General features: G+C 54.6%; 47 protein-coding genes (1 of these 47 running past the window's edge). 15 read left to right on the top strand and 32 right to left on the bottom strand.

The window, feature by feature from the left end:
* A protein-coding gene (locus tag ACZA91_RS17630) for an SHOCT domain-containing protein (RefSeq protein WP_463183770.1) crosses the window boundary here: on the bottom strand, positions 1-549 show its 5' portion. 117 nt of this gene lie to the left of the window's left edge; the window shows 549 of its 666 coding nt (coding positions 1-549); the start codon lies at positions 547-549; its stop codon lies beyond the left edge, outside the window.
* A gap of 318 nt (positions 550-867) precedes the next feature.
* Here ACZA91_RS17630 and ACZA91_RS17625 point away from each other — a divergent pair, with 318 nt between their 5' ends.
* Positions 868-1,665, top strand: coding sequence for an ABC transporter permease (locus ACZA91_RS17625; protein ID WP_199312467.1), 798 nt, complete (start codon positions 868-870; stop codon positions 1,663-1,665).
* An 88-nt stretch (positions 1,666-1,753) separates the two neighbouring features.
* Here the strand turns inward: ACZA91_RS17625 and ACZA91_RS17620 are convergent, their stop codons facing one another.
* Positions 1,754-4,018, bottom strand: coding sequence for a RelA/SpoT family protein (locus ACZA91_RS17620; RefSeq protein WP_099534169.1), 2,265 nt, complete (start codon positions 4,016-4,018; stop codon positions 1,754-1,756).
* Positions 4,019-4,840: 822 nt separating this feature from the next.
* Here ACZA91_RS17620 and patD point away from each other — a divergent pair.
* Positions 4,841-5,143: a heterocyst frequency control protein PatD gene (gene patD, locus ACZA91_RS17615; protein WP_463183768.1), complete on the top strand. Its 303-nt coding sequence runs from the start codon at positions 4,841-4,843 to the stop codon at positions 5,141-5,143.
* Between the two features lie 55 nt (positions 5,144-5,198).
* On the opposite strand, the gene ACZA91_RS17610 is transcribed toward patD, so the two are convergent.
* The 3 genes from ACZA91_RS17610 to ACZA91_RS17600 all read right to left on the bottom strand — a co-directional run bounded on the left by ACZA91_RS17610 (position 5,199) and on the right by ACZA91_RS17600 (position 11,286).
* A complete protein-coding gene (locus tag ACZA91_RS17610) occupies positions 5,199-6,635 on the bottom strand; it encodes an SPOR domain-containing protein (RefSeq protein ID WP_463183766.1) in 1,437 nt (478 codons plus the stop codon).
* Positions 6,636-6,790: 155 nt separating this feature from the next.
* Positions 6,791-8,683: an ATP-binding protein gene (locus ACZA91_RS17605; protein ID WP_463183764.1), complete on the bottom strand. Its 1,893-nt coding sequence runs from the start codon at positions 8,681-8,683 to the stop codon at positions 6,791-6,793.
* 656 nt (positions 8,684-9,339) lie between these two features.
* Positions 9,340-11,286 carry a CHAT domain-containing protein gene (locus tag ACZA91_RS17600; RefSeq protein WP_463183762.1) on the bottom strand — a complete coding sequence of 649 codons (1,947 nt, stop codon included), beginning with the start codon at positions 11,284-11,286 and terminating at the stop codon, positions 9,340-9,342.
* 106 nt (positions 11,287-11,392) lie between these two features.
* Here ACZA91_RS17600 and ACZA91_RS17595 point away from each other — a divergent pair, with 106 nt between their 5' ends.
* Positions 11,393-12,928 carry a DEAD/DEAH box helicase gene (locus ACZA91_RS17595; protein WP_463183760.1) on the top strand — a complete coding sequence of 512 codons (1,536 nt, stop codon included), beginning with the start codon at positions 11,393-11,395 and terminating at the stop codon, positions 12,926-12,928.
* A 122-nt stretch (positions 12,929-13,050) separates the two neighbouring features.
* Here ACZA91_RS17595 and ACZA91_RS17590 read toward each other — a convergent pair whose 3' ends face one another.
* The 5 genes from ACZA91_RS17590 to ACZA91_RS17570 all read right to left on the bottom strand — a co-directional run bounded on the left by ACZA91_RS17590 (position 13,051) and on the right by ACZA91_RS17570 (position 18,041).
* The gene (locus ACZA91_RS17590; RefSeq protein WP_463183758.1) at positions 13,051-14,469 is read right to left on the bottom strand and encodes a tetratricopeptide repeat protein; all 1,419 of its coding nucleotides are present in this window, start codon (positions 14,467-14,469) and stop codon (positions 13,051-13,053) included.
* Between the two features lie 19 nt (positions 14,470-14,488).
* Positions 14,489-14,947, bottom strand: a complete 459-nt coding sequence (locus tag ACZA91_RS17585) for a T3SS (YopN, CesT) and YbjN peptide-binding chaperone 1 (protein ID WP_099534564.1) — start codon at positions 14,945-14,947, stop codon at positions 14,489-14,491.
* Between the two features lie 206 nt (positions 14,948-15,153).
* Positions 15,154-16,599, bottom strand: a complete 1,446-nt coding sequence (locus ACZA91_RS17580; RefSeq protein ID WP_463183756.1) for a protein adenylyltransferase SelO — start codon at positions 16,597-16,599, stop codon at positions 15,154-15,156.
* 432 nt (positions 16,600-17,031) lie between these two features.
* Positions 17,032-17,475, bottom strand: coding sequence for an RrF2 family transcriptional regulator (locus ACZA91_RS17575; protein ID WP_099532115.1), 444 nt, complete (start codon positions 17,473-17,475; stop codon positions 17,032-17,034).
* Between the two features lie 317 nt (positions 17,476-17,792).
* Positions 17,793-18,041 carry a hypothetical protein gene (locus ACZA91_RS17570; protein ID WP_463183754.1) on the bottom strand — a complete coding sequence of 83 codons (249 nt, stop codon included), beginning with the start codon at positions 18,039-18,041 and terminating at the stop codon, positions 17,793-17,795.
* A 39-nt stretch (positions 18,042-18,080) separates the two neighbouring features.
* On the opposite strand from ACZA91_RS17570, the gene ACZA91_RS17565 reads away from it, so the two are divergent.
* Complete coding sequence (locus ACZA91_RS17565; RefSeq protein WP_099532113.1) at positions 18,081-18,464, top strand: AbrB family transcriptional regulator; 384 nt, start codon at positions 18,081-18,083, stop codon at positions 18,462-18,464.
* Between the two features lie 316 nt (positions 18,465-18,780).
* Here the strand turns inward: ACZA91_RS17565 and ACZA91_RS17560 are convergent, their stop codons facing one another.
* The 4 genes from ACZA91_RS17560 to ACZA91_RS17545 all read right to left on the bottom strand — a co-directional run bounded on the left by ACZA91_RS17560 (position 18,781) and on the right by ACZA91_RS17545 (position 23,872).
* Positions 18,781-20,571 (bottom strand): O-linked N-acetylglucosamine transferase, SPINDLY family protein, encoded by a 1,791-nt coding sequence (locus ACZA91_RS17560; protein ID WP_463183753.1) that lies wholly within the window; start codon positions 20,569-20,571, stop codon positions 18,781-18,783.
* Positions 20,572-20,782: 211 nt separating this feature from the next.
* On the bottom strand, positions 20,783-22,366 hold the full coding sequence (locus ACZA91_RS17555) for an NAD(P)H-quinone oxidoreductase subunit N (protein ID WP_099532111.1): 1,584 nt from the start codon (positions 22,364-22,366) through the stop codon (positions 20,783-20,785).
* Positions 22,367-22,520: 154 nt separating this feature from the next.
* Positions 22,521-22,718, bottom strand: coding sequence for a hypothetical protein (locus tag ACZA91_RS17550; RefSeq protein ID WP_463183751.1), 198 nt, complete (start codon positions 22,716-22,718; stop codon positions 22,521-22,523).
* Between the two features lie 11 nt (positions 22,719-22,729).
* A complete protein-coding gene (locus ACZA91_RS17545) occupies positions 22,730-23,872 on the bottom strand; it encodes a PP2C family protein-serine/threonine phosphatase (RefSeq protein ID WP_099532109.1) in 1,143 nt (380 codons plus the stop codon).
* Between the two features lie 719 nt (positions 23,873-24,591).
* Here ACZA91_RS17545 and ACZA91_RS17540 point away from each other — a divergent pair.
* Positions 24,592-25,065, top strand: a complete 474-nt coding sequence (locus tag ACZA91_RS17540) for an ATP-binding protein (RefSeq protein ID WP_099532120.1) — start codon at positions 24,592-24,594, stop codon at positions 25,063-25,065.
* A 1-nt stretch (position 25,066) separates the two neighbouring features.
* Here ACZA91_RS17540 and ACZA91_RS17535 read toward each other — a convergent pair whose 3' ends face one another.
* The 3 genes from ACZA91_RS17535 to smc all read right to left on the bottom strand — a co-directional run bounded on the left by ACZA91_RS17535 (position 25,067) and on the right by smc (position 30,300).
* A complete protein-coding gene (locus ACZA91_RS17535) occupies positions 25,067-25,657 on the bottom strand; it encodes a Uma2 family endonuclease (protein ID WP_463183748.1) in 591 nt (196 codons plus the stop codon).
* Positions 25,658-25,800: 143 nt separating this feature from the next.
* Complete coding sequence (locus ACZA91_RS17530) at positions 25,801-26,520, bottom strand: hypothetical protein (RefSeq protein WP_463183746.1); 720 nt, start codon at positions 26,518-26,520, stop codon at positions 25,801-25,803.
* A gap of 144 nt (positions 26,521-26,664) precedes the next feature.
* Positions 26,665-30,300, bottom strand: a complete 3,636-nt coding sequence (gene smc, locus ACZA91_RS17525; RefSeq protein ID WP_463183744.1) for a chromosome segregation protein SMC — start codon at positions 30,298-30,300, stop codon at positions 26,665-26,667.
* 344 nt (positions 30,301-30,644) lie between these two features.
* On the opposite strand from smc, the gene ACZA91_RS17520 reads away from it, so the two are divergent.
* Positions 30,645-32,234 carry a GmrSD restriction endonuclease domain-containing protein gene (locus ACZA91_RS17520; RefSeq protein ID WP_463183742.1) on the top strand — a complete coding sequence of 530 codons (1,590 nt, stop codon included), beginning with the start codon at positions 30,645-30,647 and terminating at the stop codon, positions 32,232-32,234.
* A 387-nt stretch (positions 32,235-32,621) separates the two neighbouring features.
* On the opposite strand, the gene ACZA91_RS17515 is transcribed toward ACZA91_RS17520, so the two are convergent.
* Together ACZA91_RS17515 and ACZA91_RS17510 are read right to left on the bottom strand one after the other, a co-directional pair.
* Positions 32,622-33,032: a type II toxin-antitoxin system VapC family toxin gene (locus tag ACZA91_RS17515; protein ID WP_190528953.1), complete on the bottom strand. Its 411-nt coding sequence runs from the start codon at positions 33,030-33,032 to the stop codon at positions 32,622-32,624.
* Positions 33,029-33,277 carry a DUF2281 domain-containing protein gene (locus tag ACZA91_RS17510; protein ID WP_463183740.1) on the bottom strand — a complete coding sequence of 83 codons (249 nt, stop codon included), beginning with the start codon at positions 33,275-33,277 and terminating at the stop codon, positions 33,029-33,031. The genes ACZA91_RS17515 and ACZA91_RS17510 overlap by 4 nt, the downstream gene beginning before the upstream one ends.
* 238 nt (positions 33,278-33,515) lie before the next feature.
* On the opposite strand from ACZA91_RS17510, the gene ACZA91_RS17505 reads away from it, so the two are divergent.
* A complete protein-coding gene (locus ACZA91_RS17505) occupies positions 33,516-33,911 on the top strand; it encodes a hypothetical protein (RefSeq protein WP_463183739.1) in 396 nt (131 codons plus the stop codon).
* 98 nt (positions 33,912-34,009) lie between these two features.
* Here the strand turns inward: ACZA91_RS17505 and ACZA91_RS17500 are convergent, their stop codons facing one another.
* The 4 genes from ACZA91_RS17500 to ACZA91_RS17485 form a co-directional block, all read right to left on the bottom strand.
* Positions 34,010-34,396, bottom strand: a complete 387-nt coding sequence (locus tag ACZA91_RS17500) for a type II toxin-antitoxin system death-on-curing family toxin (protein ID WP_463183738.1) — start codon at positions 34,394-34,396, stop codon at positions 34,010-34,012.
* The gene (locus ACZA91_RS17495; RefSeq protein WP_190530717.1) at positions 34,396-34,641 is read right to left on the bottom strand and encodes a hypothetical protein; all 246 of its coding nucleotides are present in this window, start codon (positions 34,639-34,641) and stop codon (positions 34,396-34,398) included. Before ACZA91_RS17495 ends, ACZA91_RS17500 begins: the two co-directional genes overlap by 1 nt.
* A 170-nt stretch (positions 34,642-34,811) precedes the next feature.
* A complete protein-coding gene (locus ACZA91_RS17490; RefSeq protein ID WP_099532102.1) occupies positions 34,812-35,144 on the bottom strand; it encodes a P-II family nitrogen regulator in 333 nt (110 codons plus the stop codon).
* An 83-nt stretch (positions 35,145-35,227) separates the two neighbouring features.
* Entirely contained in the window at positions 35,228-36,298 is a 1,071-nt protein-coding gene (locus ACZA91_RS17485; RefSeq protein WP_463183735.1) for a sodium-dependent bicarbonate transport family permease, read from the bottom strand.
* Positions 36,299-37,092: 794 nt separating this feature from the next.
* Between ACZA91_RS17485 and ACZA91_RS17480 the strand changes: the two genes are divergently transcribed.
* The 7 genes from ACZA91_RS17480 to ACZA91_RS17450 all read left to right on the top strand — a co-directional run bounded on the left by ACZA91_RS17480 (position 37,093) and on the right by ACZA91_RS17450 (position 44,199).
* Entirely contained in the window at positions 37,093-38,013 is a 921-nt protein-coding gene (locus ACZA91_RS17480) for a response regulator (RefSeq protein WP_190530718.1), read from the top strand.
* A 511-nt stretch (positions 38,014-38,524) separates the two neighbouring features.
* A complete protein-coding gene (hemC, locus tag ACZA91_RS17475; RefSeq protein WP_190354751.1) occupies positions 38,525-39,487 on the top strand; it encodes a hydroxymethylbilane synthase in 963 nt (320 codons plus the stop codon).
* 205 nt (positions 39,488-39,692) lie between these two features.
* Complete coding sequence (locus ACZA91_RS17470; protein ID WP_190354752.1) at positions 39,693-39,989, top strand: hypothetical protein; 297 nt, start codon at positions 39,693-39,695, stop codon at positions 39,987-39,989.
* A gap of 337 nt (positions 39,990-40,326) precedes the next feature.
* Positions 40,327-40,911 carry a TIGR04376 family protein gene (locus tag ACZA91_RS17465; protein WP_190530719.1) on the top strand — a complete coding sequence of 195 codons (585 nt, stop codon included), beginning with the start codon at positions 40,327-40,329 and terminating at the stop codon, positions 40,909-40,911.
* A 111-nt stretch (positions 40,912-41,022) separates the two neighbouring features.
* Entirely contained in the window at positions 41,023-41,757 is a 735-nt protein-coding gene (locus ACZA91_RS17460; RefSeq protein WP_099532713.1) for an SDR family oxidoreductase, read from the top strand.
* Positions 41,758-42,017: 260 nt separating this feature from the next.
* Entirely contained in the window at positions 42,018-43,190 is a 1,173-nt protein-coding gene (locus tag ACZA91_RS17455) for a metal ABC transporter substrate-binding protein (RefSeq protein ID WP_242030899.1), read from the top strand.
* A 292-nt stretch (positions 43,191-43,482) separates the two neighbouring features.
* Entirely contained in the window at positions 43,483-44,199 is a 717-nt protein-coding gene (locus ACZA91_RS17450) for a potassium channel family protein (RefSeq protein WP_190354824.1), read from the top strand.
* Here ACZA91_RS17450 and ACZA91_RS17445 read toward each other — a convergent pair.
* The 4 genes from ACZA91_RS17445 to dapF all read right to left on the bottom strand — a co-directional run bounded on the left by ACZA91_RS17445 (position 44,156) and on the right by dapF (position 49,595).
* Entirely contained in the window at positions 44,156-45,805 is a 1,650-nt protein-coding gene (locus tag ACZA91_RS17445) for a cation:proton antiporter (RefSeq protein WP_190530720.1), read from the bottom strand. The two genes, ACZA91_RS17450 and ACZA91_RS17445, sit on opposite strands and share 44 nt — an antisense overlap.
* A gap of 212 nt (positions 45,806-46,017) precedes the next feature.
* Positions 46,018-47,217, bottom strand: coding sequence for an aminotransferase class V-fold PLP-dependent enzyme (locus ACZA91_RS17440; protein WP_099532709.1), 1,200 nt, complete (start codon positions 47,215-47,217; stop codon positions 46,018-46,020).
* Between the two features lie 211 nt (positions 47,218-47,428).
* Positions 47,429-48,622: a hypothetical protein gene (locus tag ACZA91_RS17435; RefSeq protein ID WP_099532708.1), complete on the bottom strand. Its 1,194-nt coding sequence runs from the start codon at positions 48,620-48,622 to the stop codon at positions 47,429-47,431.
* A gap of 124 nt (positions 48,623-48,746) precedes the next feature.
* Positions 48,747-49,595, bottom strand: coding sequence for a diaminopimelate epimerase (gene dapF, locus ACZA91_RS17430; RefSeq protein WP_463183731.1), 849 nt, complete (start codon positions 49,593-49,595; stop codon positions 48,747-48,749).
* Positions 49,596-49,607: 12 nt separating this feature from the next.
* On the opposite strand from dapF, the gene ACZA91_RS17425 reads away from it, so the two are divergent.
* Positions 49,608-49,823: an Hfq-related RNA-binding protein gene (locus ACZA91_RS17425; protein WP_099532706.1), complete on the top strand. Its 216-nt coding sequence runs from the start codon at positions 49,608-49,610 to the stop codon at positions 49,821-49,823.
* Between the two features lie 168 nt (positions 49,824-49,991).
* Here the strand turns inward: ACZA91_RS17425 and ACZA91_RS17420 are convergent, their stop codons facing one another.
* The 5 genes from ACZA91_RS17420 to ACZA91_RS17400 form a co-directional block, all read right to left on the bottom strand.
* Positions 49,992-50,948 carry an FTR1 family iron permease gene (locus tag ACZA91_RS17420; protein ID WP_463183729.1) on the bottom strand — a complete coding sequence of 319 codons (957 nt, stop codon included), beginning with the start codon at positions 50,946-50,948 and terminating at the stop codon, positions 49,992-49,994.
* 390 nt (positions 50,949-51,338) lie between these two features.
* Positions 51,339-52,166, bottom strand: a complete 828-nt coding sequence (locus ACZA91_RS17415; protein ID WP_099532704.1) for a M48 family metalloprotease — start codon at positions 52,164-52,166, stop codon at positions 51,339-51,341.
* Between the two features lie 225 nt (positions 52,167-52,391).
* Positions 52,392-54,167 carry an ABC transporter ATP-binding protein gene (locus ACZA91_RS17410; protein WP_463183727.1) on the bottom strand — a complete coding sequence of 592 codons (1,776 nt, stop codon included), beginning with the start codon at positions 54,165-54,167 and terminating at the stop codon, positions 52,392-52,394.
* Between the two features lie 30 nt (positions 54,168-54,197).
* The gene (locus tag ACZA91_RS17405) at positions 54,198-55,607 is read right to left on the bottom strand and encodes a GumC family protein (protein ID WP_099534106.1); all 1,410 of its coding nucleotides are present in this window, start codon (positions 55,605-55,607) and stop codon (positions 54,198-54,200) included.
* Positions 55,608-55,656: 49 nt separating this feature from the next.
* A complete protein-coding gene (locus tag ACZA91_RS17400; protein WP_463183724.1) occupies positions 55,657-56,958 on the bottom strand; it encodes a polysaccharide biosynthesis/export family protein in 1,302 nt (433 codons plus the stop codon).
* Positions 56,959-57,671 lie beyond the last annotated feature (713 nt).

Here is a 57,671-nt window from a genome sequence, read left to right as displayed (position 1 = left end):
GTCATAAACAGTCACCATTCCACCCTGTCGCAGGGCCAGGCGATTGAACGGCGCAAAATAAGCATAATCCAGATGGTTTTGGCGGCCTTGAATTGAGGGCTGGCCCCAGTCCCTTGGCCACCAGCAATCGCCTGCTCCGAAGTCCATGGGCGGCATGGGGTTCCAGGGGAGCGGCGACTGGCCGGGGGTTGCTTGACTGGGGGGCTGGCGAGATGGCTGACTGGGTGGGGCGATCGGGGCGCTTTGGTATTGCACCTGCGTTGAGTGGGCAACACCTGGAGTGGTTGGCAATTCTGTCGCCCAGGTCTGGCACAAGTCCTGGTACAAGTCTTGGCACAGGTTAGCCACCCGAGCTTTCAGGGACTGATTAAACAGATCCCCAATCATCACCATCCCTCCCTGCATCCATTGGCCCGCCCCGCCCAACTCCGGGTGATTAAACTGGGCCATGGTTCCGCGTCCCGATCGAATCTTGTCGGCCAAATGGCTGACCGCTGCCACCGAGAACCCGTGGCGATCGGCGATCGACTGTAGCCTTTGAACATCCATGCCCCTACCTCAGTCCCTGACGATTGGATTTACGGTTTTTGATCTACTTTCGATCTACTTTTGATCTACCTTTTTTGACTATGCTTTTCTGGTCGTTCTTCTTAATTGCTCTTCTTCATTTCTTAATTTCTCTGTTTGATGGCTCTCTGATTACAATTTGATCACTATTTGATCTAGGTTGTGATTGATTGACAGTTGAATCACCGAAAATTCATCCATCAAAAACTCATCCATTGGGCACTGCTCAATTAGAAATTCATCATCACTGCGCCCATGCAATCTACTCCTCAAGCCCCTAAATCCTCCCCTAAGCCCTTAATGGCACAAATTCGGCGATCGGGAGCCATCTTCCGCGCCCTAAGCACCACCTATTACGCCTATATGTTGGAATATCGGGCGGAATTATTGCTTTGGGCCCTTTCGGGGGCCGTGCCGTTCATTTTGATGGGTGCTTGGGTCAAAGCGGCGGAAACGGGGCAATTTGGGCTATCTTCCATCCAATTTGCTCAATATTACCTAGCCGCATTCATTGCTCGGCAAATGAACGTAGTTTGGGTGGTTTGGGAATTTGAGAAAGAAGTGAACCAAGGTCTCCTTTCGCCCAAGCTTTTACAGCCGATCGACCCAGTTTGGCATCACCTGGTTTCCCACCTCACGGAGCGATTTGTGCGATTGCCGATCATTGGGTTGCTCGTGATCTTATTTTTTGTGCTCTATCCCCAATCATTTTGGCTGCCCAGCGCCACAAATCTCTTGGGGTTTATGATCATTACGCTTTTGGCCTTTGGCCTGCGATTTTTAATTCAATACACCTTTGCCATGGGGGCATTTTGGATGGAAAAAGCGGCCGCCCTGGAACAGGCTTGGTTTTTTATTTATCTGCTGGGTTCAGGAATTTTGGCTCCGTTGGAAGTGTTTCCGCCCCTGGTGCGATCGATTGTGGAATGGACTCCATTTCCTTATCTGATCCACTTTCCCGCTGCGTTGTTGATGGGTTTGCCGGTGGATTGGGGTAAGGGACTCTTGGCGATCGGGCTGTGGAGTGGCTTTTTTTATGGCTTGAATCGTTGGCTCTGGCGGCGGGGTCTGCGGCAATATTCCGGCATGGGAGCCTAAGCAGCAGGCCTCAGCAACAAAAGCGCCTAAGTAGGAGCGTACGGGTATAAGTACAGCCGTGCGCCCCCACCAGTATTTCCGTTGATCGCTATTCCGCGTTTTGGAAAACCCGCCGCAGATCAATCACGTCGCTCATCTTGCGAATGTGGGTAAAGACCCGATCGAGCTGGGTTCGATCGCAGATGTCAATGCCCAAGGTGATCATGGCCGTTTCGCCCGGCTTGGTTTTCACGGCGGCCCGGTTCACGTTCACATTCGAGTCCGCCAGTCGGGTCAGGATATCCTTGAGCACCCCCACCCGATCGATTGTTTCCACCCGAATTTCCACGGGATAGGTGGGCTGGCGACCCACATTGGTCACCTCGGGGTTCCAACTCACCGGAACCAGGCGATCGCCCGGCACATTGGCCAAATTGCTGCAATCTTGGCGGTGAATGGCCAAGCCCCGGCTGCTGCGGGTCACCACCCCCACGATCGGCTCACCCGGCACCGCGTGACAACAGCCCGCCATGTGATGCAACAGCCCTTCCACCCCCAAAATGGGCGACAGGCGATGGCGATTTGACCCCGAATCCCCGTGGGGGCGCGGGCTGGACGACGGCATAATCACCGCCTCGGCCACCGGTTGCGCGGTTTTCACCACCTCACGAATCCGCCCCAGCAGCATATTCAACGTAATTTCCCCGTAGCCCAACGCGGCCAGGGTGTCATCCACGCTGTGGTAGTTGCAGCGCTCCGCCACCGCCTGCATGGGTGCGGATTTCAGAAAACTTTCAAACCCTTGCTTACCCAGTTCCTTTTCCAGCAGCTCGCGGCCGCGGCTGATGTTTTCTTCCCGGCGCGATCGCTTGTACCACAGCCGGATCCGGTTGCGGGCCGTGGCCGTCACCACAAAGTTCAACCAATCGAGGCTGGGGTGCGCATTTTTCTGGGTGATGATTTCAATGATGTCGCCGTTTTGCAGGCCCGTATCCAGGGTCACCATCCGGCGATTCACCAGGGCCCCCGCGCAATGGTTGCCCACCTCCGTATGAATCCGGTAGGCAAAATCCACCGGGGTTGCATGGTTGCTGAGGGCAATCACATCGCCCTTGGGTGTAAAGACATAAATCTCATCCTCAAAGAGATTTTTCTTAACATTTTCCAGATACTCATGCGCATCCTTCAGATCGCTTTGCCATTCCAGCAATTGCCGCAGCCAAATAAACTTTTCATCATCGGTGCTGGCGGCCAAGTGGCTACCACCCGTTTCCTTATATTTCCAGTGGGCTGCAATCCCGTATTCCGCCACTCGATGCATTTCTTCGGTGCGAATTTGCACCTCTAAGGGCCGTCCCGTCAAGCCAATTACTGAGGTATGAAGCGATTGATAGCGGTTGGGTTTGGGCAGACCAATGTAATCCTTGAACCGGCCAGGAATGGGGCGAAATTCATCATGAACTACGGCTAAAGCGCGGTAACATTCATCAACCGATTGGACAATGACGCGCACGGCAGCAATGTCATAAATTTCCCAGAAACTTTTATTCTGGCGCTGCATCTTTTGGTAAATGCCATAGAGATGCTTGGGCCGGCCGCTGGTTTCGGCGCTTTGAATGCCCAGTTGGTTGAGCCGATCGCGCAGAATTTGCAACACCCGATCGAGCCGGGCCTCGCGATCGGTGCGTTTTTCCGCCACCAGTTCTTGAATTTCCCGATAGGCATCCGGTTGAAGATATTTAAACGACAGATCTTCCAGTTCCCACTTAAAGCGCCCAATGCCCAGACGATTGGCCAAGGGCGCGAAAATATCCATGGTTTCTTGGGAAATTCGGCGCTGTTTTTCCGGAGCCAGATGCTCCAAAGTTCGCATATTGTGCAGGCGATCGGCCAGTTTCACCACAATCACACGAATGTCCTTGGCCATCGCCAAAAACATTCGCCTGAAATTTTCCGCCTGCTGCTCTTTTTTACTAGAGAAATTAAACTTAGAAAGCTTCGTGACCCCTTCCACCAAAAATCGCACTTCTGCACCAAACTTGGCTTCCAAATCTTCCGGGGTTGTAGCCGTGTCTTCCACAATATCGTGTAGAAAACCCGCTGCAATCATCTCAGGGCTGCCTCCCAATTCTCGCAGCAAACCAGCCACGGCCACCGGATGGGCAATGTAGGGTTCACCGGAAGCCCGATATTGATCTTGATGCAGATCATAGGCAAATTGAAAGGCTCGACAAATCAAGCTGTTGCCTAGGGGGCGTTCTGTGCCTTGGGGATGATGAAAATCCTCCATTAAACATTGGCTGAGCCAGGTGGGCAAGGACAGGCTGGGATATTCATCAATGGGCGAGTAATGGTGGGAAACGGCGACAACCATAGGATTTTTGAGGGAAAAAGTTAGGGTATGGGATGGGGGGTGAGGAGCGATCGAACGAGTGAGGGTCATTCCACTGGCCAATTCCCATTGATGAGAATGATCCCCAGCCTGAAGGGTGTGCAATTAAGCCCAATCCGCGCAAAGGGCGATTGGAAACGGCGATTCTTCAGGGCTGGAGCTGAACCAATGGCCAACCAATGACCAACCAAAGTGAATGCTTAGACGGGGAAAAGGCTGGCTGAAATGGGGCCGAGTGATGACCCCAGGCTGAGGGAACATCACACATCAACTCAGCAATTCAAAACCAAGAGCCTGAAAGCAAAATGACCTGCGAAGACGACAAGAAGAGCCTCAAACTGCTAGGGTGCTGTTAACCCCCTGGCCCTGGCTGGAACATAGCGGCTGAGACCGTTATCGCTAAAAGGAGTTTTAAATTTAGAGAACGCTGTAATTAGGTCTAACTTAGAAAGCTGGTTTCTGTCATGCTTCAACCAAATTTTCTAAGCATCCCTGACCTTTGGACTGTGGTTTGTGAACGGCCCGAAGGTTGGAGGAAATTTTTATGAAATGCAATAGATTCTACTAAATTCTCTTCGGTTTCACGCAATTGGGAATGATGTTTTTTGGATTACACCCGATCGCCCTGATCCCCGCCCCTTCATTACAACCGATCGTCCTATGCAATCTCCCGATTCGATCAGTGAAAATGTGTCAAATTCCGAAAAGGCAGCGCTTGGCTCGCTTGAACCAGCTGATAATGGCAGTTTATCGGATCAAGGCTACGAAAAACTACGATTAGCGCTCGAATGCTTTGAATTGCGCTTGCAAGCGACAACCCAGCCTCCGGCGGATCTGAATGAAGTGCTGGCCGATCTGCGGGTGGCAGTGACGGGGCTGGCAGAGGGCAGCGGCCTGGAGCAATCACTGCAAGTGGAAATTTACAAACAGTTACGTTTGCTGGAAACGGATTGGGCATTTTTGCGAATGGCTCGTCAACCAGCGACCTTTGCCCAGCGGCGATCGACCATGCAAGAGCGGCTCAAGCTGTTGCAGAGCTATTGCGCCCATGGCCAAACCCTGGCGGCGGGCGAAGGGGCGATCGCGCCAGATCAGGGGCAAGTGTAAAGATCAGGGGCAATAAACGCGGAGGTGACCGTCTTAGGGATGCCTTAGGGATGTTCTAGGGATTATTGCCGTCGATGATCCAACCGTTTTGCATCAGCTCGGTGGTTAGGTTGGCCGCCCCAAGACGCGATCGCCACTGTTGGGCCATGGATTGGTCAGCAAAGGGGCCAATGCGCAGACCGCCAGTTTCGTTGGGGAAGACGCTGGAAGCTGGAACCCCCAGTTCACTGAGCCGGTTAATTAGTTGCGCGAGGGGCGATCGCCCGTTGGTCACCACCACAAAATAGGCCGGGTCATTGGTTGCCGTGGAACTGGCGGCGGCCAGGGTGCTGGGGAACTGATTGCTCGATCGAGGCAAAGGCGCAAGGCGGCTGGGGGCTGGCGCAAAAATCGGTTCCGAATCCGGCAGGCTGGCCATGGGTTCCGGTGGTGGCTCGGGCAAACTGCGCGATCGGCTGGTGTTCCCCAAGGGGGGCAACCGGCGGCCCGCCATCGGGAGCGGAGCCGTGTTGCTGGGAGGTTGCCATTGGGGATCACGGCCAGCGGGTTCAAAATTAGCAAAAAGGGCGCTGGGATCCGGTTCATTCTGATTGGGGTCTCGCGTTGGCGACCACCCGGCCGCGCCCGATCGAGCGGGCAGGGGCGATCGAACCGGTTGCACCCGATTGAAGGAATTGACGCTGGCATTAACGGTGGCATCGGATCCAGAAACCGCCGATCCGGAAGCTGCCGAGTCGCTCAATTCGCCAATTTCAGCGGTGATCCCCCGTTGAGCCAGTTCTCGCACCCGGGCAGTGGCATCGATCGATCGCTCAAATAGCCCAGCCCGCACGGCCGTTTGCCCCCGATAGGTGACAAAAGCCGCCGTGGGAGACAGTTGTTTAACCTGCTCGAAAAGCCCCAAACTATCGCCGAGGGCATAGACCACATAACGGCCTTGGCTGGGAACCACCGGCTCAAAGAAGTTGCGATCAGTTGGGTTGGTTGGGGCGATCGCGCTGGAGGTGGTTGGAGGTTCCTGCACCATGGTCACCCCCGAGCCAGCTCCCTCTTCCACCACCCAGCCGGTTTCTTCCGTAGTCGTTGGGTTCGCGATCGGGCTGGGGCGCGGCGCTTCCAACACTTCCACATCAATCGGTGAGCGCGGTGGAGGCGCAGCAGTGGGCCTTTCAACCTCGGGGATCGGCGCGGCCGGCGCACCGGGCAAGGGCGCACCAAAGGGAAGCGTGTCGTTGGCCGAAGCTACGGGGGCGATCGCTCCCAGGCCGCAGCAGGTCAGCGCCATTGCCCCCAACCAACGCCCCCAGCTTTGGCCCATTGGGTTCTGGGGATGTTGACTCGGCTGATTCTGGCCCCGCTGGCGATGTTTCGGAGGATGGGTGGGATGGGGTGCGCTCTTAATATCACCGTGGATATCCATAGAAACTTGAGAAACTTTGACCGCTTCGGGTTCCATATCCATTTCCATATCCATCGCCATCTTGATCTGCATGGAATTGACCGTTGATTAGCCCACGACTAGCCCGCCGGTATCGGCTACGCACCCATCATCATCGCCGCCTATCATCATAGCCACGTGATCACCGCAGCATCACCCATCCAATCCGCGATCCCAGGTGTTCATGGAAGTGGGCAAGTTTTGTGCCCCTAGGTCAGCGGATCCGGTTGAATCGGCAACTCCACCCGAAATTCCGTTCCTTGCCCGATCGCCGTGCTGAATTCAATGAGTCCGCCATGGGACTTCACAATTCTTTCGCTCACGGACAAGCCCAAACCCGTTCCCCGGCCCACCGGCTTAGTGGTGAAAAAGGGATTAAAAAGCTGATCTCGTGCCGATTCAGGAATCCCCATCCCGTTATCCCGCACCAACACCCGCACCCGATCGCCCAAATTAACCAGGGACACAGCCAACATGGGTTGCCAGTTGGGGTCTTGGCGCTGTCGGTCTTGGCGAATTGCCTCCTCGATCGCATCCAGCGCATTGGTCAGTAAATGCAACAAAACCTGATTAATTTGGTCGGGATAGCACAACACTGGCGACACCGCCTCATAGCGCGTTTCGAGATTGACACTTAATCCCGTCTTTTTGGCCATGGAATCGTTGCCCGTCAGCCGATGATTCAGAATCAACAAAGCGTGCTTAATGCTCGACTGCAAATTCAGGGGCTTCATTCCCTCCTCATCCAGACCCGAAAAGGAGCGCAAAGCCAAGACGATCGAGTTAATTCGCAGCACACCATTCTGCATGGAGTCCATCAGCTTCAAAAAGTCGTCTTGGATGAAGGGTAGATCTAATTCCGCCTCCAAGTCCTGTAGGTGCTCCGGGCGATCGGGATAGGTTTCCTGATAGGCTCGCACCACATCAATTAAATCCTTGGTGTAGTTTTTGGCATACAGCAAATTGCCCCGAATAAAACTAACAGGATTGTTGATTTCATGGGCAATGCCAGCCACCAACTGGCCCAAGCCGGACATTTTTTCCGCATGGATGAGCTGGCTTTGGGTGTTGCGCAAATCCAACAACACTTGATTGAGAACTGCGGCTCGATCGCTCGATAAACGCTCCAATTCAGTGAGAGACTCATTGGCCCGTCGCAAATCCCCGATCGCCACCGTTCGCTCCCGATTCACCTGCACATAGCTCAAGCAAAGGCCACTGAAGGGAACCAAATAGGCCACGATTTTCAGAAAATGGGCAATATTAAACCCCGAATCAAACAGGGCCATTGACCCAAACACCATGTGGAGCTGAGTGGCCACCTGGGGAATCATGCTGACCCAAAGAGCCAAAGAAAAATAGCTGGGATATTTTTCATAAAACCGAGGCAATCCCCACAAACCCAAAAGGGCAAACAGCACCAACGGCCCCAAATCCCAAGGACGGGTTACGATCGCATCGGGAAACAAGGTGAGTGGTAGTTTCTGACTGGTTAAGCACAGCCAAATGGTTAAATAGGCGAGCACACCTAACCCTAAGGATGCGAAACCAATTAATGCTGAACTACCCAGCCAAGACCGGCCCACCCATTGCCAGCGATCGGGCAAAAGATGGCTGTTGGTGTTCGTAATCGCAACCAATCCCAGGGTCAAAATAGTGCCAGAAAATAATCGGCAGAGCACCCAAGTGAAAGGAATTAAATCCACCGAGCTATCGACAGAATCAATCAGGCGATCGGCGGCCAGGGTGTGAAACGCATCCATGCAACCGGCATAAAACAACACCAACCCAATCAGCGGGGTGACCAAATCTCGATGCAACGTAAAGTGCAAAAAGGCCAACACCGCCGTTAGGGTAGCGGCTGCAAAGGCGCTCCATTCCAAAATGGTGTGAATGAAACTACCCGCCAGCATGTGGTGCAACCCATCCACCAATTCCGGATCCTGCACAAAGCGAGGATCCGTCATCGCAGGAATGACCGTCGGATCCAAGGGCTGAATCACCGTAGAAAAAGACACCCCTGCCAACTCAAACAGTGACGGCAGAATGGTGATTACCAAAACAGCCCCAACCCAAACTTGAATGGTGCGTGGTTGAATCATGGGGTCGCGATCAAAACTCTCCGGCAAACTTTCCAGCAAACTCTCAAGCTAATTCCCAAGCTAATTCTCCAAATCACTTCTCACGCCAATTCTCAAGCCAGTTCACCAGTCAAGTCCGAAGCCCATTCCTCGGTCAGTCCCTCGGTCAATTTCTTTCTCAGAGGATGTCTGAAAAGTGTTTTGGATGAGTTACCAAGCACCAACAGGGCGCGGAAGATCAACTGTTTCGGCATCACCCCGCACAATGACGACACCCCCTAAGCCCCTGGTTTGCGTCGATCGATGAGGCCGATAAGTCGTAGCTGTGGCTTTTCAGACATCCTCTAAGCGAGTCTTTGAGGTCATTGTCAGGAGCATCCCCAATTCAACCTCTAGGTAAATTTTTGGGCAAATTCCTGGAAAAGAACAGTCTTGATAGCCAGTTTTGACTCCCAAGGGCGTTGGTGGCCCAACGGTTTCCAAGGGAGCTAACTGTCCATAAAGTACCCATCAGGCAAACCAGAAAAAATCCGGGAAGGGCAATCGAAATCATCCAGAAAATTGAAGCATCAATGGTCGCCCTTGAATAGCGATTGCTCGGGAAAGGCAATGATCGCAGGGTTACTCGTGACGGTTCAACGAGCCACATTTTGAAAGGGTTTGATTGATTTTTCGCCCTAAGGGGCCCCAACGGTGATAAAAGCAGACCAGTCCCGAGGATTTGGATGCTGTTTGATGGTTTCCAGCATGGCGCTACGCAGGGCGACAGCGGTATCGGGATTGCGCTGAAGTGCTTGATAAAAGGCAATCATCAGCGTTTTGGTGGGGTTGTCGGGCACTTTCCAGAGGGAAGCCACCACCGTGGGCACGCCGGCCACTAGGAACGATCGCGCCAGACCCATCACCCCATCACCCGTAATGCGACCCCGACCAGTATTACAAGCACTCAACACCACGAGCTGGGCTTGCAAACGCATGGTGGCGATTTCTGCGGCTCGTAACAGACCATCATCCCCTCGGGAGGGAGCCAGGGCCAAGAGGCCCGGAACGGCCGGCTGCACCACGCCTTCTCCCGCTAAGGCGAGGTTGGCATTGTTGCCATTGACCGTTACGTTGCCACCAATGATCACAGAGCCAGGACTGACAATTACGCCGCCCCGGCGAGCTTTGGGGGCGTTGGGATCGCGCGGGCGGCCAAACTCGTTCAAATTGGCATCCAGATCCAAGACCCCGTGGGTGGCAAAATGCAGGATCCGTTGATTGGGCATTTCAGCCACGATCGCGCTTTTGGTGGCCTGATCGGTCAGCAGCGGTTGCACGCCCAACATTTGAGCCACTGCTTGGGCTTCGGTTTCGGCTCCGGGCAAAGGAGCCAGCCGCTCCCGTTGGCCATCCGGGCCGGCGGGTACTTCCGGCATTAAAACCGGGTTACCCACCACCAGGCCGGGCTGGGCCGCAGGCGTTTGCGTTTTACGGCGCTGTTCGGCGATGGCTAACACCTGAAGGGATGGCGTTGTGGCGATCGTCTGGGTTTGCACGAGGTAATCGCCGTTGGGATTCTGGAGAGCCGCAAAGGGAACCAGGTTAGTGGCCCCTTGCACCACAAATACCAAGCGCTGGTTTGGATCGCGGGGCAATTGAGGGGCGATCGGGGCAATCAATAATTGGTAGAGTCGTTTTAGCTCGGTGGTGGCGCTGCCAGCGGTGGGCAGCACAGCGGTCATGGCTCCCCGAGCTGCCAACACCAATTCCGTGAGGGATTTGGCGGACACTTGGGCGAGATCCACCTCCTTGAAGGCGATCGACCCATTGGGTTGCACGGCCCAAATGGCGACGATCGAGTCATCTTCCAATTCATCACCAATAATCTTCGGGGTTTTGCCCAAAACCGCATAGGTGACGAGGGTCGCGTTGAGCTGTTTGGCCAGTTGGCGAATTTGCCCGATCGACAGGGACTCGGCCGTGGGCTGGCGGGCGGCCTGTTGCATCAACACCTCGACCAGGGCCCGGGCCCGACCCCGTTCCGCCCACTCCAAGGCCGCCTCGGTTTTGCCTTGGGCAATCAGCGTTCGCAGCAGTTGGCGATAGGCGTAGCTTTGCTGCTCCAGCAGCGTCACCCGTTGAATATCGTTTAAGTCGCCGCTGGCTCGTTTGGTTTCCCAAGACTGAATCGCCATCAACAGATGCTTTTCGGCGGCCGCATAGTCGCGGGTGCGATATTCCGCAATGGCCAGCCGACTCAGCCAAGTTTCGTTGCCCGGGTTTCCGTTGGCAAAACGCCGCAACAGGGGAATGGCCTCCGCATCCCGCCCCAACAGCATCAGACATTGGGCCAGGGGGCCAACGGCTTCGGGCCGATTCACGCCCCCTTGGTCGATCGCCTGTTGGTACAACCGGGCAGCTTCGGCGTATCGATCTTGGCGATAGAACAATTCATCGGCTTGTTGAATGAGGCGATCGACCTCGGGACTTTGGGCCCGGTGGGGGAGCAGGGGGCGGGACTGGGGCAGTTGATCGTTGGGAATCAAACGCCCGGCCGCCGTCACGGGCCCGCCGAAGCTAACCGATCCCCCCAGGAGCGAGATCGTCACCATTGCTAACCAGTGCCATCGCCAAGCCACCATAGGGCGCTCTCCGTTGATTAACCCAAACCGGGCTACCATTACTGCAATTTCATTTCTGTTCTATCAGATTCATCAGATCGATCAGATCCATCCGCTTGCGCTGCCCATGGCTCGGTTGCCCCGCTTAAGTTTCGATCGCGGCACTCTGATTTTGCATCCACCGCCCAAGGGCCGCAGTTGGATTGAATGGGCCGTTTGGGACGATCGCATCGAAAAGTTTCGGATTCCAGCGCATCAATACCGATCGCTGGTGGAACGCTTGCGGGCCGAGGCGATCGAGTTTCAGGACGAGGCCAAGGAATTTGCCCCCTTGGAACTGCAACCCCGGTTGCAAATGGAACCCTATCCCCACCAGCAAGAGGCCCTGGCGGCCTGGAAACAGGCGGGCCGCCAAGGGGTGGTGGTGTTGCCAACGGCGGCGGGCAAAACCTACTTGGCCCAAATGGCCATGGTGGCTACGCCGCGCAGCACATTGGTGATTGTGCCCACGCTGGACTTGATGCACCAGTGGTATGCCCATTGGTCGGCGGCGTTTCCCGATGTGGCGGTGGGGTTGTTGGGGGGTGGCTCGCGCGATCGAACGCCCCTGTTGGTGGCCACCTACGACAGCGCCGCCATCCATGCCGAAACCCTGGGCAATCAGTATGGCCTGTTGATTTTTGATGAATGTCATCACTTGCCCAGCCAGTTTTATCGGGCGATCGCCGACTGTTCGATCGCCCCATACCGCTTGGGACTGACGGCCACGCCCGATCGGGCGGATGGTCGCCATGTGGATTTGGATGAACTGATTGGGCCCGAGGTCTATCGCAAAGCACCGGAGGACTTGTCGGGCCAAGCCTTGGCCGATCATGAGGTGGTGCAAATTCGGGTGAACTTGGCTGATCGGGAGCGGGCCCGCTACGAGACCTTGATTCAAACCCGGAATCAATTTTTACGATCGCAGAAAATTAGCTTTGGCTCCTTGGATGGGTGGCAGCGGTTTATCCAGGTTTCTGCCCGATCGGCCGAAGGCCGCCGGGCCCTGTTGGCACACCACGAGGCCAAAGCGATCGCCCTCGGCACCGACGGTAAATTGCGCCTATTGGCGGATTTATTGGCTCAACATCACCCCGATCGAGTGTTGATTTTCACCAATGACAACGCCACGGTCTATCGAATTTCCCAGGAATTCTTGATCCCCGCCATCACCCACCAAACGCCGGTTAAGGAGCGCCACGAAATTCTGCAAAAGTTCAAACAGGGGGACTATTGCACGATCGTTGTGGCCAATGTGCTGGATGAAGGGGTGGATGTGCCCGATGCCAAGGTGGCGATTTTCTTGGCGGGCAGCGGTTCCACTCGACAGTTCATTCAACGGTTGGGGCGAATTTTGCGGAAGGGTAGTGAACCGGGCAAACGGGCCATCCTTTACGAGGTGGTGGCGGCGGACACGGTGGAGGAACGCACGAGCGATCGCCGCCGCCCCGCTCCCCAGTCGGCGGCCCCACCCGATCGCGCCAAGGGTCAACTCACCTTGCTGCCCAGTCCATCTTCCGGGCGATCGCCTCTGAAGGCCGCTGAGGCCAAACCGCGCTATGGATCTCGCCAGCCGCCGGAAACGCCTGCGCTCGATCCCGATCCTGAAGAAGCTGAAAACTAACGGAGGGGACTTGCAAAGCACCGATCGTCCTCGGGACAAACAGAGGGTATCTGCAAAGCGCCGATCACCGTCGGGGCAAGGGGCTTAAACCCCTTGTCTGCGTTTCGAGCTTGGTGTGGAATTTAGAGCGCGTTCCGCAATTCCCGCAATTGTTGCAACCCGGCTTGATCCTGCCGATCGCGGTAGATCACTTCCGCCGCCTGGAGATCGGCCCGCGCGGCCACCCGATCGCCCAAGGAACGATGGGCCCTGGCCCGATTCAACAGGGCATTGGCATAGGCGGGCTGTAACCGCAGGGCCTCGGAATAATCCGCGATCGCCCCGAGCCAGTCGCGCATCCCGGCCCGAGCCAACCCCCTGGCGTGGAACGCTTCCGCATAGTCCACATTCACCCGCAGGGCCGCTGAATAGTCCGCGATCGCGGCTTCAAAGTTGCGCCGTTGATGATAAACCATCCCTCGGTTGACGTAGGCATTGGCATAGAGCGGATCGAGTTCGATCGCCCGGTTCAAGTCTGCCAGGGCCTCCCGAATTTGTCCCATTTGGAAATAGCCTAAACCGCGCAAATTATAGGCTTCGGCCACCTGGGGATCCACCGCGATCGCCTGGCCGTAATCAGCCATGGCCCGGTTGCGATCGCCCGCAATATGGCGCAACAGGCCGCGCTTCACCCAGCCGCTGGCCTGTTGGGGCCGCAGGGCCACCACCCGATCCAAATCCGCCGCCGCGCCCAGCCGATCGCCCCGATCAAACCGCAACACACCGCGATTAAACAGGGCTTCCGCCGATTGGGGATTCCGGTCGATCGCCGCGTCAAAATCCGCTAAGGCCGCGGCCCCATCGCCCCGTTGGCGGTGAACCGTTCCCCGGTTAATGTAGGCATTCACGTAGTTGGGATCGAGGGCGATCGCTCGATCGTAATCCGTCAAAGCCGCGGCCCAATTTTGCTGATCGCGATAGGCATTGCCCCGGTTGTAGTGAATAGTTGGGTCATCCTCTTTTTGACTCAGGGCCGCTGAATAGTCCGCGATCGCCCCGGCCAGATCACCCCGGGCCCGCCGCACCACCCCCCGATTCACCAGGGCGTTGGTCAACTGCGGATCCAAACGCAGGGCTTCGGTATAGTCCGCGATCGCCGCTTCCGCCGCCTGCAAGTTCCATTGGGCATTACCCCGGTTGTAATAGAGCCGAGCCAGTTGGGCGGGGGGCAGTTGACCCGCCGGTTGCAGTTCGATCGCCTTGGAAAAATCCGCCACCGCCCCGGCGAAGTCGCGATTACGGAGCCGTTCTTGGGCCCGGTTGGCAAAAAAGTCCGCAGATTCCTGACCGATCGCCCCTTCGGAGTTAGGGGTTTGGGCCATCCAGTGATCGGCGGCCGGAGTCAAGTTGGGTTGTGGCAGCGACGGCGCGATCGCCCTGGCCGTTGTGGCTAAGCACAAACTCGCAACGGAGCCACTGATTAGGATGAGCCTTTTGCGCCATTGCCCTTTACGCCACCGTTCTTTGCGCCATTGTTCTTCGCGCCACTGTTCTTGTCTCATCAATTTGGTCTCTCAAGCCTTAGGTCAAACTGGGCACGCGATCGACCGCCCGTTGACCGCCCCAGCGCGAGACGATCGCATCGTCATATTCATCTGCCAAGGACAAAACCGCCTGCACCGATGCTTCCAATTCCGGGCGATCGCACTCAGAACCCACGATCGCATGGTTTAGGAAAATATCACCATCGGCATCGATTCCAAAAGCCCCAAACAGCAACCGATCATTCTCACGTAACAGATAGTGCATCAGCTCCGGCGACAAATCCACATTGGTCACCACATAGGAGCGCGTGTTCACCACCGCATCATCATCCCCCCAGGGCAACACCTCCACCAACACACAGGCAGAACCGGCGGTGATGTAAGCCGTGGGATGGGGCGCTTCCATATCAATCACCACATCAGACCAAATCCCTTGGAGCCAGGGAAAGATTTTCTCGTAGCAGCTTTTTTGGGCTTCGGTTTTAAATGTCGCCATGCGGATCACCCCAAACCTATGTTGAAAAACAATCTCCTCAGCGGCAGATGATCCGCCAGCGACTCCAGCAACTGTCCTGAATCACCAGGGTGGGAGCTTGCGGAATTGGGCCGGCTCGATCGGGCTGCAATATTGCCGTTTTAACAAAAATCCGGAACCGCCGTCCTGATGTGGCCAATCATTACAGCTTTTGCCGACTTGCGAGCCTACGCGCCGATCGCTTGCAGCAGTTCCGCGAAGGGTTGCCAATCGTCGGCCTGGTCGATCGCCTCCCAAACGCGCTCAATTTCTGGCCGGACGATCGTGATCAACGGGTTGGCTCGCTGGAGTTGGTCGGCCAAGGTAGCCAACTCCTGATCCGATTGTTGTTGCAAAATTCGCCCATAAACTTCACACCATTTTCCCCAATAGGCCAGGGTTTCCCCTTGGGGGTTGCTGTCAGCAGGGCCCACCCAAAAGGGGCGATCGCTGGCATAGTCTTCCGGGCGATCGCGCCAACTGGGGGAAAAATGGCTGCGCAGTTTAGCAAAGAAAGCGTGATAGGGCGTTTGGGAAACGGCTAAAAATTGCACCGTTGCCTCCACCAAATCATCCGCCTCCGCTTCTGCCAAATGCTCAAACCCCAGCCGGGCCGCCATTAACCGGCGATATTCTTGGGCATATTGTTCTGGGAATCGCTCCAGTCCAGCTTCCAGATCCGCCACCGGCATCACCATCCCCAACGGCCGCTGCAACAGCTCTAAATTCAGGCGACAAATGGTGGGCTGATTGCCATAGGCATAGCGGCCGTAATAGTCAAAATAGGCCGCCGTAAATCGCAAATCGTAAGTGGGAATGAAAGCATAGGGGCCATAGTCAAAACTCTGGCCCGTGATCAGCATATTGTCCGTGTTCAAAACCGCATGGCAGAACCCCGCCACCATCCATTGGGCACAAAGCCGCGCCACCCGCTCCACCAATTCGGCATAGAGCTTGGCTTTCCAATCCCGATCGCCCACCCAATGGCCATAGTAGGTTTCCAGCACATGGGCCAACAGGCGATCGATTAAATCAGGCCGCTTCAGATAGTGCAGTCGCTCAAATGTGCCAAATCGAATGTGGCTTGCTCCCATCCGCACAATCACGGACGATCGCGTGGGTGAGGGTTCATCACCTCGCCACAGCTTTTCGCCCGTTTCAATCAGTGACAAGGTGCGTGATGTGTTGACCCCCAACCGATCGAGCATCTCCGTTGCCAACACTTCCCGCACGCCACCCTTGAGGGTTAAGCGCCCATCGCCGTTTCGGGAATAGGGGGTTTGGCCAGATCCTTTCGTAGCCAAATCATAAAGAACGCCGTCTTGGCCTCGCACTTGGCCATATAAAAAACCCCGTCCATCGCCCAATCGTGGGTTATATTCCCCAAACTGATAGCCGTGGTAACGCATGGCCAGCAGCGGTTCCCGCCCGACAAATTGCCCAAAGGCCGCCACAAAATCATCATCACGAACCGCCGCAGGATCTAGCCCCAGCTTCGGCAGCAGGTGATCGTTCCGAAAGCGCAGTTGATGTATCGGAAATTCAGCAGCCGCCACCGGGTCAAAATAATCGTCCCCCAGTGACTGAAAAGCGGGTTCATAATCCAAACGCAGAAATGGATTGGTGGGGGTCATGGTTACCAATGGGAATCGGTTGGGAATAATTTAGAAAACTAATTTAAGAAGTTAAATCGTAACTGTTTGGATCGATCTGGTGGATGATTCACACATTTGCGGTATTCTGGGGTGCGATTATTTGCGGAGTAGCCGCGCGAAGCCTGTTCGCAAGGCACGGTTTTGGGTGCTCACTGCGGGACGGTTGACAACTCAAACAACCGCTGCGATTTTCCCAAAGCAGGGCAGGATTCACGAAAGAATCTTGCCATCTGGGGCCCCCAATTGCGGTGAGTTCAGGCCCAGCGCGATCGCCCATCTGGGTCAAGGCAACGGCCCGCAAAAGATCCTTCGATCGGGGACTAAGGGCGATCACCACGCTGTTGAATTCTACAGTGGGAATGGGCTGGGATCGATCGAGCCGGCCAAGGGGTCTGGCAACCTTGAATCTTCCTAAATAATGAAATTACTGTCTTGGCCTTTAGCCGCCTGCCAACTGCGGGCATCAAAGTAAAGATCCTCTAGGGAAATTCGATCGAGCGCGTCACCAATTTTCTGAGCCAGCCGCTTCCAGAGCGATCGCATTACCCAATCTTCTGCCAAATCTGCACCCATCTCTTGCCCCAGCGCAGCGGTGAATGATTCGCCCACCGCCCGCAGAATTTCTCCCAAAAAAATTTCCTTAGGGTCGCGGGCCAGTTGATAGCCACCTCGAGTGCCCCGCAGCGACTCCACCAGCCCCGCCCGCCGCAGCTCAATGAGCAATTTTTCCAGATAGGGCATTGGAATATTTTGGCGCTGGGCAATGGCGCGGACAGGACAAGGGCCAAGACCGCGTTGCAAGGCGAGATCCAGCATCGCCTTGATGCTGTAGCGTCCGCGAGCGGTTAGCTTCATGGCTGGAACCATGACTCCCGATCGCACCGTTTTGCTCCCAGAACCGGTGCTAAATCGCCCCCAGTGCGCCGTTCTTGTGCCGCGAAGATTATCAAGATCATTCCTCAAGTTTGCTGCCGACCACGGTGCTTCGATGGCGCAAGAACGCCAGCATCGCCATCTGATCTTGCAAAATTCTGATGGTTAATCCCTCCTCAGACGAGAATAGGGATGTTTGGAGATCCTGTCAGCAGATCCACTGAATCAGACAATCATTGATTTTTTGAAAAAACCACTAGCGATTTAACACAAATCGTGTACCATGATGGAGCCTGATGCTAGCATGAAATTACCTTCTTGAAGTTTAAAAACACCGCTCGGCTTGGTTGGTGGAACTCATCTCCCCAATCTTCCGATTCAAGCAACTTGTCCCAGGGAATCTTTTGGGAATCGCTGGGATGTTCAAAGGCGTTTGCTGGCAAGAAGGAAGCTGCGGGTCGGAACAATTCCGATTTGCAGCCATTGCCGCGATCATCTTCGCCTTTCGCCTGAGATCCGGCAAACGCTGTATCAGTGAATTCATTCATTACTCTCTAGATTGACCAGCCTGTTGGATTAAAACAGCAATGAGCAAGCGCAAAAAGACCGACCCGCAACCCCTGACCGGTGCCCAACTACTGGAAAAGGTCAAGGAACTGGAAAACGCCAGCAAGGAAGAAAAGGCGCGGGCCTGTGGTTACTACACCACGACCAAGGATGGCGTTGATCGCGTCAACATGATGAAGTTCTATAACGCGTTGATTGACGCGGAAGGGATTGAACTCGATAACAAAGCAAAGCCCAATGGTCGGGGTGGCCGCAGTGCAAGTTATCGGATTACGGTGCAGTCGAATGGCAATTTGTTGATTGGCTCGGCTTACACCAAGCAAATGGATCTGAAGCCGGGTGATGAGTTTGAAATTACCCTGGGCCGTAAGCATATTCACCTGAAACAGGTGGAAGGCAACTAAGCTCGAATCTGGTGGTTTCGGCTCATCGTGATCGTGACGATTTCCATTGAGCATTGCGTGATCATGCAGTGCGCACGATCTGATTGCATGGTCAATGGGTGACCAATCAGTGATCAATCGGTAATCAGGAATGCTGACTGACAAGGGGCCAAGGCCCCTTGTTTTGTTTTGTGGGTGTTTGGCTGTGGAGCGATCGGGTTTTGGAGCTGGTGGCTGGTGACGGATTGGCTCTTTCGTCTCTCACATCGCTTGAACCAGACGTGCGGCTCTGTGCCCACTGGTCAATTCTCTGGCGGATTCTATGGCGTGGAAATCGCTAGGTTCCAGCTTGGGCGATCGGGCAGGGGGTGCATTCCTGTTGGCGACGCTGCACGGCGGATTCATAGAAGGTTTCCAGGGCCCGCACACCGTGAATTTGGTTAAATATGCGGGCCGATCGCTGGGCGATTTCTAAGCGAAGATTTTGCCGCCAAGCCCGATCGCACCCTAACCCGATCGCTAAATCACAATAGTCTTCGGGGGTTTGGGCAATGGTTTCCGTCAGCCCCAATTCCGTGAGGATGGCGGCGGCATGGCGACCGCGCATCAAGGCTCCGGGGAGGGTGACGACGGGGAGACCAGCGGCGATCGCCTCCAGGGTGCTGTTGCAACCAGACCAGTCGATCGAGTCGAGGAACACATCGGCCAGTTGGTTCAGTTGCCAAAATTGCGTTTGGGATTGGGGCGGCAGGATTGTGCAGTGGTCGGCAAAAGCGAGGCCGGCGGCCGCAAAGGCGGCCGCGAGGCGCTGGGCAAAGGGCGGGGCCGCTTCTGGAAAAGGGCTGGCCAGGAAAACGAGGCGCGCTCGGGGAACCGCTTGGGCAATTTCCACCCAGAGCCGATCGGCTTGAGGCAAATACTTATATAACGATTGGCAACAGAGATAAACCACTTCGTCGTCAGCCAGGCCCAATTGGGCCCGATCGAGCTGAGGCTGGGGGGCGATTGGGGGGCGATCGTAGGCAATGCCCAATCCCGGTAAACAGATCAGGGTTTCGCTGTAGTGGGTTTCGGCTTGGGGCGGTTCCATCCGATCGCTTGAGAGGTAATAGTCCACCGTGGGCAGACCGGTGGTGACCGGATGGCCCCAGGTGGCGCATTGGACAGGTGCAAACCGCCAACCCCCAATCAGATACATCACCGAATCCATACCCACATCTAGCATCACCGCCACATCGAGCTGATCTTGCCAGGCGGCCCGACAAAAGGCGGCATAGCGCTGGGGATTGAAGTCGTTGCCCGTTTCCCAAAAGGCAAATCGATCGCTCAGGCGGCGGGCTTCGTCTGTGGTGGCATCCCAGCGATTACCGGCATAGTAGCTATAGATTTCCAGTCGATCGCGATCGGCATGGCGCAACCAACCCAGGTGGGTTTTCATCACAGAATGGTGATAAAAATGGCTGCTGAAATAGCCAATCCGCAATCGATCGCCCGAGGATCGCTCACGGGGCCGGCGGGGTTGCAAGGGGGCTAAATCAGGAAAAACCGTGGCTAAGGTTTGGCACACCCAAGCGCCATATTGTGCTTGCAAGGCCCGATCGTCCTGGCCCTGGTAGTTCAAATAGAACGGAACCCGCAGGGCGATCGCCTGGAGCGCTAACTGCATCAGGGCCGGGTGCGATCGCGTGAGGCTGATCAGCCGATCCAATCCTTGGGCATAGTTCGATCTCGCCTGCCAGAGGGCGGCCTCGGTTTCATAAATCGATGGCAGCTTTAACCACCCATCAAAGGCCGCCAGGGCCCCCGCATACCAAGTTTCTCGTTGGGGTTCCAGGGCCAAGGCTTTGCACCAGGCCTCGATCGCCCCGGCCACCTGGCCCGACTGCCGCAACAGTTCTCCCAAGGCCGCGTAGGGTTCGGCGGCCATCGGATTGGTCAAAATTTGCGATCGCCAATGGGCCCGATCGACCCCCATGGATCCCGGAGCAGCCGACGGATCAAAATTGGACGGTGGGGATGGGGTGGGCGAATCCATAACCATCAACGGGAACCAAAGGGGCGATCGCTGCAAAACAACCATGCCCCGATCGAGCGGCGGGCGCAATAGGCGTTCTGGGTCATGGCCCAAGATTTCAGCCCAATCAGCCTCAACCCAATACCGAAGAAATTGCCCAAATCATCACCCAGAAAACACATCACCCAGAAAACACCCAAAAATCATCAAAACATCGTCAAAAAAACCGCCAGATGTCTAGCATCCGGCGGCTTGTCGTTTGAAGTGCCATTAATCGGGAGAACCCATATCCCGATTTTGGTTTCTCAATCTTGTCCAGGCTGGTCTAGGGTTCAAGGGTCGGAGCCAAGGACACTGCCCGATCGACCACCGGAGCCTTAGCCGTTGCCGCCGGTAACTTCAGCGAAGCTTGCAGCATCGGCGATTGGGTCACGGCATCATTGGCGATCGCAAACAGCGGATTCGACAAAATCCCCGCCAACGATGTGGCAATTACCGACAACACCAAGCCCACTTGCAAAGGACGCATCCCCGGAAGTTTCCAGCTAATGGCCGGGTAGTTCTTCACCGAATCGGACATTTCGTGCGGTTCCTTCACCACCATCATCTTCACCACACGAATGTAGTAGTAGATGGAAACCACGCTGGTGACCAAGCCCAACAGCACCAGGGTATACAGACCCGCTTGCCAGCCCACCCAGAACAGGTAGATCTTGCCGAAGAAGCCAGCCAGGGGCGGAATGCCACCCAGGGACAGCAGCGACACACTCAGCCCCAAGGTCAACAGGGGATCTTTTTGGTAAAGCCCCGAGTATTCGCTGATCTCATCCGTGCCCGTGCGCAGGGAGAACAGAATCACGCAGGCGAAACCGCCCAGGTTCATGAACAAATAAACCAACAGGTAAAACACCATGCTGGCGTAGCCGTCGGCCGTGTTGGCCAACAGCCCGATCGTCACGAAGCCGGCCTGCCCGATCGAGGAATAAGCCAGCATCCGCTTCATGCTGGTTTGAGCCAGGGCCACCACGTTCCCCAGCACCATACTCAGAATAGCCAGGGCCGTGAACACAAAGTGCCATTGTTCCGACACCAGCGGGAACGCCGTCACCAACAGGCGAATGGCCAGGGCGAACCCAGCCGCCTTGGAACCCACGGACAAAAAGGCCACCACCGGAGTGGGCGAGCCTTCGTACACGTCGGGAGTCCATTGGTGGAAGGGCACAGCCGAAATCTTGAAGGCAATCCCCGCGATCGCGAAGACCAGCGCCACCACAATCCCAATTTGGGGCGTGGTGGGATTGCTGGCAATTCCGGCAGCGATTTCGCCCAAGCGGGTGTGGCCGCCCGATAGGCCATAGAGCAACGAAGCGCCGTAGAGGAAGATGGCAGAGCTAGAAGCCCCAATCAGCAAATATTTGAGAGCCGCTTCGTTGGAGCGCGGATCCCGCTTCATGTATCCCGTCAACAAGTAGGACGCAATACTGAGGGTTTCCAACGCCACAAAAATCATCACCAACTCGTCAGCGCCCGACAGGAACATCCCGCCAACCGTTGCCGTGAGCAAAATGACGATGAATTCGCCCAGGGCCGTGCCGGTGGATTCCACATAGGCGATCGACATCAAGATTGTGATTGCCGACGACAGGGCGACGATTCCCCGGAAAACACTGCCCAGGGTGTCGTTGCTGAAGCCGCCCAGGAAGGAAACCGGGTCTTCCGGGTTCCACTGGAGCCACAGGGCCACCACGGATCCCAACAGACCGGCCACGGCCACATAAGGAGTCCAGCGCGATGCGGCCCGCCCGGACACGAGATCGATTAACAAGACTGCCAGGAGGGTCAAAATGACAATACCTTCTGGCAGGATTGCCCAAGCGTTGAGCTGTGAGGCAACGGTTGAGAAGTCCATAGGGAATTAAATCCGTTGAGCGCTTGAAACAATTGCCATTTCTAGGTTGCAGGGAAATGCGGCCTGCGTTCGGTTAACCATTTTAGGGGTTGGCGTGTGGATCGCTACGCGATCGCGCTGGATAGGCGATAACAATCCCCAAATGCCCCGATAACTAGCCAGTAATCGATCGCCCTTGGAGCATCACCCGATCGCCACCCGATCGCCCGGTTCGTGCATCTGAAAAACGGCCTTGGGTAGCCCCAAATGGCTTCAAGGGCGGCTGAAATTGCCTCAAGTGGCCAAGGCCGCTCCGCAAGCTCCCCGCCATATCTCCACAAAAATCCCCAAAACTGCTCCCTACCTTCAGCATCTTCCCAGTCTTTAAGCAAATTGCAGCCGTAACAAGGAGAGGTCATCCTCAAAATAGCTGCGGCCACTGTTAAAGTCCTGCACCCGATTCACGATTTGCTCCACGGCCCCCCGCTCAGGAACCGCCCAACATTCCCGCAACACTTCCACGAAGGGATCCAGCCCCCAAACAGTACCATCGGGCATTCCCAGTTCGTAAATGCCATCGCTGAAGATGTAGAGCGTGCTGCCGGGGGGAACTTCGCAAAAGGCCTCGCTATATTTCGCTTCCGCAAACATGCCAACGGGCAGCCCCACCGTTCGGAGGCGTTGGGCCGTTGGTAACGATTCTTTGCTGGGCGAGAGCAAAATTCCGGGCGGATGGCCAGCGCTGGCATAGGCCAAGCTCCGGGTGCGGCGGCTGTAGACCCCATACCAAGCGGTGAAGTATTTGTCGTTGCGATCGTTCATTTGAAACGCGCCATTCAGGGCCCGCAACACCTCGCTGGGGCTGCCATAGTCTTGGATCGGGAGCGATCGGGAGCGCAGCAAATTCAACACCGACAACGAGGGCAGCGCCGCCTTCAGGCCATGGCCCGCCGCATCCACCAGATAAACCACGAGTCGATCGTCATCGAGCCAATAGAAATCGAAACAGTCACCCCCCAAGCGGCTGGATGGTTCAAATTTGGCCGAAATACCCACCGCGCCGTCCATGGGTGCGGGTAGCAGGGTTTTGACGTAATCGGCCGCTTCGGCCATTTCCTCTTCTAACAGCCGCTTTTGTTCCTTCAAGTCCTGATTCAGTTGATGTAGCCGCAAGCCCGCTCGCACCCGGGCCTTCAGTTCGTTCATCTCGATCGGCTTGGACAGGAAGTCATCGGCTCCGGCATCCAACCCCCTGACCCGATCATCCACGGAGCCAAGGGAGGTCAACAAAATGAAGAACGTGGAGGATAAATTGGCCTCCAGCTTGACCCGCCGACAAACCTCAATGCCGTCCATCTTCGGCATCATCCAATCGCAAATGATCAGAGCGGGCTGCTGACTACAGGCCAACTCCAAACCAGCAACACCATCTTCTGCAACCAACACCTCATAGCCCTGTTTGGTCAGGGTGCGCTCTAGCAGGCGGCGGATGGTGGGATCGTCATCGATAATCAGCAGACGGAACATAGGTCAAGGCAGTGGTGGCAAGATGGAACAAGAGGAGCAACCCAAGTGTTGGTCAATTCAGGCGTGATGTCTGAGGCATGATGTCTTAAGCGTAATGTCGGCGTAAGATGCAGCCGTTGCACTGAAATGAACCGAGTGAATGAAAGAAGCCAGATGAAATGCACCGGATGAAATACGCCGTATCGCGTAAACAAATCAAATGGGGCAAATGGGGTCAATCGAATGGGGTCAATCAAATGACATCAGGCGAACCAAATTGAGCCGATGACAACGGGATCGCGCCGAGTCCGATCGGCCCTTGATGTAGATGAGCACCGAGCATGGACACCCGGGATGAGCGTCGATGGGGATTGCCGCCATTCCAGTTGAATAGTCCGGAAGGGTTGAGCCATCCTCCGAAGCAAGTTAGCCTGGGGAGTAATGCGTGATCCTTCACGAATTGTCCCTGGGATTGGCGGCTGAGGGTTGAGTTGGCTGGGCCTGGGCCACAACGTGCAACGGGTTGCGATCGCGCCCCGAAACGGACGAGTCTCGGTCACGGGAATTCCGCCCTGGCTGGAGTAGAAATCGTGAGCTATCAGTGGAGTACCTGGAATGGTACGGACTACGGCTGATTTTGGCACAATGCCTGGGATGGCGTGGCTAAAATTCAGGGTTGAGACTGAAGGCTTGAGAAATTCCGAACGCTTTGCTTGAACGCGCCGCAGAGGTTGGATGCTTTGAATCCCAGCGTAAACCAAACGATTCGACTTCGCATTGCTAGCGATTTGGCGGTGCTCGATCGCGTTTTGAACTGGTTTGACACGCTCGATCGCCCCCATGTGCCTCGTACTGTGTGGCTCCAATGCCTCTCGGTGCTGGCGGAGGTTTTCACGAATGCGGTGCGCCATGCCCATCGCCAACACCCTTGCGACACCCCGATCGAGCTGGAGGCAGAACTCACGGCCACGGCCTTGACCTTGCGCCTTTGGGATCATGGGGAACCGTTTGACTTGCGACAGGCGGTGTTGGAGCGGGGGCAGACTCCCGAACCCCCGGAAACTCTTGATATTGAACAGCTCAGCGGTGGCGGACGGGGCTTAACCATTCTGAATCGGGTGGCCGATCGCCTGAGCTATGATCCCCAGCCGGATGGTCGCAACTTGTTGGAATTTGTGAAATATTTTGAACCGGTGCTCCCGATCGCGGATTGAGTCAAACCTCGCCGCCAAACTCAATCGCCTCGTACAGATCCGCAAGCGGCAATTCCACTGACACCGCATCCAACAACACCCGATCGCTCAATTGCCCATATTCACTGAACAGCCACTGCTGATCCCCCGTTCGGGCATAGAGTTCCACATGGGGCTGATATTGATCAATTAACAAATAGTTTTGCAAGCTCGCGATCGTCCGATAGGCAGCGAATTTTTCAGTGCGATCGTAAGTCGCTGTTGATTTGGAAAGTACCTCAGCAATCAGGATTGGATTCATTACGGTATCGGTGCGATCGGGCTTCCGTTCGATGGGCCGCCGCGCCACCATCACATCAGGATAGGTATATAAATTCGGCTCCGGAATCCACAGCCGCTGATCTGCCAATGCCAGATCATAGGCTTGTCCTCGCAAGGCAAATTTCAGAATTGTAATCAAATTAATTGCAATGAAATTATGCTCCGGTGTACCCCCTGTCATTGGAACAACAACTCCATTACGATATTCATTTCGAGTTTCAGCCAGAACTTCTTGGGCTAAATAATCATCAGCGGTAATGACTGCAGGTTCCGGTAATAGGGCGATCGACATGGCAAACCTCCTAGAAGATTGCTGGGGGCATTGACCCAATGACCTCAATCGAGTTGCTTGCTCCAAACCCAAAAAAGGGAGAGCAGATCCCCCTCTTCATTTATTTTATGGTGCAAATTTGGGCAAGCGATCGCGCTGAGTCTTTAGGAGTCGATCGCGCATGATTCTGACGACTGCAACCGGCGCGATCGCTGACGAATTCCCCACAAGCCCAACATCATCAGCCCAGCACCCGCCACTCCCGGCTCCGGCGTGCTAACTACTTGTTCCACCGTCCAAGTTCCGCTCAAGTTGTACTTGGGAATCTCTTTACCGCGCGTTTCTGGATTCGAGAACCATTCGCCCCAGCGATCAAACGGCACTTCCGCATATGACATTGACCAAGTATTCACCTGACCGGGTTGAAATAGACCGTCCATATAAAGCGTTTTATCCACCGGACGGCCGCGACCGTAGAAGTTGGTAAACCACCAAGTGCCAAATCTCACGTAATTTGTCGGATAGCCCGTTCTGACCACGCTGCCCATTTCGCCACCGTCACCCACCCAACGGGTGGCATCAAAACCAGAGGTTGGCTCAGTAGACGACCAAGGCACAGCACCAACCTGAAAATCAAAATTCGTGACAAGGTTGCTGGCGGTATAGGTGCCGCTGGTCAGGCCAGTGGGCGTGTTTTCTAGAACGTCAAGGGTTTGCGGCTCGGTGTTAGTGATGAAGTTGCCGCCACCAAAGGCTGCGCCCATTTCGTCAAAGAAGCTGACTTTCCAGGTCAGTTTGGCCGCTTCGGCCGGCTGGATGGTGAGGGTGGTCAGCGTGGCTAGCCCGATCGCCGTTCCAAGAATGCTGGTTAGGGTTTTGTTCATAGGTAGTGGACTGATCGCAGGAGATGCGTTGCGGAGCTTTCCAACGATCGCATTCCGATCAGTTAAGTGACTTATTACCTATCGCGATCTGGTTCCGTAATTTGTGCAGCTCTTAGGCGATCGCCCGTCAGGATGAGAGTTTTGTTACAACACCACGCCCAGGACTTGGGTTTGTGCGCCTCGGGCTTGGGTCACACCAATCACCCGATCGGACGCTTCAATGGTGGGACGGCGCAAACTAACCACAATGAACTGCGCTTCAGCGGCCTGTTGTTTCACCATTTTGGCCAGGCGCTCCACGTTCGACCCATCCAGGAACATATCCACCTCGTCGAAGGCATAGAACGGCGAGGGGCGGTAGCGTTGAAGGGCAAAAATGAAACTGAGGGCCGTGAGGGATTTTTCGCCGCCGGACATGGAAGCCAGCCGCTGCACCGGTTTGCCCTTGGGGTGGGCGACCAGGTTGAGGCCGCTTTCTAGGGGGTTTTCGGGATCATCCAATTGCAAGCGGCCGTCGCCTTGGGATAGCTCGGCAAAGATGATTTGAAAGTTGCGATCGACCGCATCAAAGGCCTCATAAAATGCCTGTTGACGCAGAGTAGTGAAATTTTCCACGCGCAACAACAATTCCGTGCGCTCCTGCTCGATCGTCGCCAGCTTTTCACTCAGTTGATTCAGCCGGCCTTGCACTTGATCGTATTCTTCCAGGGCCAGCATATTCACCGGTTCCAGACTTTCCAATCGGCGCTGCAAAGTGCGAATCGTTTGATCCAGTTGTTCGCGGTGGGCGGCCAATTCAGCGGGATCACTGGGCAGGGGTTCCGAGTCGGGCGGTAGATCGGGCCGATCGCCCTCGGCTCGATTTGCCAACTCTTGCAATTCCGCTTGCTGTTGTTGTTGGGTTTCTTGGAGCCGATCGCGCTGAAATTCCAGGGTTTGGAGCGCTTGGCGTTGACGATTCAGCGCTGTTTCTTGGCGATCGCGCTGTTGTTTAGTTTCGCCAAGGGTGGTTTCCAAAACCGCAATTTGCCCTTGTAGATTGGCGATCGCTTGATCCAATTCCGTTTGGGTTTGCTGAAGCTGTTGGAGCCGATCGCCCGCTGTGGTGATCTGGTCTTGGGCTTGGGCGATTTGTTGTGCTAGTTGTTGGCGCTGTTGGCTGAGGCGATCGACTTCGCGGGCTTGGTCGGCCTGCTGGGCTTGGGCCGATCGCAAATTGTCCGCCAATTGTGAGAGCACCGATTCCCGATCGCGGATTTCCGTTTGGGCCTCGCTCCATTGGCTGTGGGCGGGCGAGTCCTCCAGTTGGGCGATCGCCTGGCGCAGGTTGGCCAACTGGCGCTCGGCGGCCGGCAAGGCCCGATCGAGCTGGGCCAAGCGTTCCTGGCTGGTGGTCAGTTCCGTGGTTAGCCGATCGCGCTGTTGGGCCAGGCGATCGCGCTGACCCGTGGTGGCCGTCAGGGCCGCTTGCAGTTGCTCCAGTTGCCGTTGGGCATCGCGGCGGGCCTGGCGCAAATCGTTCAGGGTTTGGGTGTGGCGCTGGCTGTCCAATTGAGCCTGGGCGATCGCCCCATCACAACGGCCCAACACCCGATCGATATCCCGCAGCCGATCGCGCAGTTCCGCCGCCGCCTTCGCCTCCTCCGTCAGTTCGCCCCCGCCAAACCGCAGGCCGCCCCGGGACTTTTGCATACTGCCGCCGGTCATCGCCCCGCTGGTTTCCAGCAACTCCCCATCCAGTGTCACGATCCGATGGCGACCCAGGAGCGATCGAGCCTGATCCAACCGCTCAAACACCACCGTCCCGCCAAACACATACTCAAAAATGTTCCGGTAGCGATCGTCAAAATCCACCAGGTTGACCGCGTAATCCAGCCAACCCGCCACCGCCGCCCGACCCCGAGCCATGGCCGCCGACTCGCCGCCGCCACCGCCGCGAATTTTGTTCAGGGGCAAGAAGGTGACACGCCCGGCCCGCTCCCGTTTCAGGATTTCGATCGCCGCCGCCGCCACCGCATCATCTTCCACCACCAAATGGCCCAGCCGCGCCCCGGCCGCAATCTCCAAGGCCACCTGATAGCGCGGTTCCACCTGCCCCAAATTGGCCACCAGGCCGCAAATGCCCGGTAAGTCACTTTGCAACAGCAATTGCACCCCAAACGTGCCTTGGGCTTCCCGCTGGGCCTGGGTTTGGGCTTCCAGTTTGTCCAGTTGCCGTTGCACTTGTCGCTGCTCGTCCTGCAAGCGGCTGCGGGTTTTCTGTTGGAGCTGCAATTCCTGTTCGGCAGCGGCCAACTGTTCGGCAGCCGTTTGGATTTGGGGTTCCAGGCTGCGGGTTTGCCGATCGACCGTTTGGAATTCCCGATCGTGCTCATTGAGGCGATCGCCCGCCCGCTCCCATTCCGTGGCGATTTCCGCCAACTGGGTTTCGATTTGCTTCAGCCGCTCCTGCAAGGTGGCCCGCTCCGTGCGCTGGGGATCGATCGACGCTTGGATCGTCTCCAACTGGTGGCGCAAGTCCGTTTGCTGTTGCACCCAAGCCTGGGACGCTTCCGCCAACTCCGCCGCCTCAGCCCGAGCCCGGTTCAGGTTGGCCGCCGCCCGATCGTGGGCCTGTTGCAATTCCTCCAGGCGCTCTTGCAATTCCGGCCCAGTGGCGGCCAAGGCGGCCTCGGTGCGATCGACCTCCGTCACCTCCGCCGTTAACCGGGCGATCGTTTGTTGTTGGGTTTGCTGCTGGTGAGTCAGCTCCGTTTGTTGGCGTTGCACCTGATCCCGTTGGGCCCGGTGGGTGGCCAGCTCCGTTTGCAGGGCAATTTGTTCCGACTCCCCCAGGGATTTCACGGTTTGGTTCAGCCGCTCCAGTTCCGCCGCCTGGGTTTCGACTGTCGCCCGTTCCGCCACCAGGCGATCGGCTAACTGCGCCAAATCCTGTTCCCGCTGGGCGATCGATTGGCGCAGTTGCTCCACCTTCGACTGTTCCAGCAGCCAATCCACCACCGCCAAGCGCCCTTGCTGGCCCTGCATTTCCTGGCGAATTTGTTGATATTTCAGAGCCTTGGTGCGGTCTTTGGCCAGGCGATCGCACTGAATTTGCAACTCCTGCTCCAAAATGCGGCAGCGATCTTCCCGTTCCTTCACCTCTTCGAGGGTTTGCTTGGTTTGGATAATTTTGCGATCGAAGTTGGCCACCCCCGCCAGCTCATCGACAATCTGCCGCCGCTCCCGGGGGTTCATGGAAATGATGCTAGTCACGTCCCCTTGCAGCACCACGTTGTAGCCTTCGGGATAGATCCGCAGCTTCGAGAGGGATTGGTGCAACTCGCTGAGGGTGCAGGGTTCGCCGCCGATGTAGTAGTTGGAGGTGTAGGTTCCCTGTTGGGTGACGCGCAGTTTGCGGGTGACAGTCCATTCACTGAGGGGCTGGCCGTCGGCATCGCGCAAACCGGGCAAGTCTTCGGCGGCTTCGGCGGAAACGGTGGCCAGCAGGGCGGCTTCTTCGCTCAGATCAAAGGTGACAGTAACGGCGGCTTCTACGGTCGATCGCTTGCCTTTGCCTTGGCCCTTGCCCATTTGTCCCTGGTTCACCAAGTCGGGCAGGCGATCGGCGCGCATTCCTTTGGAGGAGGAGAGGCCGAGGGCAAACAGCAGCGCATCGAGAATGTTGGATTTACCGGAACCGTTGGGGCCCGAAACCACGGTGAATCCGGGCAGCAAGGGAACTCGCGTCGTGCCGCCAAAGGATTTGAAGTTGGTGATTTCGATGTGCTTGATGTACAACGCGCCGGTCGCCGTCCCTTGGACGGATCAGGGAGAATCGAAAACGGGGAACAGCGTTCCACCGCGCTATCTTACCCAAAACTTTCGCGAAACGGCGATCGTCCCGTCACCCATCCCTCTTCCTGCGTTGTATTCTATGCGGCGCAGCCTGAAATCAAGTGGACAACATACGAAGCAGGTGATACCATCTCCTAATTAGAAAACCTAAAACAAACAAAAATCTATGAGTTTTTATGCGAATTCAAAAGTGATAAAATTTTTAATAATATTTAATCAAACAAAGATGCCAAATTAATATATCATTCTCACTCTGTAATGAGTTGATTGGTTTAAGGAGTAGAGACTTGGCAGACCCATTATTCATAAGTGATTTAATCCCCAAAATCGTAAATGGCAGTATCAGAATTCCAAGTTTTCAACGTGGATTCGTCTGGGAGGCAGACAACGTTGCACACTTGATGGACTCGATTTATAAAGGATTTCCATTTGGTTCAATTTTACTTTGGCGAACTAAGCAGCCTTTGAAAACCGAGCGAGATCTCGGCCCGTTTACCTTGCCAGAAAAAGATCCTGACTTCCCCGTGGACTATGTGTTGGATGGACAGCAACGAGTAACTTCTATTTTTGGAGTTTTTCAAACTGGATTAGAGCCAAAATCAGGAGAAGATGAATCAATGTTTAAAATATATTTTGATCTATCGCAAGACAATTCAATTCAAGATTCTTCATTCATTGTTGTTCCTGATAACGAGGTCGATTCAGAAAAGCATTTCCCTCTAAATTTACTATTTAATCCGCCAGGTTACCGACGTTATCTACGCGATATGAGTGAAGAAATATGTGAAAAAATAGATCTTCTCTACGAAAAGTTTACTACTGCAAAAATACCAGTTCAAATTTTTGAAACTGATGATCGGACAGCAGTTGCGATTGTTTTTGAACGCATTAATCGACTTGGTGTGGAGCTAGACACATTACAGTTGATGTCGGCGTGGACTTGGAGTGAGGATTTTGATTTACAGGAAGAGTTTCAGGAGCTTTCGGAAGATTTAGCACCTTACGGTTTCAGTAATGTTGGCAAAGACTCTGATCTATTACTAAGATGCTGTGCCGCTATTCTCAAGGGTAACGCTTCACCAAATACAATTATTAGTTTGAATGGTGAGGAATTGCGTCAGCGTTTTCAAGAAATTCGTAAAGGAATTAACGGAGCTGTTGATTTTCTCCGAACTTCATTAAAAGTCTATTGCACACAAGTTTTGCCTTTCCCAACACTTTTAATTCCTCTTTCAGTGTTTTTTGCTACGTGTAATGATCAAGATACACACCCAACACATGAGCAACACGAGAAGCTAGTCTATTGGGCGTGGAGAGTATTTTTTACCCGACGCTACTCAAAACGATTAGAGCAATTGAATACAGATATTGGTCATATCATTGCACTGAAGAAGGGACTGCCATCTCAACTGGGTGAGTTCAGCGTAGATATCAATCCAGGCTTTTTCATTGAAAATAGATTCAATCTAAGTGCTGTTAATACTAAAACATTCGTCTTGATGTTGGCAAATGAACAGCCAGTCAACTTTATATCTGGAAGTCCAATTCAGTTAGAATCTGTTCTGAGAGACTGTAATAAAACACAATTCCACCACATTTACCCAAAGTCTTTCCTAAGCCAACAAGGTATCCATAATACTGAAATTAACTCGTTAGTTAATTTCACGATGTTATCTAAGGCAGATAACAATCAGCTTGGAGGGGTTGCTCCATCGAGCTACAGGAAGAAAATGGTGAAAGATGAGAAAGTCCTTCGTACTATTATGCAGAAATCTCTGTGCCCTGAAGATATTTTCCATGATGATTTTCATCGTTTTGTAGAAGATAGAACGACCATATTAGTTGAGCGTGCCAAGAGTTTGATGGGCGTTCGCTAGAGTCCCAGCTAGATTAGTAATGTAGGGTGGGCACTGCCCACTACTTCCCCACAAGCGGAATCAACTTCAAGATTATGGTTCATTTCCTTGGGTGCGATTGCGTTGCTTGGGGGCGGTTGTTGTTGCTGGGCATTGCCCACCCTACAGCTACTCCTGAAATTCAAAACCAAACAAGTTTACTATTGCAACAGTTAGGAACTACTGAGGCTGTTGTATGGTCGCCTCATGATTCCTATGATGCTGCTCAAAAACTCTCAGGTGGGCAGTGCCCACCACTCTCCCACAAACAGAATCAACTTCAGGATCAGGGCTTATTACCTTGGGTGCGATCGCGTTGCTTTAGTGGTCGTTGGTGGGCAATGCCCACCCTACAGCTACTACTACAAACTAAGGCAAAATAACTGGAATTTCTAGGCGGTTGAAGCGTCGATAGATTTGAAAATCACTATCCAGGGTCATAACTGTACTGTTCGGACGTTGCTCTGATAAACAAACTAAGCAAGCATCCGCTAGAGACATAGGCACAGAATGGTATTGACGCATCAACTCGATAACCCTAGCCTGACTGTTTTGAAGCGAGAAATCAACCCTTAGTAATCCCCGCTCAATCCACTGAAGCATCATCTCTCGACCACAATTGGTACGCCCGAGCAGAAACCAAGATTCCGTAAGAACAGGTTCACAGGTAATCAGGGGAGATGGCAGTTGCCTAAGCTGTTTTGTCGCCCAGTCATGGTGATGGTCACGCCGGTTAATGACGGCAACCAAGGGGCCGGTGTCAATTAAAACCTCTTTCACTCGCGCCCCATACCTTCTAGATAGTCGGGATTTGTCGAGAGATCACTTGGCCCTTCAGCGCTGCCAATTAAGGAACCAGCGAGATCAAACACTGAAGGAGAAGGCTCTGGACGGCTGAGGAGCGGGGTGACTTGCGATCGCTCGGCCAACAGCAAGTTGATGAATTGAATCACCAGTTGTTGGAGCGCCTGGGGAAGCTGGCGAAACTGGTTTAGGAGGGTTTGCTCGATCGGGCTGGGAGTCATGGGGCGATTACTGGTGAGACTATGACCATTTTATGAGAATGAATCAATTTGTTTTTCAAGACTCGATCGCCCCGTTGGATCAAAACTCTGATTGCAAACGCTCAGACAAGCTGACCGCCCAATCAAAAGATAGTGGACGGAGCGATCGCTTTCTGTTCCTCCACATGGGTTGGCGCTGAGGAAGTGGCGCAAGGTATCTTGCAGGCATCCTCTTCCAAGTCAAGCTTTGATCATTGCCATGATGGATAGCTATCCTGGAGAACTTGAAGCCCTAACGCTATTGGGTCTGGCGGTCGTAGGGTTAATCGTTGGTGGGTTGCTGGCCATTAGCTTCCTGTTAATTTCAATTTTTGTGCGCCGCGACGAATCTCCCGGCGTGATCAAGGCATGGGCGATCGCCGCCTTGTTGATCTTCATCATCAACGTCTTCGTCTATAGCTGGTTAATCGGGCTTGGTCGCGATAACCTCGTCCGCGATGGCGAGCAACGACCATTAATCACCCCGCCCCCAGTCTTGTTTGTCAGCATGAGCCTGATTAATTCCCTCGGGCCCAGCGTGAGTGTCCTGAGTCCGATCGTGGTGTTTTGGGTGAAGCACCCTCCCCGTTCTCGACATTCGCCCAGCGATCTATGAAGCATGAGTGGTGTTGGGTTTCGTGCCTCAACCCAACTTACGCGATTTACTGGTTTAGGAGGGTTTATTCGATCGGGCTGGGAGTCATCGATTATGAATTATCTATAGGGAGAAATTCGCTGCCTGAGCCATTCTGTAAGCTGTTGTCGGGTTAGCCTACCAGCAGCTAAATCGAGAAAGGTTGACTCTGAATCATCAACTGACGCAACCACCTCATAACCATTAAGCACCAGGAAAACTTCCATGGCTGTGTAGGCAACTCGCTTATTGCCATCAATAAATGGATGATTCAGTGCCAGAAAAAATGCTAAAGCAGCCGCCTTATCGACCAATCCCTCATACAAATCAATGCCTGAAAAGGACTGTTGAGGTTGGGCCACGGCTGATTCTAGGGCTGCTTGATTCAGAATTCCTAAAGAGCCACCTGAGCGTGCAATGACTTGCTCATGAATTCGGATGATGTCTTCAACCAACAGGAAACGCATTAGGCCAAGCGATCGAGCAACTCAGCATTCTTCTCTAAGACATAATTGATCGCATGATCGAGATCAATTTCTGCTTGAATTGGCTTCGGTTCACAAGATCCTGATCGATCGCCAGCAGGTATCAATCGCGCCTGGAGCTGTTGCAGTAGCACCAAGATCTGTTGTTGGATTGCCAAGGGCATTTGGCGAAGGATGACCAAGATCGATCGCTCCAGATCGGTTTGTTCCGTTTCAGGGGTCAGCATCACAGAATTGAGATAGCAATTTTCTGTAGTTTAGCAAGGCCGATCGCCCTGATCTTCAGAACACCGATCGCCCCCCAACGCAAAAATGATCATCAAAAAACCGGGGTCATCCCCCGGCTCTCGTGATCAAAGTTGTGTTTCAAAACTGGTTGCGTTTCAAAACTGATGACCTAGCAGCCTTCAGGCCCGCAGAAACTGTGCGCATATAGCACCTCCGCATCACAGATGTAGATGATGCCTGCGTAATTCAGGAAGAACTCCACCGCCACGCGATCGGCGATCGCCTCAGCCAGGGTGCGAGTGTCGGTCAACACCTCAAACTTGATATTCGCTTGGGTGTCGGAAACATTGGGCTGCCCGGACGATCGCACGTTGCGGCTGCCCTTGCCGCCCGTTTCCAACACCGTATACCCTTTGGCCCCGCACTCTTCAATGATCTTGGCCACCTTCTTCAGCAACACCTTCTCGGTGATGATGACAAGCTTTTTGGCTGGTTTAGCCATGTTGGTTACCTCTTTTGTCTACTACTCTAACGAGTCTGTCGGGCCGTGAGAAAGCACCGACAGACCCCACCTGCTTGGGGCGATTAACCCCCGAGTGCTTGAGCCAGCCCGATAAAGAATGGAATGCACAGACCGATCGCGATCGGCGTACCAACGGCCGTGGAAGCACCAATGTAGGCGGAAGGGTTCGCCGACGGGATCCCGGCGCGCAAGGTGGGCGGGCCCGAAATGTCTGAGCTAGAGGATGCAATGACCGCCAGCACAACCACACCACCCAGGCTGAAGTTCATCGTGTAGTGAGCAATCATGCCCAAACCAAAGGCAATCAGCCCATGGAGAAAGGGAGCCACCACACTGTAAACAACGTACCACTGAGCCACTTTGCGCAGTTCGCCAATCCGCGACCAAGCTTCCATCCCCATCACCAGCATCAGGATTGAAAGCAAACCCCGGAAAGCCGGATCGTAGAAGCTTTCGTAAACGCTTTCCGGCTTGGTGAGAATTCCCAAGGCCAAACCGAGCAACATGGCAGACAAAGCGGGCCCTTGCAGGCTTTCTTCGATAATCGGCCAGATTTTGACCTTACTATCACCCTGCTGCTGGTCGCGATATTCCTGACGGGTGCTGGGCTGCTCTTGGGAATTCACAGCGGCGGCGTTGCTACGCTTTTTCTGGTTGAGATAGATGTTGGCTACAACAATTGCCGTGACCAGCGCCGGAATATCCATGAAGGGATAAAGTGCGCCCGCCCATGCTTCATACCCAATCTTTTGTTCTTCGAGCAAGGTCAGGGCTGCCGCCATGGTGGAGCCACTGACCGCCCCAAACAAGCCACCCGTCGCGATCGCATCAACGGTCTTGACCTTTGGTAGTTTGGCCAAGGTGTAGCGGGCGATGAAGACAACTAGAATCCCTACAGTTGCTGCAAATATAACCGGTAAAACCATTTCGGTCAGGTTGGAATTCCGGATTGCAATTCCGCCGGTCAAGCCGATTTTGGTGAGCAACATGAAGACGATGATTGTACAAATCGCCTCTGGAATCACCAATTGGCTACCCAGTGCTGCAATCACCATCCCGCCAATCAAAAAGCCCAACGTTGGAGATTGCAACTGGGCAATGAAATCTTTTACGAAAAGGGACAAGAAATCCACAAATACCTCCTAGTCCACTGCATGAACTTTGAAAGTGTTAAAGAAATTCAGAGGGAGGCACTTCATTCCCATAGCACAGATGTTGCTCAAAAAATCTGTATCTAGGGTGTTCGGAAGGAGCCGATCTCCAGGCAGGTCTCGAAATAGTTGTGCTGAACTAATTTCTATAGACTCGTCTATCAGTTTTCTATAGATGGGTACGTGATGTAAATCCTTATGGGCGCTGGATTATCTTGAAAAACTGATTATGGGGTAAATCAGAACAAATATCGTGATGCTTGACTTTTAATGGCTTTGAATAATTGATGATTGGGACAATTAGAGCAGCTAATTGTTGGATCAATCAAGGCAAATATATTTTTCGTTAGCTCGGGATGCATCAGGTAATTGTCAGGTAATTTTTTGTCTCATTTGACCCGCAGGTTCTTGACTTTAATGCCGGATTTTGCTGAATCGGCTAGTTTCCGGCGACGATTTTCCGCTTGCGGAGGGCGAAACTGTGGCATTGGGGCGGGTTGGGGGCAATGCCTCACGGGTGTGGTTCCCCGGAATTCATGCTAGGACTGAGGGGGTATGATTTTGGGGCAATGGCTGCCCGGTGTTTCCCGGAACGGCCGCGGCGGTTGAGGAGTATGTCAAAATGCTCTCTGGATTGCCGCAACCCGTTTTGCGCCGTACTTTGCAAGCCGGTTGATGGTTGGTTGCCCGCCATTAATCAGGCCCCTAGGGGAGGTGTGATGCATCCTGTTTCGATCGCGATCGCACCCTACTGCCCCTGATGCACCCCACTTGCTATGAACAAACTCATCGTTGACCTCGAAGGCCTCCGCGAACAGTTGAAAAGCGCTCGCCGTCCCCCCAAACCCAAGATGCTCGTCGTCGATGACGAGCCAGATAATCTCGACTTGCTCTATCGCACCTTCCGCCGAGATTTCAACGTGCTCAAGGCCGAAAGCGGGGCCCGAGCCTTGGAACTGTTGGCCGAGGAAGGGGAAGTGGCTGTCATCATTTCCGATCAACGGATGCCGGAGATGAAGGGAACGGAGTTTTTGAGTAAAACCGTGCCCCAGTTTCCAGACACCGTGCGGATTATTTTGACGGGCTTCACGGATGTGGAAGATCTGGTGGAGGCGATTAACTCAGGACAGGTGTATAAGTACATCACCAAGCCTTGGGATCCTGATGAGTTGAAAACCGTGGTGCAACGGGCAGCCGATAGCTACGACTCTTTGAAGAATCGTTCGATCGAGCTGGAACGGGCCCAGGCGCAGATGCAACTGTTGGCGGCAATTTTGGCCGCGGCCGACAGCGGCACGTTTGAGATTTGTGCGGAGCGGCTGGCGACGGCGTTTGTGGAACGGTTTGAGGCCGATCGCTGCACCATTCAGCTCGTGCAAGAAGGGCAACTGGGCAACCACAGCGGCCAAGCGGGAGCTGCTTCTCTGGTGGGTGATCCGCTCAGCCAACAGGCGATCGCTGAGAAAAAGCTGCAAGTGTGTTTGAATGCGGCGGCGAATGCGGATTTGGCCGGAACAGCATTCTATCAAGAAGGCGGGGTGGCAACCCATGTGGTGATTCCAGCCATCTATCGCGATGCGGTTGGGGCTTTGGTGTCGTTGCAGTTTGCCAATCCCATCACCCTGGAAGAAAGTGAAGCAACCCAAATGTATTTGGCGGTGCAGCAGGCGGCCTTTGTGCTGACCACGCTGCCCTAGTAGCACGGCAAGCGGATTTTGAGCTGATTTTGATCGGTCAATTTAGGTCAATTCAGATCAACTCAGGTCAATTCATCAGGTCAATTCAAAGAACTGTTGCTGTTGCCAGATCGCTCACCAGATCGCTCGGCAACAAGGGGCTGGCGCATCTTGTTATAACGACTGACTCCGCAACGTTGACCCCATGAATTAAGGTAGCCGCGCTACTCGGTTGGGTTGTGAGTTTTTGGGGAGATAGATTTTTGGGGGCTTGATCCCCTTTGGGGTGATTGTTAACGAACATGTCGATCGCTCGATCGCGATCGCGCCCGAACGGTACGCTAGACCGCGCCTGATCCCACCGGATGCTCGGGTTTGCTTCTCCCAGTTAGCGAGCAAAGTCCCATAAAAATTCCAACCGGATGCGCCCGATGGCGCTGAGGGGTGGCCAGATTGGCTCGATCGTCCGCCAACTGCCGATCTAGACAATCTGAGGATTGCAACTAACGTTCGTTAACCGACCTCCAACCGTATGTCCGTCGCTAGTCCCACCCGTACCATCCGCATCGGCTCTCGTAAAAGCCAATTGGCTCTTGTGCAAACGCACTGGGTACAAGGAGAATTGCAGCGGCATTTTCCGGACATTACGTTTGAGGTCTGCGCGATCGAAACCCAAGGGGATAAGGTGCTGGATGTGGCCCTGTCCAAAATTGGGGACAAGGGTTTGTTTACCCGCGAGTTGGAAGATGGAATGCGCGACGGGATCTATGATCTGGCGGTGCATTCCCTGAAAGATTTGCCGACCCGCCTGCCGGAAGGGCTGACCTTGGGTTGCGTGACAGAACGGGTGAACCCGGCTGATGCGGTGGTGCTCCATGCCCAACACAAGGGCAAAACGATCGACCAATTGCCCGCAGGCGCTGTGATTGGTACGTCGTCCCTGCGGCGGTTGGCTCAGTTGCGCTATCACTACCCCCATCTGAGCTTCAAGGACATTCGCGGCAATGTGAATACTCGGCTGAAGAAGCTCGACAGCGGCGAGTATGATGCGACGATTTTGGCGGCGGCTGGTTTGCAGCGGATGGATTTAGCCGATCGCATCGATCAGTTGTTGCCGTCGGATGTGTCGCTCCATGCGGTGGGCCAAGGGGCCTTGGGCATTGAGTGCCGCGAGGGCGATGAGGACATTTTGCGCGTGCTGAAGGTGCTGGAGCATGAACCCAGCAAGTGGCGCTGCTTGGCGGAACGGGCTTTCCTGCGCGATTTGGAAGGGGGCTGCCAAGTCCCGATCGGGGTGAATACCAGCTTGGAGGGTGACACCTTAACCCTGGCGGGCCTGGTGGCCAGTGTGGATGGCAAGCAACTGATCAAAGACACCGTGAGCGGCCCCCACACCAGTGCTGAAGATCTGGGCACGGAGTTGGCCCAAAAGCTGCGCGCCCAAGGGGCCCAGGAAATTTTGAATGAGATCCTGGCTCAGGTCAATCGGGGCTAAGGATTTGCTTGCGAGTGGCTCCTGATGTGGATCCTGATGAGACGATCTTGGGCCCACAACCTGAGTCCATCACCTGAGTCTATGGGTTTTGGATGTCGGTTAATCCGGTTCGCTGGGTTAATCCGGTTCATGCTGAATTTCGCTTGAGGATCCTGGGGGCGATCGGGCAAGATGGAACTGTCTTGCTCGATCGCCCCTTTGGCTCATGGATATTGCCAGTCTTTTGCTGCGTGCGGCCGTTGCTCACATTCCCCAAACGGTGATGATTCCCCTGTGCTTTGGGTTGGCTTGGTATTTGGTGGCCGTTCTGGTGCGATCAATCGCCAGCTTCACCCAAGAGGGCGTTTCGCGGGTGCGCACTTTGCACCAAATTCCCTGTGCAGACTGTGCCTTTTTCACAGGCGATTACCACCTCAAATGTCCCGTCCGTCCCAGCGAGGCCCTGTCAGAAGCGGCGATCAACTGTCCAGATTTCCAGCCCAAAACTACTCCCCTGGCTTAGGGAATGTTTGAGCAAGGTTTTGGGGCACAGGTCAAGTCAGCATCACCGTCGGGGCAAGGGGCTTAGGGGGTGTCGTCAAATTGCCTAAACCCCTGATGACCTCGCTCTTCAAACCAATTAGTTGTAGGGGCGGGTCTCCCCAACCAGCCCCGTCTTTCCTTCGCTCCCTTTATCCCGAATTCACGTTAACCCGGACGATCGCCTCAAAGCAGCCCCCGGGCTGGGCGAGGATTGAAACTATCCAGCTTTCCCCATCTACCCCATCTAAATGAATGTTATTGAAGTGCAGCGCCCGGCCCCCGGGCTGGGCGAGGATTGAAACAAAAGGAGCGATCGCGTGAGTTTGCTCGATGATCTCAGTCAGTTTTTAGAAGCTCGGCTAGAAGCCTTTCTGCGCGAACATCCCGAGCTAGAGTTGCGGGCCCTAGAAGAGCAACTGCGGGAACAGGAAGCCGATGCCAAGCGATCGATCGGGGAATTACACACCCAAGAACAGCAACTGAAAGCCGACATTTGGGAAACAGCCCAAGACGTGCAGCGTTGGCACATTCGCATCGAAAAAGTGGAAGCCGCCGGAGAACACCAACTCGCCGCAGCCGCCCGCGAACGAGAAGCCGCCCTCTTGCGCAAAGGCAATCAACTTTGGGGACAAATGCAGGGCATTAAAACCCGCATTGAACAGTTAGAAACCCTGGTCTCGCAACTGGCCAGCAAACGGCAAGAGGTGGCCGCGCGGGCTGCCCAGGCCGATGCGCAAACCCAGACCCAAGCCAAGACCCGCACCAGCCGATCGCCCTGGGACAGCAGCGATCGGGCCACCTACAGCAGAGGAATGGGAGCCGATCCCCTAGAGGAGCAGTTCCAACGCTGGGAAATGGATGAAGAACTAGAGCAACTGAAGCGCCAAATGGGCCGCCCTTGAGGGTCTGAGTAAGGGATAGCGGCTTTTTTAGCCGATTCAACTGCTTTGGCCTCCAACGGCCGTGCTAGCTTAAGGATGTAACGGTTTGTAAAGAAAAGTAACAACCCGATCGTGCAAGACTGGCAAAGCAAGCTCAAAGGCAAAGTAATCGTCATTGTTGGCGGCACAGGGGGCATTGGCGCAACCCTGGCTCGCAAGCTGGCAGCGGCTGGAACCTCGTTGGTGTTGGCGGCTCGGGGGACGGAACAATTGGCGGCCCTCGCAGCGGAACTGCGGGGAACGGGAGCCACAGTGTTGGCGGTTCCCACGGATATTACCGATGCAGCTCAGGTGGCGAATCTATTCACCCAGGCGATCGCCCAATTTGGTCAGATTGATGCGCTGGTCAATGCGGCGGGCGCGGGAATTCTCAAACAGTTTAATAAGCTCACGGAAGCCGATCTGGATCAAATGTTGGCGGTGAATTTAAAGGGCAGTTTTCATACTTGCCAAGCCGCCATTGAGGTGATGAAAGATCGCAAGATGGGGCATATTTGCAACGTGATCGGCATTTTGGGCAAACATTCCATGGCGATGGGTGCGGCCTATTGTGCTTCCAAGTTTGCGCTCACGGGCCTTAGCAAATGCATGGCCGATGAAGCCCGGCGCTACGGGATCAAAGTCACACTGTTCTATTTTGGTGGCATTGATTCACCCTTTTGGGACAACGTGAGCCTCAAGGTCGATCGCACCAAAATGTTGTCCACGGAAACGGCGGCCGATGCCATTTTATTTGCTCTCAGTGCAGAACCGCAGGCCATTCCCATGGAAATCAATATTCAGCCGGAAAGCCATCTCTTTTTCTAGGCATCTGTGAATATTCACGAATGAATATTCACGAATGAATATTCATCAGCCATTGAGAATAGCAATTTAGCGCCCCCATTCAAGGCAGTTGCTCAGGGAAAAAACCTGCTGATCGATCGCCCCGCTCCGCCATTGACTCGCCTTGGCAGATTGCTCTATGCTTGTGATTGAGAATGATTCTCATTCTAGATGAGCCTCTGAATCTGGGCGTGGGCCAACCAGAGGCATAACCGCAAGCTTAGGTGTGATTGATGGGTGGGATGACTCGAACCATGGCGGAACGGCGATCGCGCAACCGGGGAATCGGGCGGATGCAATGGCCAGCGATCACCCTCGGCCTGGCCCTGCTGGGAACGGGTTGCGGCACTGGAGCCAACTCCGGGGCAACAACCCCCAATGGCAACAACACCCCGGCGACCAGCAGCACCAACCCCGATCGCCCCAAGGTGGTGGCCAGTGGCGGCGTGGTTTGCGACTTGGCCCAGCAAATTGCGGGCGAGACGATCGATCTCACCTGTTTGGTGCAACCCGGCCGCGACCCCCACACCTACGAACCCACCCCCAGCGATCGGGCCGCGATCGAGTCCGCCAGCCTCGTGCTCTATGGCGGCTACGACTTTGAAGGAGGGTTAACCAAAACCCTCACCAGCGCTCCCACCCAGGGCCCCAAGGTGGCAATTTTTGAGAAGGCCGTTCCCAGTCCGCTGAAGATGGCCGCCCATGATCATGACCATGGCCACGACCACGGCCATGAAGATGACCATGACCACAAAACCGAAGCGGCCGCCAAGCCCGAGGAACATGATCACGACCATGATGCAGATCCAAAAACTGCCACTGGGGAAACGGCGGAACTGGTGGCGGATCCCCACGTGTGGCACAGCCCCCAAAATGGCCAAAAGCTAACGGCGATCGTGGCGGCCCAACTGAGCCAACTGATTCCCGCCCAAGCCGATCGCTATCAACAGGCTGCCCAGGCCCTGACTGGCGAACTGCAAGCGCTCGATCGCTGGATTCAAACCCAAGTGGCCACCGTCCCGCCCGATCGACGGCGACTCATCACCACCCACGATGCCTTGCGCTACTATGCCCAAGCCTATGGATTTGAGGTGAAAGGGGCCCTCAGCGGTCTGAGCACCGAAGAGCGACCCACCCCCAGCAAGTTGGCGGAACTGGTGAAACTGGTCAAGGCGGCCAATGTGCCAGCCATTTTTGCAGAAGCTTCCACCAACCCCAAGACGATCGCCACCGTCGCTCGCGAGGCCGGTGTGCAGGTGGCCCCCAACCCGCTCTATATTGACGGGCCCGGCGCACCCGGCACGGCGGGATCCACCTATCAAACCATGCTGATTAGCAATACTTGCACGGTGGTGAATGCCTTGGGAGGCCAATGCGAACCCCAGACGGCTCCCCTGGAGAAATCTCGTTCTTGAAGCCCCATTCTTGAAGTTCAAATCTCAAAATCTGGGTCTCAGGGTTTGGGTCTTGAAGTTGAGTTTCTAGAATTTAGTTCTTGAAATTAAGTTCTTGATTTTTGGTGATCAAAATTTCAATTTTTGAGCCATATTTTTCATCACTTTCTTAGATTTAACTCTGCTCTAATCTTGGATTACGCTTCCTTGATGAATACATTGATGAATACATTCAATTCATCAGCTTAAGGAAGCAATTTCATCTCTGCGCTAACCTGAGATATCCAAGATTTGCGAGGCGAGTACAACAACCATGTACGTTCTCATTGGCGGCGCAGGAATGATGGGATTGCGGTTAGCCCAACAACTCCTAGAGCTGGGGCATACTGTTGCTGTGATTGACAAAGATCCCTTAGCCTGTCGATTTGCTCGCGAACAAATCGGGGTGATGGCCTTCGAGGGTAGCGCAGTCAGCACCGCAGTGCTCCTAGAAGCTGGGATCCGGCAGGCCAATGCGGTGGTAGCAGCCCTGAGGGATGATGCCTTGAATTTGGCGCTCATCACCTTATCCAAAAGCTACGGCATTGCCCATACTGTTGTTCGGATGCTCGATCGCGAGTTTCTGGATGCTTATCGTTTGGCCGGCGCTAGCCACATCATCAGCACCATTGATTTGGCAGTGGCCACGATGGCCAACGCGATCGAATACCCAGAAGTGGAATCCATGATGCACTTTGAACAGGGTCAGGTTGAAGTGCTCAAGCTGCCCGTTCCCAATGATTGTTATGTGGTCGATCGCACGGTGGCCCAGATTGCCCAAGATCCCGATTTTCCAACGGGATCTCTGATCATTGGTTATCAAAGTCATGCCTGTAGCAACCTAGAAATTCCCAATGGTCAAACAGTCTTGAAAGCTGGCTCCACCATTTTGGTTGTGACCCGGCCGGAACTCGTCCGGCCGATGATCAAATATCTTGGACTCACTGCTAGTCATCGCTCAGAGACTGAAGCTTCTGATCCAAATCTTTGATGTAGCGTTGCACCACATCTTCCGGAACAATTCGCTTGCGCAGGGCATCGTTAATTGCACCCTTTTCCGCAATAATTAACTGTCTTCGCACCACATCCAATTGGTTGGGATAATGCAGACCCAAATGGGCTTGGTGTTGGTTATAGACCTCCCTCAAAACCCGTTCTGATCCAGCGACTTTGGCTTGATAAGCAGCCCAAAGCTCCTCATAAGTTGCTTTTGGTAAAACGCCAGCCTTGAGTAGCTGGGCAAGTTCATCCTGCGCCGCCTTGGCCCCAATCAGTTGAATCTGTAATTGGCCAATTTCCTCGGATATGCCATTGCCTTGGCCGATGTTGAGCTGCTTGATCAACCAAGGCAATGCCAGTCCCTGAATCACCAACGAAAACAGGACTGCCCCAAAAACCAGTTCAATAATGAATTCTCGGCCAACAAAACCCACAGGAATGGCGATCGCCAATGCCATGGACAGCGATCCTTTAATGTTGCCGAGCACTAGGACATGTTGCCAACGGAGGGGAATCGGGCGATCGAACCAGCGCAAGCCGGCCAGCAATGAATAAACAGAGATGATGCGTCCCAATTGATAGGCAATGATCACCAAAATAACGGCCGGGAGAATTTTCCAAAGGGTGAGGGGATTAATTTCAATGCCAATCAACAGAAAAATGAATGTATTAACACTAAAGCCTGCATATTCCCAAAAGCTGAGTAGCGTGATCCGATAGGAGGCTGATGTGGCTTGGGGCAAACCCAAATTACCAAAAACCAAACCAGCAATCACGACGGCTACCGCACCAGAAACACCCAAAAACTGACCCAGTTGGAACGTGCCTAAAGCCAATGCCACAGTTAGCAACAAACTGCTTAAGGGATCTTGCAGGCGATTAAAAATCGGCAAGCAAAGATAGCCTAAAACTGCGCCTAGGAATGCACCACCCAAGGAAACCAACAGCATCTCTTTGATGCCTTGACTGACGGTAATGCTACCGGTGGAGTAAATGACCAACAGTAGATTGAAGGAAACTAAGGCGGCGGCATCGTTAAATAATGTTTCGCCTTCAACAATCGTTGAAAGCCGTGAAGGCACTCGCAATTCCTTAAAAACCGCGATCATGGAAACGGTGTCGGTATTAGCCAAAATTACACCGACCAACAGCGCATTAATCCAATCCAGCCCTAGGCTCAGTTTCACCAAAACAGCAATGATCCCTGAGGAGAGCAAGGAGCCAGGAATTGCGAGCAGGGCGATCGGTTTGAAGGTGCTGCGAAGACGACTAATATCCGTGTTGATTGCCGCTTCAAAGATCAGAATTGGCAGGAAAAGATTGAGCACCAGCGACGGATCCAGGCCAAGGCGCTGGGATAGCAAGTCGGTGATGGGTAGCCCCGCCAGCACCAAGCCAGTGACATAGGGAATTCTCAGCCGCTGCGTCACCAGGGCAACGGTGGTTGCTAACAAGAGCAGGATAATGAGGATATTAATCAGTTCGGGAATGCTGCCGATCGCTAGACTGCTGACCGCTGCGTTGGAATTGTGAACTGAATTGCTGTTTGCTAGGGATTGTGGCCAGGAGGAAAGAGTTAGCAACCAATCATGCTTCATGCGGTTTTCTCCTAGATGAATGACGAAGATTAATGGCAAATTTACCCCGCTCTGATCTGGTTTGGAGGGGGGTAGGTATGGCCAGACTTTTGGCAAGCTGTTACGGTTGATCGCCCGGTTGATCGCCCGGTTGATCGCACAATTAAGCCGATCGCCCAATTACAATCCCAGTCCGAACAGTTAGGTTAAAATAGGTCAAAGTTAAGTCAAAGTTAGGCTGCTACGAGCGATCGAATCAGTTCCGCCAGTTGATCGACTTCCGCTTCTTGGGTGAAGTAATGAACACAGGCCCGCGCACAATCGGGATTGGGCAAGGTTCGTAGCAAATATTTTTGTTTTTCCAGGGTGGCCACGAGCGATCGAGCGTTGTGGGAGCCACTGACCTTGAAGGAAATGAGGCCGGTTGGCGGTGGGTATGGCAGCCAACATTCCACCTGGGGAATGGTTTGCAGATGTTGCCAAAGGCGGCCGGCAAGCTGCACGATTCGATCGTACCGTTGCTGAGGTGTGCCCCAACGGCGGTGCAAGTCCAGAGCCGATTGGAGACCTAGCCCAAGCGCATAGGCGGAGGTGGCCACTTCAAAGCGTTGGCCGGTGGTTTTGTGGCCCGTGGGGTTACCCTGGCGATCGGCCGTGATGCCACGCCAGCCCACGAAGGTCGGCTCCAGGCTCGATCGGGGATTAACATACAATCCCCCCAACCCATCGGGCCCACAGCACCACTTGTGGCCCGTGAAGGCATAGAAATCAATCTCTAACTCCGACAGATTCAAGGGCAACAGGCCCACCGATTGGGCCGCATCAACCAGGATTTGCACAGAGGGCTGTTGGTGGCGGCAAGCGCGGGCAATGGCTTGCACATCGAGAATTTCGCCCGTATTCCAAAGGGCATGGCTCACCAGCACCAAGCGGGTTTGGGGATGCAGATGGGCCAAAATGGCTTCCACGATCGGTTGCTCAGGGACTCGATCGCGCAGGGGAAACTGATCGATCGTCACTCCCCAACGCTTGGCGATCGCTTGGGCGGCGGCCACCACCCCCGGATGCTCGGAATCGCTAATCAATAGCCGATCGCCCGATCGCCAAGGCAATCCCCAAAGGGCAATGTTGCAACCAGCCGTCACATTCTCAGTCAGGGCGATCGTCTCCGGACTCACCTGCAATTCCTGAGCAATGGTTTGGCGGGTGGCGGCCAGTTGCGCATCAACCCAATCGCCCACGGCGCTGCTGAAGGGGCCCAATTGCTGCATCGTTTGCCAGGCTTGCACCATGGCTTCCAGGGATCCTTGGGGTAGTGGCCCTTGGCCGCCGTAGTTGAAATAGGTTTTGTTGTCTAGGGCGGGGAATTGGGAACGCACCTGATCAATGCTCCAGGGTTCTCCGTTCCTAGGTTCTTGGTTCGTTTGTGCCATATTCCTGTTGCCCGCAACCACCATGTTTCCAAACGCTCCTGCCAATAGGCTGCTAGTGGGTTTCAACTAAACCCTCATGCAGTCAGTCCCAAGGTTTTTACTTTGCTGTTTTTTGCGGTTTCTATTCCGCAGTTTCTATTCCGCAGTGTCTGTCTCGCAGCCGCTATCCTGATGTTTCGAGGTGGCGGGTATGAACCAGGTTGCGTGAATCTTAACCAGCAGCCCAGTCGCGATCGGTTGCCCGTCGTTTGGTGTCATTCAAAGACTGTTTGACCCGCTCCAAGACCCAACTGAAGGTTTCAAAAACCTGCCGGAGCGATTGTTCATCCCGCAGGGTTGAAAGGCTGAAGTTGGGGGCCCGGCGTTCTCGTGAGTCCGGCGGGAGGGCCAGGCCGATCGAGCTGAAGTGGCTGCGCAATTCCATCCATTCGTCATGGCGCGTGAAGGGATACCAAGAAGCGTAGGTGCTGGAATTGATTTCCAAGCCCCCATCAATTCCCACTTTGAACAGCTCATGGGACTCGCCCCGCCCAAAATCACACATGGCCACAAACCCGCCGTAGGTGTCGCCCGTGCGCCAGTAAACCTCCACATTGGGATGATCGCTACACCACTCGTAAATGTGGTGTGCAATGGCGGCTTCGTCTTCCCCCTGGCGGGTGCTGAATTCTTGGAAGAAGCTGTCTTCGTCCCAACGCCGCCGATCGAGGGCGGGGGAAGCACTCTTGGAGTCGGTCATGCGCCCAATTAATCGGGGCACCAGGGTGCGAAATCCTTCATCGCTCACGTATTGGCGCAGTTCGATCGCCTGAACCTCTGCCGGATCCATCTGGGCGTTCAAAAACTCCACCGTCCGCACCAGTTCCGGCGAGAGGGCATCGGAAACCACCACAATTCGGATCCGGCCCGCTTGCAGGTTAGTTTTCACCTGTTGCCAAAAACGCTCTTCTTCCTCGTCATGGCCCAGGAAGTCTTCCACCACTTGATCGGGATCCCGATCGTTGGCGCGGCAGTTGGCTTCAAATTGGGCCAGCATGGTTTCGATCGGCCAATATTGCGACAGGTTCGCAGCATATTCGATCGCCTGGCCAATCAGCTCTTGGGCCTGTTGACCGCCGCCGCGTCCGTGGCTGCAAAACACCTCCACCACCGTAGGCACGCCGCTGCGATCGAGAAAAATCCGATCCAGAGACCAGCGATCGGCCCGTTCGTCATCAAAAATCACCGTGTTCTGGCGAGTGATGGCCAACCAGTCCTGATCACGGTTAATGAGGCTGCGATCGCCAGCCAATAGGTTGGGGTAAGTTTCCAAGAGTTCCTGAAGAAGCGTCACCGACCCATAGGGCTGCTCCATCATCTCCACGAGTCGCCCATCATTGCGTACGAAGTAAATTCCGCTGCTCATGCCTATTGCTCTTCAGTTGCTGCCGTGAACTGGTGATCGCCGGGGGGCCATGGCGGCCCCCAATCCTTAGCACCGCTTGGGCGACGGACTCATTGGCGACGGATTAACTTGACCCGGGGCCGGATCACCAGCCCCTCCACACCCCGTTAAAAACCGCTTCTGCCGGCCCCGTCATGAGGATCCGATCGCTCACAGCATCCCAGGTGATCTGCAATGGGCCGCCGGGAAGCTCCACCGTAGCCACTCGATCGCTGTGGCCATTTAACACGGCTGCTACCAGTGTTGCACAGGCCCCCGTTCCACAGGCCAACGTGATGCCCGCGCCGCGCTCCCAAACCCGCATTCGTAGATAGTCGCGCCGCACCACTTCCACAAATTCCACATTGGTTTTTTGGGGGAAGGCCGGATGGCATTCGATTTGCGGGCCAATGGCGGGCAGGTCGATCGCGCTCACATCCTCCACAAAGGTGACACAGTGGGGATTTCCCATGCTGACGGTGGTTACTGTCCAATCCTGACCAGCGGCCGTGAGCGATTGGGCCAGGGCCGTTTCGCCCGCTGTGCCCAAGGTGGTGGGAATCCGCTCGGCCGCCAAAATCGGCTGGCCCATGTCCACGGTCACCTGGCCATCGGCCTGAATGGTGGGAATAATGGAACCCGCCAGCGTGTGGACTTTGTAGGTTTTTTCGGTGTTGTCCAGGCCTTCCAGGGCCGCTAAATATTTGGCAAAGCAGCGAATGCCATTGCCGCACATTTCCGGTTCGGAACCATCGGAGTTAAAAATTCGCATGGTGTAATCGGCTCCCTGCTCGCCGGGCAGCACGAAGATCACACCGTCGGCCCCAATGCCAAAATGGCGATCGCACAGTTGCACGGCCTGCTCAGGCGAGAGAATTGGCTCTGCTCGATCGCGGTTATCCAGCAGAATAAAGTCATTCCCTAATCCGTGATACTTTGCAAACGCAAGTCCCATTGAGCACTCCCTATGGCTGAAGAATTTAATACTGGGCTGCCCAGCACCCGTCAAGTGCAGACAGCCATTAAGAATAAGCAAGAAGTGGAACTAAAGCTGCTAACCAATGACCTGATTGCAGGCAAGGTGAGGTGGCAGGACAGTGATTGCATCTGCATTGTTGACCATTACGACCAGCCTACAATCGTTTGGCGACACGCGATCGCCTATCTCAAGCCCAAGGCCTAGGGGCAACTCAACGGCTCATTCAGCGGCTGAACTGGCTGATCAGCGAACGATTGATTTTCCATGTCCCAGTCGTCATCACAAGGGGCTTAAGCCCCTTGTCCCCCACGATCTGCCAGCGGTGGAATCAGGGTTTCAGGCGATTTGTTTCAGGCGATTTGGCGACAGGCCCTAGCCTTGACCCGATTGGGCAGAAGACTGGGCCGGCGAAGCTCCGGCCGGGGCCGCAGGAGAGCGCTGGCCCCGCAAACTGCGGAAGTAAAGGGTTCCCACGCCGCCTAAAAAGAGGCAATACCCGATCGCCTGAGCTAGGTAGAGATGGTCACGGTAGCCAAAGAGGGTTTTGAGCAATACACCCGGCAACACCCGATCGCTCAAGGTCGCTGACCAATCCCAAACCAGGGGCCCCAGCAAGCAGGAATCGCCCCCCACAGCACAAAGGCCAGCCCAGGCAGGATGCAGTTGCCCCCAAAGCACCGTCGCCGCGTCCAGGTGCTTGAGCACGGAAATCACCAACGCGCCCACCACCAGCAGCAGAATTGTGCCCACCACTTGGAAAAATCGGCGCACGTCAATCTTGATGCCAAAGCGGAATAGCAGCAGCCCCATGATGGCGGCTCCGATTACACCCGCGATCGCCCCCACGGCGGCCCCGAGGCTTTCCTGAAACTGGGCGGCAATGAAAATGACCGTTTCCAGTCCCTCTTGCAGCACGGCGGCCGTGACCAAGCCAAAAATTTTCCAGGAGGCCCCCGCTTGCTCCCCGATCGCCCGCTGCACAGAGGATTGCACCTCTCCTTTCAGTTGTTTGGCCTGCTGAGTCATCCAAACCAACATCCAACTCAATAGACCAATGGCGATCGCCCCCAGAATTACTTTTAAGCCTTGAGTCCAAAAGGGGGCCCAAGGAGCAACCGATCGATCCAAGGCCCCGAAGACCCCAGCCAACCCAACGCCCACCAAAGCACTCAGGCACAACCCCGCCACAATCCCCCAAGCCACCGATCGGTTGAGGTGGGTTTGGCCCGCTTGTTGCAAACAGGCCAACACCAAGCCAATGATCAAAACCGCTTCAAACCCCTCGCGCAGGGCGATCGAAAAGGTTGGCAACGCATCCACAAGGTTCATGGCGGGGAAACCCCAATAGCATTAATCGTTCAGCAATCGTTCGGCGCTCTTCTCCAAGCTAGCGAGGAATGGCGCAATTGGGCAAGACAAGAACAAGATCGGCCGGCTAATTAATCGGATATGAATTGGTTGATTGCTGGGTTAATTGCTGGGTTGATTACTTAGCTAATTGCTTGCTTGATTGACTGAGCAATAATCTCGAAAAGCATTCTTAAAAATATTCTCGCAAAATATTCCCGCAACATTCCCAGCAAGATACTCAAGCAACTTGCTCAAAAGTCTTCATCATCAGAATTGCACAAAAAATGGGCGATCAAACCGCTTTCACGACCCGATCGCCCCTCAAAGACAACAAGCAAAATCCCTAACGCAATGGACTAAACCAACTCCCTAGCGTCCTGCCAAACGGGCCAACGCAGCAATTCGAGACTCCGTGGAAGGATGGGTGGAAAACAAGTTGCGCAGCCAGTCTTTGGCGCTGGGGTTAATGATCAGCAAGGGCGAAAAGGCGGGATTCCCCTCCAAACGGGTGGCATCAGCCATCGTTTCCAAGCGCTTCAGGGCCCGAGCCAAGGCCATCGGATCGCCCGTTAACTCTGCGGCTCCTGCATCGGCCGAAAACTCCCGCGTTCGGGAAATGCCCAGTTGAATCACCGTGGCAGCGATCGGGGCCAAGAGCATGGCCAACAACCCTGCAAGCGGATTGCCCCGATCGCGATCGCCCCCAAACCACATGGCCGCCTGCGCCAGGTAAGAAATCGCGCCCGCAATGGTGGCCGCCACCGCCTGAGTCAGGGTGTCGCGGTTGCGGATGTGGCTAAGTTCGTGGGCAATCACCGCCGCCAACTCATCTTCCGGCAGAATTTCCAGAATCCCTTCCGTCACAGCCACCGCCGCATGGTTGGGGTCACGACCGGTGGCAAAGGCATTAGCCATCGGGCTGGGGATGATGTGCAGGGTGGGCACGGGCATTCCCGCGCGATCGCACAGTTGCTCCAGCATGGCGTAAAGGTGGGGCGCTTGCGATCGATTCACGGGCTGGGCCCCATAGGCCGCCAGAGCGATTTTGTCCGAATAGAACCAGGATCCCAGGTTCATCACCGCTGCCAAAACCAGCCCCAGGAAGGCCCCGCGAGCACCTCCAAACAAAAGACCGCTGGCAAAAATCAGCAGGCCGCTCATGCTGGCGAGCAAAACCGTGGTTTTTAGTTGATTCATAGCACCAAACCGAAAGAAGAAATCGGCATCGGTGTTTGGAGTTTGGAAATCCGAAGACCGGCCGTTGCTTCAATTCTAGGAAGGATTTGGGGATGCGCACGCGGTGGGAATTGCCCCGCCGGAGGGTGGTTTTCCGCCATTTCCCCGATCGCCCTTAATGGTTGACATCAGATCCCAGGAACTCTGATCCCACTGCCTATCGCCAGATGGCAATGACGACAGCCCCTAAGCCGTCTGATCGCCGGTTTGCAATCGCCACAATTCGGCATAGATTCCGTTGCGATCGAGCAGGTTTTCATGGCGGCCCGATTCCACCAATTGCCCCTGATCCATCACATAGATACAGTCCGCATTGCGGATGGTGGAGAGGCGATGGGCGATCGCGATCGTGGTGCGATTTTGGGTGATTTTATCGAGCGATCGTTGAATCGCCGCTTCGGTTTCGTTGTCCACCGCCGATGTGGCCTCGTCCAAAATGAGGATGGGGGGATTTTTCAGAACCGCTCGGGCGATCGCGATCCGTTGTCGCTGCCCACCCGACAGCTTTTGACCCCGCTCACCGACAATGGTTTCGTAGCCCTGGGGAAGTTGTTGAATGAAATCATCAGCTTCCGCAATTTTGGCCGCCGCTAGAATTTCATCCGGGGTGGCGTGAAATGTGCCATAGGCGATGTTTTCAGCCACCGTTCCATGGAACAGAAAAACATCTTGACTCACCAAACCAATGGCTCCGCGCAAGCTTTCTAGGTCGATTTCACGGGTATCAATCCCATCAAGCAAAATAGCGCCATCGTTAATTTCATAAAGACGCAGCAGCAGCTTCACCAAGGTGCTTTTGCCGGAGCCAGTGGCCCCCACAATTGCAATTGTTTGACCAGCAGGGATCGTGAGGGAAAGATTTTGCACCACGGGCGATCGACCCCGATAGGCAAAGGCCACGCGATCGAGCACAATTTCGCCGCGAATCTCCGAAGGGGCAAAGGTTTTGGTCCCTGAATGGGCATCAATGGGCGTATCCAACAAATTAAAAATTCGCCGAATAGAAGCCATGGCTCGCTGATAGTTATCCAGGGTTTGACCCAAAGTAGTGAGGGGCCACAAAAGCCGCTGAATAATGAAAATTGAGGTGCTGTAAACCCCGATCGACATGCGCCCCGCCGCCGCTTCCAAACCGCCCACCACCAAAGTAGCCGTGAACCCACAAAGGATTACCATCCGAATCAAGGGCACAAAGGCAGCGCTATAGGCGATCGCCCGTTGGTTAGAACGACGGTAGGCATTGCTATCGATCATCACCCGATCGTGTTCATAGCGCTCCGCCGTGAAACTTTTGATGGTTAAAATGCCACCCAAATTATTCGCCAACCGGGCACTGAGCAAGCCCACGGTTTCTCGCATTTCGGAATAGCGAGGGGCCAAATTTTTCTGAAAGGCGATCGATCCCCACAAAATAAATGGCATGGGCAACATCGACAGCCAGGCCACCTGAGGCGCAACCGCAAAAAAGCTACCCCCAATGATCAAAACTGTCGTGGTCACCTGCAAAACATCATTTGCACCCGTGTCTAAAAAACGCTCCAACTGATTGACATCATCATTCAAAATCGAGAGCAATTCTCCGGTGCTGCGTTCTTCAAAATAAGCCAGCTCCAAGGATTGCAAATGGTCATAGACCTCCAATCGCAAATCATGCTGAATAGATTGGGCTAAATTGCGCCAAACGCGCTTGTAGGCATATTCAAAAACAGACTCCAAAATCCAAATCAGCCAGGTTAAAACCGCCAGCACCAGGAATTGCTCTGTGATTCCCTGAAGCCCCCAGGAAGCCAACCAGGAATCCTGCCGCTGCACCAATGTATCAACGGCTAAACCCAGCAAAGCTGGTGGAGCCAGGTCAAAAACTTTATTCAAAACCGAATAGGCCGTCGCTTGCCAAAGCTGACGGCGATATTGCGGCAGGTAAAGAAATAAACGACGAAGGGGATGCAAAGCCTGAGTCATGGGAAGGGGCAACGTAAAAACAGTAATTAATTAACTCATCTTTTTTTCAGAACGCGATCGAGAACTCCAAACTTCCGCAATGATGATGATTGCAGAAGCCATTAAGGTGCTGCCAAATAACCCTAGGGCTAAAACCTTGACCTTGCCACCAGAAGATGGCTTACGAGGCACAGTCGCTGGCTCTAAAATTCTGGTGCTGTTGTTGCGCTGTTCTTCCTTGACCAGGAGCGTTTGCAAATTGGAAAGTAGGGTTTCATAGGTTCCTTGGGCGGCCTTTAGCTTGCGTTCCAAATAACGCTGCTCTTGTTCAATTTTGGGCAAGCTGCGGCTCCGTCGGAGATATGTCGATCGGCTGTCTTCAAAGGACCTGAGTTTATTGACTGCGCTCACTCGCTCCGTTTCGGAGTTGAGGTATTGCTGAATTAAAGTCACCCGCAATTCCCCAGCCTGTAAGAAGCTGGGCGGAACCGCTTGCCGATCGCCCAGGGTTTCTTGAATTCGCTTTTGCAAAATGTCTTGCAACTGCCGCTCCCGTTCCATTAACCGGGAAACCGTGGGGCTGCTGTCCGTAAAGCGCGATCGTTGCTCTGCGAGTTCTTTTTGGGTGTCTTGCAAATCCACCAAAACTTTCTGAACACTGGGGGACTGGCTGACGGCTGCCACCACCACAGCTTCCTGGGGAGAAAGATTGAGTTGACGGCGCAAGACTGTGGCTTTGGCCGCCGCTTCCATTGCTGCGGCTTCTGTGTTGGTAATTTGCTCATCGAGCAGCCGCAGAGCCAGCACCGAAGTTCGCGCTTCCTCTTCTAAATTAATCACCTGATTTTGTTCTTTGAATCGCTGAAGTCTCAGTTCCAAATTTCGCAGTTGCTTTTCCACCTGTGGCAACTCGCGGGATAGAAAAATGCGAGCCTGAACGGTGTCTTCTCGGGCGATCGCCACGTTGTTATTGCGATAGACCTCAATCACGGAGTTCACAACCGCCGCCGCCAACTCTGGAGACTCATTGACATACGTAATGCTGACCACATCCGTTGCGCCAATGATCTTGACTTCCAGCGCTGTCTTCAGCTCCCCTGGCCCTAAGGGTTCGCCTTTTTTATCTCGCAAGTCCAGCTTTTTGATGGTGCGCTCTAGTAATGGTTCCGAGAGCAAAATTTCCATCTGATTACTGATGGGACTCTGGTCAACCAACAGCGATCGCAGTGGATTATCCGACTCATCCCGTGCAAGACCCGTCAGCTCTTGAGTGGAGTCAATTCTGAAGAGAATCTTGGCTCCAGCCTCATACACAGGCTTCACGCGCCGAGCCGCCAACACAGAACCACCCATGCCCAAAATAAAAACACAAGCAGCCGGTAGCCAGGCCCGTTGACAAGCCTTAAGGATAAGCCCTAGGGGATTGAAGTCGATCGCCTCGCGGGATGTCTGGGACTGCATAGGGTTCAGGTAATGAAATCGAAGGCCGAGGGCTAGGCAGTTTATTGAATTACTGAAAATCGGGAACGCTGGGGGCCAACAGGCGACGCAGGTTCGAGAGATTATCCACAGGCGACAGCAACACCCGCAGGAAGTCCGTAATCCGGGTCACGCCATTGGTGTTAATCACCACGATGTCGTTGTTCAGCAACAGGGGATTGGTTTCCTCATTCAGGCCGGCTTGCAGGTCAATAGGGATGCGGCGGGCGGTGGCTGACCCATCGGGATTAATCCGAATCAGGTCAACTTGGCTGGAGACGGCGCGGGGGCGCAGGAATCCGCCGGCCGCCAAGACGGCCTGATTAAGGGTGGCGTTGGGTGGCAGCTTGATGAGGCCGGGGGCTTTCACTTCGCCAACCACGTTCACCCCGATCGTTTCGGGGGCAAAGCTAGCCCGGGCCACGCGCGAAACCTCCTCAGAAGAAAAGGTGCTGGCCTTTGGAATCATCAGCATGTCTCCATCCCGCAGCAGGATATTTTGGCTGAGGTCGCCACTTTCCAGCAGTTGCCAAAGGTTAAGGGTTTGGTCTTGGGGAGTGCCGCTGGGATCTGAGCGCCGGAGGCGGATGTTACGAATATCGGCGAGGGGGGTGATGCCGCCGGCCGCCACGATCGCCCGAGTCACGTCTGGCCATTGAAGGGGTAACTGATTGGGCGCTACGTCCCGATTGCTGACCTCGATCGCGTAGGAGCCGGGCCGATTCACTTCCCCAGAAACGCCAATCCGAACCGGGCGGGGCGTTAAAACATTGACGGTGATGATCGGGGTCTTGACGAAGGGGCGATAGGCCTGGCTGAGGGCACTGGCCAATTGCTGAGGAGTTAAGCCTCGGGCCCGCACAGAACCAATCCAGGGCACGGAAATCGTGCCATCAACCAGCACCAGGTAGATACGGTTGCTGAATTCGGGCACATCAAAAATTTCCACCTGTAGCCGATCGCCCGTATCCAGTTGATATCCATCGATCGGGGGCTGAAGCGTTGGATCAAGCACGGAACCCGCCGAGGTGGACGTGGGAGCCAGAAGCAACCGGGGCAAAGGCTGAAGGGTTGCAGAATTCGGTGCGGAGTTTGGCGCGGAATCTGGCGTGAAATTGCCGGAGGTGGAGTTAGCCGATGGATTAAGGGTGGAATCGGGTGCTGCAACGCTGGAGGGGCCGTCGGGCGCACTGAGGGCCGGTTCATCAAAAGGGCCAAGGGGCTGGGCCGCCACGGGCTGGGCGATCGATCCCCAACAGCAACCACCCAAAATGCTAACAAGCAGTGCAGTTATTCGACTCGACGGCCGAGGGCTTTGAAGCAGGGCTGACATAGACAGCAGAGGATTGAGCAAATGCGCGGGCAAGGGTTTAAGTGACCATAGAACGGTAACTGCGCTGCAATGCACCCGATTCTTGAATGAGTTGCGTCAATGGAGCGATCGCACTGGTTGAGGGGTCTTGGTGGGCGGCCTGCGCCCCAATCCCAGTCACGATCGGGAATTGGGGCATTTTGAGGAATTTCCCAAGATTTGCCCAAGATTTGCCCAAGAAGTGATCGTTTCCAGGGAATCAACTACCATCGCGACCATCATAATCTGACCGATAGCGAGGATGGTGCTCAGGTTAACTCATCCATTACTCACCCTGGGGATCGGCTGCAAGGAAACTTGCCCATCGCAGAATCCGGTTATTCTTCACGGGGCGATCGGGATCAATCGCAATCAATCCCCAAAAATCCAAGGGTTTCAGGGTTACTGCAAGGGAAACCGAGGGGGGTTGCGATCGGGATCTCTCGGCAACGGCTCGATCGATGGCGGGTCAGATGCCCCTTTAGATTGCACTAGTGATGATCAAGATTTGGTAGCAATTTTCACGAGATTCCCCGTAATCTTGCAGGGTTGACTCAAAATTCATCTTGCATAAAACTTCTCGCCCGAAATTGGCTAAATTTTCGGCCTTTTCCTATTTTTCCATCAATTCTTAATGTTGCCAGGTTTGTTGTGACTTGGTGAATGTTTGACCAAGATTTCGAGAAATACTTTGG

Source organism: Limnothrix sp. CMB-01 (assembly GCF_055193175.1).
This window is presented reverse-complemented; position numbering and strand designations above follow the sequence as displayed.

Coding starts and splice junctions, on each gene's coding strand:
- ACZA91_RS17625 (WP_199312467.1), top strand. CDS start 868: ATGGCACAAATTCGGCGATCGGGAGCCATCTTCCGCGCCCTAAGCACC.
- ACZA91_RS17620 (WP_099534169.1), bottom strand. CDS start 4,018: ATGGTTGTCGCCGTTTCCCACCATTACTCGCCCATTGATGAATATCCC.
- ACZA91_RS17610 (WP_463183766.1), bottom strand. CDS start 6,635: ATGCAGATCAAGATGGCGATGGATATGGAAATGGATATGGAACCCGAA.
- ACZA91_RS17605 (WP_463183764.1), bottom strand. CDS start 8,683: ATGATTCAACCACGCACCATTCAAGTTTGGGTTGGGGCTGTTTTGGTA.
- ACZA91_RS17600 (WP_463183762.1), bottom strand. CDS start 11,286: ATGGTGGCTTGGCGATGGCACTGGTTAGCAATGGTGACGATCTCGCTC.
- ACZA91_RS17595 (WP_463183760.1), top strand. CDS start 11,393: ATGGCTCGGTTGCCCCGCTTAAGTTTCGATCGCGGCACTCTGATTTTG.
- ACZA91_RS17590 (WP_463183758.1), bottom strand. CDS start 14,469: ATGAGACAAGAACAGTGGCGCGAAGAACAATGGCGCAAAGAACGGTGG.
- ACZA91_RS17585 (WP_099534564.1), bottom strand. CDS start 14,947: ATGGCGACATTTAAAACCGAAGCCCAAAAAAGCTGCTACGAGAAAATC.
- ACZA91_RS17580 (WP_463183756.1), bottom strand. CDS start 16,599: ATGACCCCCACCAATCCATTTCTGCGTTTGGATTATGAACCCGCTTTT.
- ACZA91_RS17575 (WP_099532115.1), bottom strand. CDS start 17,475: ATGAAGCTAACCGCTCGCGGACGCTACAGCATCAAGGCGATGCTGGAT.
- ACZA91_RS17570 (WP_463183754.1), bottom strand. CDS start 18,041: ATGAATGAATTCACTGATACAGCGTTTGCCGGATCTCAGGCGAAAGGC.
- ACZA91_RS17565 (WP_099532113.1), top strand. CDS start 18,081: ATGAGCAAGCGCAAAAAGACCGACCCGCAACCCCTGACCGGTGCCCAA.
- ACZA91_RS17555 (WP_099532111.1), bottom strand. CDS start 22,366: ATGGACTTCTCAACCGTTGCCTCACAGCTCAACGCTTGGGCAATCCTG.
- ACZA91_RS17550 (WP_463183751.1), bottom strand. CDS start 22,718: ATGCTGAAGGTAGGGAGCAGTTTTGGGGATTTTTGTGGAGATATGGCG.
- ACZA91_RS17545 (WP_099532109.1), bottom strand. CDS start 23,872: ATGTTCCGTCTGCTGATTATCGATGACGATCCCACCATCCGCCGCCTG.
- ACZA91_RS17535 (WP_463183748.1), bottom strand. CDS start 25,657: ATGTCGATCGCCCTATTACCGGAACCTGCAGTCATTACCGCTGATGAT.
- ACZA91_RS17530 (WP_463183746.1), bottom strand. CDS start 26,520: ATGAACAAAACCCTAACCAGCATTCTTGGAACGGCGATCGGGCTAGCC.
- ACZA91_RS17510 (WP_463183740.1), bottom strand. CDS start 33,277: ATGACTCCCAGCCCGATCGAGCAAACCCTCCTAAACCAGTTTCGCCAG.
- ACZA91_RS17505 (WP_463183739.1), top strand. CDS start 33,516: ATGATGGATAGCTATCCTGGAGAACTTGAAGCCCTAACGCTATTGGGT.
- ACZA91_RS17500 (WP_463183738.1), bottom strand. CDS start 34,396: ATGCGTTTCCTGTTGGTTGAAGACATCATCCGAATTCATGAGCAAGTC.
- ACZA91_RS17495 (WP_190530717.1), bottom strand. CDS start 34,641: ATGCTGACCCCTGAAACGGAACAAACCGATCTGGAGCGATCGATCTTG.
- ACZA91_RS17490 (WP_099532102.1), bottom strand. CDS start 35,144: ATGGCTAAACCAGCCAAAAAGCTTGTCATCATCACCGAGAAGGTGTTG.
- ACZA91_RS17480 (WP_190530718.1), top strand. CDS start 37,093: ATGAACAAACTCATCGTTGACCTCGAAGGCCTCCGCGAACAGTTGAAA.
- hemC (WP_190354751.1), top strand. CDS start 38,525: ATGTCCGTCGCTAGTCCCACCCGTACCATCCGCATCGGCTCTCGTAAA.
- ACZA91_RS17470 (WP_190354752.1), top strand. CDS start 39,693: ATGGATATTGCCAGTCTTTTGCTGCGTGCGGCCGTTGCTCACATTCCC.
- ACZA91_RS17455 (WP_242030899.1), top strand. CDS start 42,018: ATGACTCGAACCATGGCGGAACGGCGATCGCGCAACCGGGGAATCGGG.
- ACZA91_RS17450 (WP_190354824.1), top strand. CDS start 43,483: ATGTACGTTCTCATTGGCGGCGCAGGAATGATGGGATTGCGGTTAGCC.
- ACZA91_RS17445 (WP_190530720.1), bottom strand. CDS start 45,805: ATGAAGCATGATTGGTTGCTAACTCTTTCCTCCTGGCCACAATCCCTA.
- ACZA91_RS17440 (WP_099532709.1), bottom strand. CDS start 47,217: ATGGCACAAACGAACCAAGAACCTAGGAACGGAGAACCCTGGAGCATT.
- ACZA91_RS17435 (WP_099532708.1), bottom strand. CDS start 48,622: ATGAGCAGCGGAATTTACTTCGTACGCAATGATGGGCGACTCGTGGAG.
- dapF (WP_463183731.1), bottom strand. CDS start 49,595: ATGGGACTTGCGTTTGCAAAGTATCACGGATTAGGGAATGACTTTATT.
- ACZA91_RS17425 (WP_099532706.1), top strand. CDS start 49,608: ATGGCTGAAGAATTTAATACTGGGCTGCCCAGCACCCGTCAAGTGCAG.
- ACZA91_RS17420 (WP_463183729.1), bottom strand. CDS start 50,948: ATGAACCTTGTGGATGCGTTGCCAACCTTTTCGATCGCCCTGCGCGAG.
- ACZA91_RS17415 (WP_099532704.1), bottom strand. CDS start 52,166: ATGAATCAACTAAAAACCACGGTTTTGCTCGCCAGCATGAGCGGCCTG.
- ACZA91_RS17410 (WP_463183727.1), bottom strand. CDS start 54,167: ATGACTCAGGCTTTGCATCCCCTTCGTCGTTTATTTCTTTACCTGCCG.
- ACZA91_RS17405 (WP_099534106.1), bottom strand. CDS start 55,607: ATGCAGTCCCAGACATCCCGCGAGGCGATCGACTTCAATCCCCTAGGG.
- ACZA91_RS17400 (WP_463183724.1), bottom strand. CDS start 56,958: ATGTCAGCCCTGCTTCAAAGCCCTCGGCCGTCGAGTCGAATAACTGCA.